We start from the raw sequence: 57,671 nt of genomic DNA on the forward strand, positions 1-57,671 counted from the left end.
TGGTGATGAGCCTAGCGCCCTACGGTGTGTTTGCCTTGATGTTCAAGCTCGGCGCGACCTTAGATGCTGGCGTGTTTATGAGCGTAGTTGAGTACATGGTGCTGATCCTCGCGCTGCTACTACTGTGGATTTTTGTGGTTTACCCTATGGCGGTGGGTATATTTACCCCAATTTCGGCAAAAACCTTCCGCGAGAAGACCCAAGAGCAAGTACTGTTTTCACTGTCGACCGCAAGCTCGAATGCGACGATTCCTGTGACTATGCGTACCTTAACTGAAAAGTTAGGCGTGAATCGCGCGGTAGCAGGCTTTGGTGTGCCGCTCGGCGCTACAATGAACATGGGCGGCGTGGCGATTTACATCACTATCGCGATTTTCTTTGTCGCTAACGCCTTTGGCACGCCTATCACCTCTGATCAATTGCCTTCGCTGCTATTTAGTATATTCCTGCTCTCTGTCGGTGCCGGCGGTGTGCCTGGCGGCGGCATGGTGATGATAGGCGTGTTAATCCATCAAATGGGTTTACCGATAGAAGCCTTCGCCATAGTCGCGGCGTTAGACCGCATTATCGATATGGTGCTGACTTCTTGTAACGTGGTAGGTGATGCTGCGGTATTGACCATAGTGGACCAAACCGAGAAAGTGCATCAGGTTGAACTAGCGAAGAGCTAATCTGGACGTTAAGTCATATGCTATAAATGCAAAAGCCACTGTCATCAGTGGCTTTTTTGTTCATATTGTTCTATTAAATGCTGGCTGAGGAGCCTACTGGACACAATCTTGTTTGAGCTTAGCCACAGCATCGGCAAAGCCTACGGCGACTAAGTCTGAACTAGTGTATTTACTAGAGCGAAAAGATACCGCTTCAAGGTGTAATTTTTGAGATTGGAGCTCACCTAAACTTCCCCATAGATCTGGGTTGGCTGCGCTCCCGCTGCTGAAATTCATCAGTGAGCCAGTACCATGTAATTTCAGCTTGATTTGTTCGCCACTGGTAATGATGAGTACGCTAGGATCACCATAAAATGCAAAGGATTCCGACATAGTGACATTGATACTAGGTTGCAGATCGCCAACGGAACAGGCCAAGGTTAATTTGAGATTTTTATCGATAAAATCGATGCTATGACTCTTCAGTGGTATTCCTTCTGCGTTTAGAGTTGAGGCCAAATCTTCCTTGGCATGGGCGTAGCCAATATGGCTGACGAGCATGAGAGCCAGTAACTGTGTTTTCACTTTACTACCTTGCGATTACAGGGATGGTTATTTACGGATAGATGCATTAGTGACAAGTTTGTCAAAAAGGTGGCGATTATAGATTTTTTGACGCCTTTGGGTAAGTATTTTTAATGGATTTAAACCGTATGACTGATATCTAAACATTTAATGCAACAAGTTGAAAAATAGATATTACAAATCGCTGCATTAAGATTTAAATGAGTGCAGATTAATGAGTCAACAAGGTGAAATTAAGTTGATGTTTGTGGAATAACTAGTGTTAGTGGATTGCTTTAATTTTTTGGGTTTTGTCATTAAAAATGCCACTCAAAAGAGTGGCATTGTAATTTAGTAGAAGCGAATAAACTTTATATTTGCCTAGGTTTTACTTTTAAACCTTCCACAGCGTTAACACCGTGATCGCTCCACTTACTAAGGCTCGAACTTGCTACTTACCAGCGCGGGTCATTTTGTCTAAATACCCCATGGCAAAGGCTGACAACACAAAGGTGATGTGGATTAATAGGTACCACATGATTTTATCGTTATCGATATTCTTCACATCCATAAAGATTTTCAGCAGGTGTATAGATGAAATCGCCACAATAGAAGCGGCGACTTTGTTTTTTAATGAGCCTGAATCTAACTTACCGAGCCAACTGAGCTTCTCACTGTCTTCGCCCACATCTAATTGTGAAACGAAGTTTTCATAGCCAGAAAACATCACCATCACGATTAGGCCACCCACTAGGGTGATATCAATCAGCGATAGGGTGACCAGCACCAGATCCACTTCGGTTATCTCAAAAATAATCGGTAGAATATGGAAGATCTCTTGGAAGAATTTAATGCCTAAACCGATTAGGACTAGGCTTAATCCCAAGTAAATCGGCGCCATAATCCAGCGAGATGCATACATTAATCTTTCAAATATTTGTTCCATATTCCATTTAACCCTTAATCTAAAAATGCGGTAAAAAATCGAGTTGCCAATGACTAAAACAGTAACATAGCGCATTTTAGGCGCGCGATAGCCCTAGGGTAAAGCGTGAGTTATATGCTGTTATTGTGTTTTCGTCACCATTGTAGTCATCTAAACCCGATTTTGGGTATTAGTTGCGCCACAGGGTTTAACTTACTTTTGCCTTTGATATGTTTGATTGTCGCTTTTTTCAAGCTGATACCAAAGTAAATTCAGTAACAGAGGATCACGTTTTTACACTTTCTAGGACTTTGCTTACAGAGGTGACTTTTGTCATCCCTGATTGCTGACAACTCACACTGCCGTGTTGGATATTTAGCGTAGATACTTGAGCCATCTAAACAAGGAGGCTTAATCATGCAACACGCATCATTGGATCAACAGTTAATCGAATACCGTCAACAACGTGCTTTGGCTATGCCCCTATCCGGCATGATAGTGTGGATCTTGCTGTTTGCATTAAGTTTTATGTTACCTCCTTCACAGTTGGTGATGGCTGTATTTATCGGAACGGGCTCAATCGTTTATTTGGCTATGGGGATTTCCCGGCTAACCGGTGAGAACATGTCGTTCAAGAAACAGCATGAGCGTAATTGGTTTGATAACGTGTTTTTAGCCGCCGTAGGCATGAGTTTCCTGACCTTTGCTATCAGCATTCCATTCTTTATGGAAAATTATCTGGCATTGCCTTTCGCCCTTGCGGTGCAGACAGGTTTAATGTGGTTGGTTTTCGGCGTGTTAGCAGCGCAAAAGGTGGCCATAGTGCATGCCATAGTACGCACTTTGGCCTGTGTTACCGCCTTCATGCTCTGGCCTGAATTGAGCTTTCAAATCCAGCCTTTGATTGTGGTGGTATGCTATGGGTTCTCTATCCCAGTGATGCAGCGCCGTTGGAAGATTCAGCAAAATCTTTGTGTTGCAAGTTAGTTTTGCGGCCTTACGGCCGAGATGAATCAAAGTCGTGGGTTTCATCCCATACCTGATTATGTAGATGATTAGTTATAACGGCCTTACGACCGAGGTGAATTAAAGTCGTGGGGCTTCACCCCACACCCGACCAAGGAGGACTGCTCGTCCTATCCTCCTTCCTATTTATAAACAATCAGCCATGATGCCCCCAACGGAGTTGAAAGCTCCTTGGGCATTTAGGCGTCCTTATGCTATCGCGTCAGACGCTCGTCCCTGATTCGACTGACGCTATCTCGGCATCTGATAGGTAGGATGCCTGAATGTCGTGAAGTGCATGGATGCACGAGAACGACCATGCCTCGCTCACGCAATTTATTCCAACGCCCCGCGGCAACTTCGCAGGGAAGGGTGAACTTCTGTAGCCAGTGTGTGGGTTGTAAACCTGGAAAGAGTTGTGCCTGCCACATTTTTCCATCTTTTTGATTAGATCACGCTTACTTTACAATTAACTTTTCACCTTTCTTTGCATCTCTAACATGTTCAACCAAACCTTGGTAGAAAAAAGGAATGTTATCAGCTTTATCTCCGTTCATTCTGCCTTCCACTTTATCGTGAGCAAGAATAGCAATTGAATACTCAGGCTCTCCAACAATCAATACTGGAACAGATTCATCATTTAATTTTAAAATAGTAAAACGACCACCATATTCTTTATAAGCAACATTTAAAATATACGAAGCATATATATCAACAAGATTAACTTTTTGCTCTTCACTTAAGTCCTCAACAAAGAATGAAGCATCATCAAGAACAAACTCTATATCCTTCAAACTCTCCCGAGATAGGTCTAACTTACCTTTAACAAAATTTAGATTTTGCTCAATAGCCACTTTTGTATTCTCTTCTACAATTTTCACAATACCTAAATGGAATTCATCACTATTTGCATTAGCTGTTAAATTAAAACTTAACAACAGAACTAAAGAAAAAACTACTTTAATATAAATCATAAACTTAACTCTTCTAAAATACATAACTTTGCTATAAACGGCAGCCACACAGTAGCTGTCCGACGGAGGCACAAAGCGCCGCACTGAATTTAATTGCCTCATTATGCATTTTAACGCATAAAAATAAATCAAAAACTTATTTCTTACAGCTTAAGATAATAGGCTTGGAAAACGCGCATGCGTGTTTTTCTTGATGGTGCATTTAAAAAATAGTAAATCACTTATATTATAGTTAGTTATGTGCATTTTTCCGATCTAATGAAGCATGCGCTATACAAAAAAGATCGGACACATATGGTCACCACGGGTTAAGCAAGGCCAATGTCCTATTTTGTTCAAACTACATTTACGTTAATCGATAATTCACCTTTTACAACGGGGTATTAGTCGTTAATGGTTCGCGGTCTTGCGACCTGATGTTAAAAAGCAAAGGGCTGGCGTCAGTTGCGTCCTAATGAGATCCAAATTGATGTCTTACCCTCCTCGGCAGCCACATGACCTCAAAGGCCACTGTCCTGATCAGGTTTTGATTAAGACAAACCGTTTAACTCATTAATACCATTACCACTGTTGTGTTTTGATGGACGTTTATCTAGTTTTATTCATGTTCTAAACTTATGGCGTTACGCTGTCATTTTACACGCCTTCCCCATATCAAACTCTTGCCCACGACTCATCACCACGAACACCATCCGAGCCATCTTATTGGCCAAGGCGCCCGTCACTTTGCAGACGTGTTGACGTTGTTTAAGTCGTTGCAACCATAGACTAAGTGAGTCGTCTTTCTTATCGCACCAGTTAACGACAGTTCTTGCTCCATGGATAAGTAACCGCCTGAGCGTTTGATTTCCTCGCTTGGTTATCTTGCCAAGCCGATTGGTAGTGCCATTGCTGTATTGCGAAGGGGTTAGCCCTAGCCATGCTGCCAATTGTCGTCCATTTTTAAAATCATTCACTTCATTAATACTGGCTTAAGGGTTGTGACGTTCAAGTGCTCACTGAAACTAAGAACAATGTGATTTGCCAGCGTTTTGAGACTATCCCAGGCATTGGTCCAGTAACCGCTACTGCCTTTTATGCGGCCGCCGGAGATGGTAAAGACTTCACTAATAGCAGACACTTTTCTGCTTGGTGTGGCTTGGTTCCCAAGCAACAAAGCAGTGGAGGTAAAGATAACCTCCTTGGAATAAGCAAGCGGGGAAATGCGTATTTACGCACCCTGTTCATCCACGGCGCCAGAGCCGTGTTGCAACACAGCCAGAATAAGCAAGATAAGTTTAGTTGCTGGGCAATACAGTTAGCAGAGCGCCGAGGTTTTAACCGAGCCTGTGTGGCCGTCGCCAATAAACTCGCGAGAATGGCATGGGTTATCGCAGCGCATGACGAAGAATATCGACTTCCAGTATAGTACTGAATATATTCAATAAATTTTAATAATTAACCAACCAGCAAGTTGCTAAGACACTTGATTTGATGATGAGACAGTCAGACTGATCTACTGAAAACCTTACGGAGGCATAGGCTCATTACGAAGCCGCAAGGATGATAAGGACAGTAGAAGCAGATATCCATCAGGGCCAGAGGCATACCTCAATAACAGGCCGAGTATATGGGTGCAATGAACTCTTCTCAAAATCGCTATCGAATGTCTTGCAAACCGGATGGGTCCATATATGGCAAGCTAGCTTTCGCAGTTACAGGGACGTTGCCTTCGGAAGCGATAGCTATTTATCCATAAGGCCAAGGCTAGTATTTAATGCATGTAACTTCGCTAGGGTGAGTGCTGCATAGCAGCGTTACGAACGAGAGCCACGGATGGCGAACTGGCAGTTAGACATGGACGTTGTTCGCCAAGGGAGATCCAAGAGGGAACTGCTGTTGATCCCCTCTTGGTCGGGTGTGGGTTGAAGACCCACGACTTTGATTCACCTCGGCCGTTAGGCCGCATAAACTCCAAATGTGAAACCAATCGCTAAAACTTTACAGATCCCTGATTTCGCAATCACAACTCAAAATGTCGCATTCAGCGACAACAAAAAAGCCACTATAATCAGTGGCTTTTATATTATAAATCAGCAGCTAAGCGATTCGGCTTACTCTATATTTGGCTCTTCACTGTAATCAATACCGTGATAGCTCAGGCAAGCGTCGACTTCATTGCTGCTGCCTAGGATGACGGCAACACGCTGGTGAATATGCGTTGGGGTAATGTCTAAAATAGTTTCATAACCCGTTGAGGCTTTACCGCCGGCTTGTTCGACTAAGAAAGCCATTGGATTAGCTTCGTACATCAAGCGCAGTTTGTACGGTTTTTTAGGATCTTTATTGTCGGTTGGGTAGGTAAAAATACCGCCACGTGATAGCACGCGGTGTACGTCGCCGACCATGGCCGCAATCCAGCGCATGTTGAATGATTTTTCGCGTGGGCCAATTTTACCGAGCAGTAAATCGGCAATATAGGTCTGCATTGGCGCTTCCCAAAAACGTTGGTTCGACATGTTAATGGCAAACTCTTGGGTATCTGGGCTAATGCTCATGGCGGCGTTAGTCAGTAAAAATTCATTGGTTTCTGGGTGCAAAGTAAAGAGTTGCACGCCTTGACCTGTGGTTAATGCCAGCATGGTCGATGGACCATAAAGTACATAACCTGCGGCTAATTGCGCACGGCCAGATTGTAAAAAGCTGGTTTCAGTCAACTCGCCAGCAGGGGCGGGCAGGATAGAGAAAATCGTGCCGACTAACGAGTTGATATCAATATTAGATGAGCCATCTAGTGGATCGAAACACACCAGATATTGGCCATTTTGGCTGACTTCAACTACATGATCTTCTTCTTCCGACGTCAAACCGCGCACTGTACCGTCAGCTTTTAATGCATCTTTGAGCATGTCGTTGGTGATGATATCCAGTTTTTTCTGGGTTTCACCTTGGACGTTTTCTTGCTCAGTCGCGCCTAACACGCCTGCTAGCGCACCGTGGCGAACGGCATGGCTAATGGCTTTTGAGGTGTCTGCTAAGGTTAAAATCAGGTGGGAGAGGGAGTCGTTCACTGCCTGTGAGGTCAGGTGCTGGGTCAGAGTCTGCATGTTATGTCCTTTAGAGGTTCAACAATGAGGTCAATTTCGTTATTTGCCGCGAATGATAACTCAGTTAGTCGACAATTTCAGCGATGTTGCTGATGCTTTTAGCGAATATTAGGGCTTTTAGGGATTATTTGGACTGAGCCTACGAGATGATCCTAATTTGTATCGGCATATTGCATGCGCTTTCTATTTGTAGCGCGCCTCTGGCACAATGGCTGCAGTTTTTTAATCGCCAGCCTAAGGCGAGTACACTTCCAAGGAATAATAATGATTAAAAATAGGTTAACTTGGTTCCCTGCGCGCTCGCTTAAGGTGCGCGCCGTTCCCTTACTGATAGCGAGCCAAATGGCCATGATTTCGACAGCTATGATTTCAGCAATGACCCCTGCTTTGGCAATGGAAGGTGGCAAACAGCCACTGACGATTGAGCGAATGAATGCCTCGCCTGCCTTAGCGGGTACCAGTCCCCGTGGCTTAAAATTGTCACCCGATGGGCAGCGCGTCACCTATCTTGCTGGCCGTAAGGACAATCAAAGTTTTTATGATCTCTGGCAGATGGATGTCAAAAGCGGTGAGTCGAGCCTGCTATTAAACGCCGACAAACTCGCGACCAATGAATTATCCGATGAAGAAAAAGCCCGCCGCGAGCGCCAACGTATTTATGGCGAAGGGATTATGGAGTACTTCTGGGCCGATGATAGCCAAGCGCTATTAATTCCGGCTTCTGGCAATCTGTATTACTTTTCTCTTACCGATAGTAGAGTGACTCAATTGCCGATTGGTGAAGGGTTCGCCACAGATGCACGCCTATCGCCTAAGGGCAATTTTGTGTCTTTCGTGCGGGATCAAAATTTGTATGTGTTAGATCTGGCGACGAAAAAACTCCAAGCTATGACGACCGATGGCGGCGGGGTGATTAAAAATGCCATGGCCGAGTTTGTCGCTCAAGAAGAAATGGATCGCATGACTGGCTATTGGTGGGCGCCCGATGAGTCGGCTATCGCCTTCACTCGTATCGACGAGTCCGCGGTCGAGCAAGTGACGCGCAATGAGATCTATGCCGATGGCATTAAACTCATCGAGCAGCGTTACCCAGCAGCAGGTAAAAACAACGTCGACATCGCATTAGGTGTGGTCACGCTAAAAGATAAGGCCATCAATTGGGTGAGCCTGCGCGAAGAGAATAGCAAAGACAAGAGCAAAGACATTTACCTGCCGCGTGTCGATTGGTTGCCCGATAGCAAACACTTGTCGTTCCAGTGGCAGAGCCGCGATCAACATCAGCTCGATTTGCAGTTAGTGGCGTTAGATGCACTGACTAAGCCAAAAACCTTAGTGAAAGAACGCAGTGATGCTTGGGTAAACCTCAATAACGATCTGCATTTCTTAAAACAGCAGTCTGCCTTTATTTGGTCGTCTGAGCGTGACGGCTTTAATCATCTGTATCTTTTTGACTTAAAAGGCAAACTCAAAACGCAATTGACTAAGGGCGAGTGGGCTGTCGATGAGTTGGAATACATAGATGAAACCGCAGGCTGGGTGTATTTCACCGGCCGTAAAGACACGTCAATTGAAAAACAGCTTTATCGCGTGCCTTTAGCGGGCGGCAAGGTTGAGCGCGTGAGCAAGCAAGCGGGGATGCACAATCCTGTTTTCGCCGATAATCAGAGCGTATATCTGGATTATTTCAACAGCTTATCTCAGCCACCGCAAATCAGTTTACACGGTGACGAGGGCCAGCAACTGGCTTGGGTCGAGCAAAATGCGGTTAAGCAAGGTCATCCTTTATATGATTATGCAGGGCTGTGGCAAATCCCTGAATTTGGTGAACTGAAAGCCGAAGATGGCCAAGTGTTACAAACCCGTTTATTCAAACCTGTTCCCTTCGATGCGAGCAAGAAATACCCTGTCGTAGTGCGGGTTTACGGTGGGCCGCACGCACAGTTAGTGACCAACAGTTGGAGCGAGCAGGACTACTTTACCCAGTATCTGGTGCAACAAGGCTATGTGGTGTTCCAGTTGGATAACCGCGGCAGCGCCCACAGGGGCACAAAGTTTGAGCAAGTGATTTACCGTCACTTGGGTGAAGCTGAAGTCAAGGATCAAAAAGTGGGAGTGGACTATTTACGGAGTCTGCCATTTGTCGATGCCGATAATGTGGCGATTTACGGTCACAGCTACGGCGGTTACATGGCCTTGATGAGTCTATTTAAGGCGCCGGATTACTTTAAAGCCGCGATTTCGGGTGCACCTGTAACCGACTGGCGCTTATATGACACCCATTATACTGAGCGTTACTTAGCCCATCCTGAGGGGAATGAAAAAGGTTATGAAGCCAGCAGTGTGTTCCCTTATGTGAAAAACTATCAATCGGGTCTGTTGATGTATCACGGTATGGCCGATGATAACGTCTTGTTTGAAAACAGCACTCGGGTTTATAAGGCGCTGCAGGATGAGGGCAAACTGTTCCAGATGATCGATTATCCTGGATCTAAACATTCGATGCGTGGCGAGAAAGTGCGTAATCACTTATATCGCTCACTAGCCGATTTCCTCGATAGGCAGTTGAAAAACGCCAAATAGCAGGCATAAAAAAACCAGATCCTAGGATCTGGTTTTTTTGAATCGATTCTTATCAAACCAATTAATGCGGATGTTGCTTAGCGGGCGATTAGCCTTCTAAGTTACCGCAAAAACGATAGCCTTCACCGTGAATAGTCGCGATGATTTCTGGCGTATCTGGCAAGCTTTCGAAATGCTTACGGATACGACGGATAGTCACGTCTACAGTACGATCGTGTGGCTTAAGTTCGCGGCCAGTCATTTTCATCAGTAGATCGGCACGAGTCAAAATTTTGCCTGGGTTTTCAACAAAGTGCAGCATAGCGCGGAATTCGCTACGTGGCAGTTTGTAAGATTCACCCTGTGGGCTCACTAATGAACGGCTGTTGATCTCTAAGCTCCAATCGTTGAAGCGATAGTATTCTACTGAGCTCTTTTCTTCGACTTCGGCACCAGCGCTGTTGACGCGAGTCAGAAGGTTACGAGCACGAATCGTCAATTCACGTGGGTTGAACGGCTTGGTAATATAATCGTCCGCGCCAATTTCAAGTCCAAGGATTTTGTCGACTTCGTTGTCACGACCTGTCAGGAAGATCAGACCTATGTTGTTGATTTCACGTAGTTCACGTGCCAACAACAGGCCATTCTTGCCTGGCAAGTTAATGTCCATAACGACCAAGTTAATTTTGTTTTCCTGCATAGCCTTATGCATTTCTGCGCCATCATTGGCCTCAGTTACCACATACCCTTCTGCCTCGAAAATACTTCTCAGCGTGTTACGGGTAACGGCTTCATCTTCAACGATCAGAATGTGCGGATTTTGCATATTATTTACCTAAATTTTAATCAGTTTATACTAACCAATAAGAGCAACTTACTTCGGGCTCTTATATTCATAAAAGCGTTGATACTTCCTTGAACTGCTTTGTGCTCAAAAGGAAAATCTTTAAGGTGACATCTATATCTGGATGTAGATTAAGTGCACGTTTAAGTGTAATACGAGAAAACGTAATCAGTACCAACTTCGATAAGCAATAGTTAGAATAAGTTCCTTAACTATTGTTTTTTTTAAATGTTTAAAAGACAAATCAAATGTAGAACACATTTTAAACAGATGCCCGGTCAGTTCACGTTACTTAAAGCGATATATGTAACAAACTGTATTGAACGATAAGCATCTTGCTCAATCTGTTTCAACTCACCAGTACGTACATTGTACTCGTTTTAGTCATTTGTTAACAAATGAAATGTTAACAAATTTTAGGCGAGTTGGGCTTTTTACCATGATATTTACTTTAGCTATTGATTAGTATAACTAATGTATTTCTTATTCCTGTGAGCCAGTTCACGCCTCTTTGGATTTTACAATCACTCTGCTACACTAGCTTGGGTTCATTTTTCGACTAGACTACCAATGGACAATACGACTCAAAATTTGTGGCAATGTTACCAAGCGCCGTTGTTTTTGCTGACTCAAGCATTATCCTGTGATTTTTCCTTTGCTGTTATTACCGCTCATAATCCCGCTTCAAAGCTTCTCTCTCCTAGCCAAAACCGTTTACTCGATCGCCAACTTCTTCGTGAAATTGAATTACTCGGTAGCCCTTATCGTGCTTTAGTGGGCGCTGCACCGGATTTATCCCACATGGAAAAAAGCTGGGCCGTGTTTATCGATAGAACGATGGCATTGCAATTGGGTAAGAAATTTAATCAATACGCGATTTATGTTGTCGAACAAGGGGATGTGAGCTTAGTGCCTTGCACCTTGGATGGACATGATGAAGTGTGTTTAGGCAAATTTAGAGATTATGTGCAGCTGGTATACGAGCTACCCGATTTGAACATTTAGTTGTTTTCAAAAGATTTTATTTAAATTGTTCATTTGTTATGAAATTAGCATTGACTTCATTAGGGGTTTATTGCTACTTTTTTCGTCCCTTTCCTAGGAAAGGAACAGAAGAGGAGCGTTAACTAGGTAGTCGGTCAGAGGAGCACAAACTCCAGCGATGACTGATGAGGGAGATTAACGCCGAGGCATAGATATGGTTGCTGCATGTTTATGTCGGTCGCTCAGGCTGAATCCTGACGATTGTCACCTGTAATTGGTGGAGAGCTTCTGGTGACGATTGCTGTTTCCCTTCTTTTGGGGTGCGTTATCATTGAGCACCAGGCTCTTCGAACGAAGTCAGTTCGGAGTGTGATCATGTTAGTTAATCAATATCTTATTCAATCTGCATTTATTTGTTGCCCTACGTGTTTCACGGAGGTGCGCTAATGTCCCTCGTTGTCGCAAAATTTGGTGGCACCTCAGTTGCCGACTATAACGCTATGAATCGCTGTGCAGACATAGTGTTAGCTAATCCTCATTGTCGTTTAGTCGTGGTCAGCGCTTCGAGCGGCGTGACTAATCTGTTAGTGGAATTGACCCAAGAATCGATCAACGACGATGGCCGATTACAGCGATTAAAACAAATTGCCCAAATTCAATATGCGATTTTAGATAAGCTCGGTCGTCCTAACGATGTGGCCGCCGCATTAGATAAATTATTGAGTCGCATGTCGGTATTGAGTGAAGCGCTCGCATCACAACGCAGCAAAGCGACTATGGATGAGTTGTTGTCCCTCGGTGAGCAATGTTCTTCGGCGTTGTTTTCGGCGGTGATCCGCGAGAAAGGTGTCAACTCCAGTGCCTTCGATGTGCGCCGAGTGTTACGTACTGACAGCCATTTTGGCCGCGCCGAACCTCAGGTCGAGCAGATTGCGACTCTAGCGCGTGATTATCTACAGCCACTGCTAGCGGAACAAGTGATTGTGACACAAGGCTTTATCGGTGCCGATGACGCCGGTCAAACGACAACGTTAGGTCGCGGCGGTAGTGATTATTCTGCTGCGTTGTTAGCCGAAGCGTTACGCGCCTCAGCGGTAGAGATTTGGACCGATGTCGCTGGGATTTATACAACGGATCCTCGTTTGGCGCCCAATGCCTTTCCGATTGCCGAGATCAGTTTCAATGAGGCTGCCGAGATGGCGACCTTTGGTGCCAAGGTATTGCATCCAGCGACTATTCTTCCTGCCGTTCGTCAGCAAATTCAAGTGTTTGTGGGTTCAAGTAAAGAGCCTGAAAAAGGCGGGACTTGGATCCGTCATCAAGTGGAAGATGCGCCCGTATTCCGCGCCGTGGCTTTGCGCCGCGATCAAACCCTGTTAAATCTTCACAGCTTGCAAATGTTGCATGCGCAGGGCTTTTTAGCGGAAACCTTTGCGACATTAGCACGACATAAGATCAGTGTGGATTTAATTACCACCTCAGAAGTAAACGTGTCGCTAACCCTAGATAAAACCGGTTCAGACTCTAGCGGCCAAGGTCTGTTGAGTGAGGCATTGTTGCAAGAATTATCACAGCATTGTCGGGTGCGTGTCGAAGATGGCTTGGCCTTAGTGGCGATTATCGGTAACCGCATTGCGACCACGCCGGGTATTTGTCGCCGTGTGTTTGAAGTGCTTGAGCCACACAATGTGCGGATGATTTGCCAAGGCGCCAGCCCACATAATCTGTGTGTGTTAGTAGCAGAATCGGAAGCGGCGCAAGTAGTTAAATCGCTGCATCAAAATCTGTTCGAAGGCGCTTAATATGTTGCCGACTACATCGTCTCTGCAAATCGGGGAGCTTGCCGCAGGGCAAGCACTCACCTTGCCTATCTACCATTTTAAGCCGAGCGACGAGAAGGCGACTGGCCCCAAAGTGTATATTCAGGCCAATGTCCACGGTGCTGAAGTGCAAGGTAATGCGGTGATTTATCAGTTGATGAAGCAGCTTGAACTCTGTGACGTCCGCGGTGAAATCACCTTAGTGCCATTGGCGAATCCCCTTGGGATCAACCAAAAAAGTGGTGAGTTTACCCTCGGCCGATTTGACCCTATTACGGGGGCGAACTGGAATCGTGAGTATTTGAATCATGCTATCGATTTGCCAACTTGGTATAGCGAACATGCCAAGCTCAGTGATAGCGAGCTGATCCAAGCTTATCGCAGTACTTTGGTTGAAGCCTGTCAGCAAAAGTTGCGTCACGAATGGGGCATTACTACTGGCCATAGGCTTGCGGTTAATCTGCAGATTATGGCCCATGGCGCGGATATTGTGCTCGATCTACATACGGGTCCTAAATCCTGTAAGCATTTGTATTGTCCTGAATATGACTTAGCTGCCGCGCAGTTTTTGTCGATCCCTTATACGCTCGTTATCCCCAACACCTTTGGTGGTGCCATGGATGAGGCGGCGTTTTGTCCTTGGTGGCAATTAAGTAATTTTGCAAAAGCGCAGGGGCGTGATTTAGCCGTTGCTGTGTCAGCGTTAACCTTGGAGTTGGCGAGCCAAGAGCGCGTCTGTCTTGAGGATGCGTTGGTTGATGCCCAAGGGATTTTGGCGTATTTAAGTCACCGAGGCGTGATCGCTGAAACTGTTGCGCCCGCTAAAATGCAGCGCTTTGGTTGTTACCTTAAAGACTATAAAAAGTATCACGCGCCAAGTTCAGGGTTAGTGGAATACCTTGCGCCTGTGGGGGAACCATTGGCTGCGGGACAGCCCTTAGTGAATCTACTTCGAATGGATTTATACGGTACGGCGGATGAGCTAAAGACGGTCAGTTTGCCCCAGGACTGCGTGCCGATTTTGCACTTTGCTTCGGCATCTGTGCACCAAGGGACAGAGCTTTATAAAGTCATGACTCATGTGTTTGAGTTGCCGACGACATAATCGCCCGCTTAGAGCATAAGCATTAGCTCATAACATTCAGCTTATAAGAATGAACGAAAACAACGCCAATCCTAATCGATTGGCGTTGTTGTTTTTAAGGTGGCTATAACCACTTAAATCGATAAAACAGTGCCATTTGTAGGGCGACGAGTGAGATTAATATGCCGCAGAAGGTGGCGAAGGCCCAAGTGTTGTCGGCGCCTGGTATGCCGCCAATATTGACTCCGAGTAAGCCCGTTAAAAAACCCAATGGTAAGAAGATGGCTGACACTAAAGATAAGAAATATAAGCGCTTATTGAGCTGCTCCGATTGTTGGCTGAGTAATTCTTCCTGAGTCACATTCGCCCTATCGCGCAGGGCATCGAGATCTTCAATGGTGCGGATAAGCTTATCGTTTGTTTCCCTGAGTTTAAGTCGCTCCGAATCGTTAAACAGACTAACTTGCTCGGAAATCATTTTTGAAAAGGCTTCACGCTGGGGCGCTAAATAGCGGCGAATGGCGACAGTTTGGCGGCGCAGTTCGGCGATATCGGTGCGTAAATCTTTAACATTGCCTGAGACAACGAGCTCTTCTAAATCAGAGAGTTGTTCTTCTAACTTATCGATGAACTCGACTTTACGGTTAGTGAGTCGCTCGCAGACAGCGACGATAAAGTCGCCCGTAGTTGCAGGCCCATTTCCCTCAAGGATCAACTCGGCGACATCTTTGACCGACTGTAACTCGCGATCGCAGGTGGATATGATCCGCTGTTGATCGGCATAAATACGCACGGCCACCATGTCTTCTGGTGCCGAGTTGGGGTTGAGGTTGACGCCGCGTAACGCGAGTAATATGCCTTCGCCGGCGATAACGGCGCGGGGGCGAGTATCTTGGGCGAGTAGGGCATCACTCTCGACCTTCGGCAGGCCGCTATTGAGTATCCAGTGGCGCGCCTTTTTATTGCGATAGCGAAGGTGCAACCAGAGTAGACCATCCTGCGGATCCCATTTTTCGATCTGTTCTAAGCTTAAGGTGGAACCCGCTTGGGCGCCGCTTAGCACTAAACTGTAGATAAATCCTTCGTGCATATCGCATTCCATATAACTTTCAAAATCATACAAACAAGCTAACTGATTTTGCCATGAAAATGAAGTCAGTACTCGTGCTTAACGGATAAGAGGCCAACGCCAATAGAGTTAAATCGGCTGTGCTGCGTGGGGCGAGCAACTTCGCCAAGGATAGGTTAAAATTAGCATTAGTAGGCTTAGAGCAAAGAGACAATAAAATGGAATACGAATTTCGGCGTAACAGTTTAACCAGCACCTTTCTGGCCAGCTTTAGCATGGATCATGAAGTGCTGGGGCAATGGTTTACAGAAGAATTAGGGCCAGACTTAGCCAAAATTCAGCAAGTGTTAGACATGATTAAAGAAATTCAAACCGATAAACGCGGTGCATGGCGTCTCGTTGGTAATGATTTCACCTTAGAGTTAGAGCGTGAGCAGGCGCGGGTGTTTGCGAATACGTTAGGTTTCGAGCAAGAGTATGAATTAGAAGAGGCGATGTCACTCTATGATGCTGAGTCTGAGGCCTATTGTGGCTTAGAGGACTTTGAGCAGGCGCTACTGAGTTGGCAGCAGTTTGTCGAGAAAGGTCTGTAATCATCCATTTAAGTCCAGTTCGATTAAAAACATAAAGGCAATCATAGGATTGCCTTTATTGTTTGCGCGATACCTCGCTAAACTCAGGGATTACTGATTAAGGTAGCGTACCGCCATTTCGGTTCTCGACTTGGCATTAGCTTTACGCAGTAGGTTTTTCACATGCACTTTGACTGTGCCTTCACTAATGTGTAAATGCTCTGAAATCATCCGATTACTTAAGCCTTCCGCCAGTTGCTCTAGAATTTGCAGCTCCCTTGGCGTCAAGCTCGAAATCCATTCTTGCTCATCGGTCGCATCTTTTAGCTCGTAGAGGTATTCCTCCACTTCATCACTGATAACTCTGTGGCCAAGCATGGCATTTTTGAGCTTTTCGAGCAGTAAATCGGGCTCAGTATCTTTGAGCAAATAGCCGTCGGCTCCTGCGCGTAATAAGCGGATCACATCCTGTTTGGCATCGGAAACTGTGAGTATCACTATGCGCGAGGTGACGCCCTCTTGGCGCATGGCATTGAGGGTATCTAGGCCCGTCATACCTTTCATATTCAGATCGAGCAAAATGATGTCGGGTTCATCGGTGGCGACGGCGGTTAATGCGTCTAAACCGCCACCAGCTTCACCAAAAAGGCTGAAATCAGGATCTGAGGCAATGAGCTGGCAGATGCCTTTGCGTAACAGGGGATGGTCATCGACCACCAGTACGGAATAAGGTTTACCCATTTGAAGGCTCCTGTTGAGAGGGGAAAATAAGTGTTACTCGAGTGCCACTTGAACCTTTGCTTTGCTGCGCAAGGTCGAATGAATGGTTAGGCTTGAGTGCATCGTCTTGTTTATTGCTTCCTTGCTCAATCGTGGTGGTCGCTGCGTTAAATCGGCTTATTTCATTGTTGCTAAATACGACTTTACCTGAAAGTTTGCTGGCTCGCTCATGCATAATCCCTATGCCAAAGTGTTGATCTCGTTCTTTTAAGTGTCCAATACCTATGCCGTTATCACAAACATCGATATTGACCATGCCTTTATCATCTTTATAGCAATGGATATTGATGAGGCTGGCCTCGGCGTGTTTGATGGCGTTTAGAGTCGCTTCTCGCGTGATCTGCAGTATGTGAATATGCTGCTTTGCCTCTAACCATTGTGGTGCAAGTTTATAGTCTAAGGTGATCTTGATACTCGTCTTGGCTCTGAGCTGCTCGAGCATAGCCTCTAGGGCACTTTTTAGATCAGGTTCTTTAATTGTGAGTCTAAAGGTAGACAGCAATTCTCTGAGTTGCACGTAGGCTGTGCTCACGCCTTCGTTGATTTCGGTTAATTGAGCCTCAACGGTAGGGCTGCGGCAACTGCAATCTAAGTTTTTGCGTAATAAGCTAATTTGGATTTTGAGGAAGGACAGCACTTGCCCTAAAGAGTCGTGTAGCTCCCGCGCGATCACGCCGCGTTCCTCCATTAGCGCCAGTTGTTGTCTTTGCTCCGTGGCATTATGGATCACGATTGAGCGGGTCAACATAATCGCGAAATTATTAAATAGCGCGATATTCGGTGTTTGGTCGGCAATTAACTCTAAATAGCCTAAATTAGCCTGCTCAAATTGCAGTGGGAAACGAGTACTCTCTTGAGTCATATCTGGCCAGCCGCCATCGGCCTCAATCACTTCAAGCTCTTGCTCTGGATACTGGATAATGAGCCTAAGGTAGTCGAGTGACTCATAGCCTTTTAACTGATTTAGTGCCGCTTTGAGCGCTTTGTAATCGAGCTTATTTGCGTTTAATGTCAGTAGGTTATCGTATAAAAATGCCAGCTCATTGTTGGCCCGAGTGAGTGCTAAGGTTTTCTCTGCCACCTGCGACTCTAAATCGCCATAAAGCATGGCGAGTTCCTTGGCGGTTTTTTGCAGGGCATGGGTGAGCGCTGTAAGTTCGATATATTCGGTTTCGGGCATTTCGATTTCAAAATTGCCTTTAGAAATAGTATTCGCCGATTCCATAAGCTTTTGCAGTGGGATTACCACTTTCTTCTTAGTAAAACGCACCGCCACAAAGGCGATAATGAGCATGACGCTTAAGCCTAATATTTGGCTGGCGGCGAGGAGCCTGAGTTTAAAGGCGGCGTGGTGCTCCATCTCCAATACCAGTAAATCTATGGTGTCGACAAAGTCCTTAAGTGACGCCACATAGTCGCGGGAGTTTTCTTGCTCTATGTAGTATTTCATCACCAGCCATTTATCGATCACGAGCTGATATTGATCGGCAATCTTACGTGGACTAAACCAACTATCTGAAGGCTTTAAGGTATCGGAATAGAGGGTGTTTTCGAATTCGATTATTTGATCGAGCGCAGCATCACTGCCAGAGTTGGCGTAAAACATCAATCGATAGCTTTGCATCCGCAAAGAACCCGAGGCGTTAATCGCCTTAGCGTCGCCCAAGCTGTAAGACAAATTGATGATAGCAAAGGTTGATAAACTGCTAGAAAGCAGAATGAGTACTAACATTAATCCTAAGATTTTTGAGGTTAGACTGCCTCGTTTCATTAATCCGCTATTCATTTTAATGGCCGCTGTTATGGCACTTTGCAGTGGTTTTTACATTAGAAAATAATGTAATACATTAACAAAAGTATAGAAGTGTGAACAACAACACCTTTACATTTTGATCTAGCGCAAACTTCGACCTAGATACCCCCTAAGAGGTATATGTTTAGCGGGATTAACTCACTAAGTTTGACCATGGAGATGTCGTGATTTACAACAATAATGCAACACGGAGATGAGATGATGAAGAAGATGACAGGTAAGTCCTTTGCACTAAGTGCACTGGTTGCCGCCAGCTTCATGGCGGCGGGCGCAATGGCGAGTGATAAAACTGAGCCTCGCAACGAAGTTTATAAAGACAAATTTGCTAATCAATACGCTAGCTGGCATGACACAGATAAAAGCACTGAGAATACCGATGTGTTAGCCTCGGACCCGAGCTTAGTCGTGCTGTGGGCAGGTTATGGTTTTGCGAAAGATTACAACGCACCACGTGGCCACATGTATGCCATTACGGATGTGCGTAACACTCTGCGTACTGGCGCACCTACCAACGCGGAAGATGGCCCAATGCCTATGGCTTGTTGGAGTTGTAAGAGCCCAGATGTGCCGCGTTTGATTGAAGAACAAGGCGAAGATGGTTACTTCAAAGGCAAATGGGCAAAAGGCGGCCCAGAAGTGGTGAACACCATAGGCTGCGGTGACTGCCATGAAAAAGGCACGCCAAAACTGCGTATCTCTCGCCCCTTTGCTGAACGTGGTATGGAAGCATTAGGCACACCTTTTGCCAAAGCGTCTAAAAAAGACAAGCAATCAATGGTCTGTGGTCAGTGTCACGTTGAATACTATTTCGAGAAAAAAGAAGGCAGAAAAGGTTTCGTTAAATTCCCTTGGGATATGGGCACAACCGTTGAGCAAATGGAAACCTATTACGACGGTATTGAGTTCTCCGACTGGACGCATGCGCTGTCTAAAACCCCTATGTTAAAAGCGCAGCACCCTGGTTATGAAACTTGGAAACTCGGTGTTCATGGTAAGAACGATGTGAGCTGTGTTGATTGTCACATGCCAAAAGTGACTAACGACAAAGGCCGTAAGTACACAGATCATAAAGTGGGTAACCCATTTGATCGTTTTGAAGAAACCTGCGCGACGTGCCACAGCCAAAGTAAAGAGTTTTTAGTCGGCTTGACCAACGAACGTAAAGCGAAAGTAAAAGAGCTTAAAGGCCGCGCCGAAGCACAACTGGTGAAAGCGCACTTTGAAGCCGCAGCCGCTTGGAAAGCGGGTGCAACTGAAGCGGAAATGAAGCCTATTCTAACCGATATCCGTCATTCACAATGGCGTTGGGACTATGCGATTGCTTCACACGGCGCTGCTGCTCACGCTCCTGAAGAAGTTTTACGTATTTTAGGTACAGCGGTAGATAAAGCGGCTGATGCGCGGGTTAAATTAGCGCAACTGTTGGCGAAAAAAGGCATCACAGATCCTGTCGCTATCCCTGATATTTCGACTAAAGCTAAGGCACAAGCCGCTTTAGGTATGGACATGGAAAAAATGAATGCTGAGAAAGAAGCATTTAAGAAAGACATGTTACCTAAGTGGGATGAAGAAGCGAAAAAGCGCGAAGCCACTTATAAATAATACTTAAGTAGACTTCAAAGTAATAAAAAGCTCCTATATAAGGAGCTTTTTTATATCCTTTAATACAGGATAAATATTAAATTTTTATTTCAATTATATATTTTTTACATTAAGGTGTGCGCCGCTAGGAGAGCAGGTTCGTTTAAATAAAAAATTTAAATGGATATTAATGATAATGGAATAAGCAATGCTGAGATTGTTTCTTCGTTATCTTCATCTTTTACTCCTAGCTTATAATCATATAAGGGAATACTTTGATGAAAAAAATTACCGCGCTAGCAATATTATTAGGTTTCGTAAGTGTTAATGCCGCTGCTGCACAAGATAACTCATTTCAGCATGAAGCAGGCCTAAAATATAGCGCAAATTCTGAAGAGTTCAGCGATGGTCTGTGGAACGCGAATTATCGTTACTACATTAGCCCAGTTGACCAAACTAAAGGTCCTTATGCGCTTAATGGATTTTTAGCTCAAACGTCTAATGTTGGTGTTAATTACAGCAATTATGATGAATCAGATTTAGATACCATTGGTGTTGATGGCACTTATGTATTTGCTTCTAAATGGTTTATTGCTGCTAACTATCAACGTTCTGAAATCGGCAGTTTTGACTGGAACACTTACGGTGCAGAAGTCGGTTATTACTTCAACGATAGCTCTGCAGTATCTGCTTTCTATAACGATGGCAGCGATAGCATCGAAGAATCATACGGTTTAAAAGTGCGTAGCTTTATTGCACTGCAATCAACCACTGGTGTTGATTTGAGCGCAAACTGGACACATCAAGATTCTGACGACACATTCAATTTAGGTGCTGATTGGTATGTGACTAAATCATGGTCTGTTGGTCTAGGTTATACTGATGATGGTCATGATGATACTTTCGTATTAAAAACCGCTTATTGGTTACGTCTATCTGATAGCTTCTCTGCAAACTTTGAGTTAGCTAGAGAATTAGATTCCGATGCTGATGGTGTATTTATTGGTTTAGGTCTGACTGGTCGTTTCTAATTTAATAATTGTAACGATGTTTTAATATAAAGGTCACAAGTTAATGTGACCTTTATTATTTTACCCTGAATAAATTTAAGACTATTTTATCAGTTTTAATAACGCCCTAAACCGCTCGCCTTGGGCTTGATGTTGTAATTCAAATAATAGCGATTCCACGTTAGTTAATAGGGCGCCTCTGGCCGTCATCATTTGGATCCCAAGTTGTTTATTCTCAGCACTGCGTGACGATACGCCATCTGCGACTAAATGCACCGAATATTGTTGTTCGATAAGGTCACAACAGGTTTGGTAAACACACACATGGGTTTCAATGCCCGCCAGTATGACGTGTTTACGATTTGTCTTAGTGAGTGCCTGCGCAAACTCTTCACAGTGCCAACCGCTAAAATGTTGCTTGGCAATGGGGGAGCCGGTTTTCTCTAGCAAGGTTTGAAGCTCAGGACTGGTTGCTCCGAGCTTATCGGGTAGCTGTTCTAACCATAGTATGGGTATTTCAAATAATTGTGCACCTTGGATTAAGGTCTGTAGTTGTTGGTGCAGCTTGTCACTGTTATCCATGATTTGTGCAAGTTTTCCCTGCACATCGACGATAACGAGAACACATTCTTCGGGTTTTAACATCGGGCCTTCCTTCTGCGCTTGATGATTGTCTTAGTGATGATCTTCGCTTTTGTCTAAGAGCTTGTGCTGTGATGCTCAGATTTCATCTCGATTTACGCTTCCCCAGTAGACCCCAATTTAACCTTGTTACCAATAGGCCTAAGGTCGAATAGCTGTTGCACTTAAACTGCTCACTAAAAGAGTGCGTTGCACTTGTTTGTGCTCGATCATGGTGCATTTTTAACCTTTAAAAATAACCTTGTTTAGTTAAAGTTTAAAATAATCAGTAATTTAAATTGTTGGCCTAATGATTGAATTACCTTTGATACAAATTAATAACAATCGCGTTTTTTTGGAGGTCAGGATGAAACTAGTCAGCGCTATCATCAAGCCATTTAAGTTGGATGATGTCCGTGAAGCTATCGCCGGAATAGGTATTGAAGGCATGACGGTGACCGAAGTTAAAGGTTTTGGCCGTCAAAAAGGGCACACAGAGCTGTATCGTGGCGCCGAGTATCAGGTGGATTTTTTGCCAAAAGTAAAACTAGAAATTGCCACTAAGGCTGAAAATCTCGACATGTTGATTGAGGCCATCACCACGGCGGCTCATACGGGGAAAATTGGCGACGGTAAGATCTTCGTCGTCGACTTAGAACATGCTATCCGTATCCGTACGGGTGAACTCGATACAGAAGCGCTATAAGGGGCTGATAATGGAAGAATTAACAAAACTAGGTGGCACAGTCACTGAACTACGCTTTGCACTCGATACCTTTTACTTTTTGATCTCAGGTGCTTTGGTAATGTGGATGGCAGCGGGATTTGCCATGTTAGAAGCGGGCTTAGTTCGCTCTAAAAACACCACTGAAATTTTAACTAAGAACGTGGTTTTGTACGCGATTGCCTGTGTGATGTACCTATTGGTTGGCTACAACATTATGTATGTCGATAACACTGAAGGAGGCTGGCTACCATCGATTGGTACCTTAATCGGTTCTCAATCATCGGATGCGAGCCATGCATTAGAATCTGACTTTTTCTTCCAAGTGGTGTTTGTGGCAACGGCGATGTCAATTGTCTCTGGCGCCGTGGCGGAACGGATGAAGTTATGGGCTTTCCTATTCTTCTCTGTGGTAATGACTGCAGTTATCTATCCAGTAGAAGGGTATTGGACTTGGGGCCAAGGTTTTATCGCAAAACTGGGCTTTGTGGACTTTGCCGGTAGCGGTATTGTGCACATGACTGGTGCGACTGCAGCGATTGCGGGGGTATTATTGCTTGGTGCACGTAAGGGTAAATATGGCCCTAACGGTCAAGTGAATCCTATCCCAGGCTCTAATTTGCCGATGGCAACCTTAGGTATGTTTATTCTGTGGATGGGCTGGTTTGGCTTCAACGGTGGCTCGCAATTAATGGTGTCGGATGCGGCGAATGCGAGCTCAGTGGCAAAAGTGTTCGTAAATACTAATACTGCGGCTGCATTTGGTGCTATCTCTGCGCTTATCGTGTGTAAGATGATTTGGGGTAAAGCGGATTTAACTATGATCCTCAACGGGATCCTAGCGGGCTTAGTGGCGATTACGGCAGATCCGCTATCACCTTCACTGTTAATGGCGGGCGTGATTGGTGTGGTTGCTGGTGGTTTAGTGGTGTTCTCTATTGTAGGCTTAGATCGCATTAAGATCGACGATCCAGTGGGCGCGATTTCAGTACACGGCGTGGCGGGTTTTCTTGGGTTAATGTGTGTGCCATTATCCAACGCTGATGCGACTATTACTGGGCAGTTGACCGGTGCAGCCTTCATCTTTACTTGGGTATTCTGTTCATCCTTTGTGGTTTGGTATGCGATTAAGAAAACCATGGGGATCCGTGTGACTGAGGAAGAAGAATACAATGGTATGGATGCGTCTGATTGTGGTATCGATGCTTACCCAGAGTTTGTTACGGTTAAAAATGCTGGTTAAGTAAACTGGCGAATGAATGGTGATTCAACTTGATGCCTAGCGTGGATCGAGGGATAGTAAAGCAGAGCTTAGGCTCTGCTTTTTTATGGGGCTTGGTCATGGGTTAAGCTCAAGGCGGTTTAGAGTGGGGCTTAAGCAGGCTGCCGTGCATTACCTTACAGCATGATTTACCTACACTATTTACCTGCACCATTTACTGCACGAATAAAGGAGTGAACTATGAGCTTAAATGCCACAGCTGTCGGTCAATTTACGCGACTCAGCCTTATCGTTATTGCTGGCTTGATATCAGTATCTGCCTTTGCAGGGGAAATCATAGTTAACCGCTCGAGTGAGCCTGTCGATGCCTTTGCTGTGCGTGATCAAGTGCTCAAGGATTTTGAGTGGCAGGAGTCGCTTCGTCGTCAACAGCAGATCCAAATTCTGCAGGCTTTACCCTTAGGTTGTATTACTGTGATGAAGCCCTATCGCTATTTTACCTGTGGGGAGCATAACTATCGGCCATACCATTACCAGCAGCGTGAGCTATACATAGAGGTTGATCAACCTTCGCAGTAACTAACGTGTTAAATCACTTATAGTTATTTTTTAACGATAGCGATTGTCATTTTTTGTAACCATTTTATGTCGTCTTTTTCGCCATTTGTAATAAGCTCAAATAGGAGCTAATGGTGTGGGAGGACATATGTCAAAACTATTCCGAGCCGTATACCTGAGTGCCATAATGGGCACTGTACTCAGTCAGTTGGTTGCCTGTAGCTCGACGACCATCGCGCCTGAACCGTCGGATCTTAAGTCGCTACTTGCCGATTCATTGTTTACCCCTGTCGCCGATATTCCTTCCGTTGCGGATATTTTTTATCTGCCGCCTGAGGTGGTAACAGATGTAAAGCGTAGCTATGACAAATATACTTTTTCCCATAATAACGCCATGTTAGCCAACGAATGGTTAGCCAGTTATATCAATGCCAGCCAAACCAATAGTGCTAAAATTGATTTTCGCTACCAAGATAACCTGACCCAAATTGCCCGTGAAACCTACGCCCAAAGGGCAGGGAATTGCATGTCCTTAGTGGTAATGACTTCTGCGCTGGCGGACATATTGAATGTGGGCGCTGAGTATCAAGATATCGCCATTGAACCCGTATGGGACAAGCAAGGTGATTTCTATTTAATCAATGGTCATGTGAACTTACGCTTACTTCCGCCCGAGAATTTACATTCAGTCTATGTGTCATCTTCGGCAATCTTAGTGGACTTTATGCCTGAGCGCGCCCTACGAGGGTATGGTAAGACCCGAGTGAATAAGCAAACCTTGATCAGCATGTTTTACAATAACATGGCGGCAGAATCTTTAGTGAATGGCGATTTAGATAGGGCCTATGCCCTCATCAAAGCGGGTTTAAATGTCGGTCAGTTTGTCCCCTCACTCAATACGCTCGCCATTATTTATCGGCATAAAGGGGATGAGAAACGGGCCGAACAGGTGTATCGCTATGCCCTTAAGTTTGAAGCGAAAAATTTAACCACGCTTTATAACTTAGCTTTGATTTTAGGGGATCAGGGCCGGCTTGATGAATGGGCTGAAATCAATAAAGTGCTTGAATTAGCAAGGATACGTAATCCTTATTATTACTATGATATGGCGCAGCAAGCCTTCGATGAACATCAATACGACGAGGCTTTAGCATGGTATCAAAGGGCGTTGGCCAAAGCTGATTATCGGCATGAATTCTTCTTCGGTTTATCAAAAACCTATTGGGCGCTGGGGGATGAAAAGCGTGCCAAACTGAATATGGAAAAAGCGCTGGCTTTGAGCCGTGATGATTCAGAGCGTCATCGCTATCAAAACAAGTTACAAGTCATGCTGCACCATTAGTATTGGCCTGCTCTAGCATCCAGTTCTCTTGCGTAGAGAGCTGGATCAATTGCACTCATTCAAGCGTTTAGTCGTTAATACCTTAGCTGACAGGCATGGATAGCTCACTCGCACTTGCCGCAAGCATTCCCCGCTTGCTTTTTATCCGCCATATTCGATTTTGTTCATTAAGGCTGTGAGTTAGTCAGCATATTTGAATTTTGATTTTTTTAAAATATATTAAAACAATAAGTTATATTTGATTTTTTGAAATGGAGACAACTTGGTTGCATTGGCGCTTGAGACTCGATAAATTGAACTCAGTATTGCAGTTGAGATCCCTTATCGCAGCGATAGAAATAGCCTAAAACACCAGAGTTGGAGCAGTAAAATTATGTATTACCAAAATGATGACGTTCGCATTAAAGAAGTAAAAGAGTTACTTCCTCCTATCGCGATTCTAGAACGATTTCCTGCTTCCGAAAAAGCCTCTGCGACTGTGTTTAATGCGCGAAATAGTATCCACAATATTCTGGCTAAGTCTGATGATCGCCTGTTAGTGGTAATTGGACCTTGTTCTATCCACGATCCCAAAGCGGCGTTGGAATATGGTCAGCGTCTGGTTACGCTGCGTGAGCAGTATAAAGATCAACTCGAAATCGTGATGCGAGTGTATTTTGAAAAGCCAAGAACCACAGTAGGTTGGAAGGGGCTGATTAACGATCCTTACATGGATAACAGCTTTAAACTCAATGATGGTTTACGTACTGCGCGTAAGTTGTTAGTGGACTTGAACGACAGCGGTATGCCAACCGCGGGTGAGTTTCTTGACATGATCACCCCGCAATATATGGCAGATTTAATGTGCTGGGGAGCCATTGGCGCCCGAACAACTGAGTCACAAGTGCACAGAGAGCTAGCCTCTGGTCTTTCTTGTCCGGTCGGTTTTAAAAATGGGACCGATGGCACCATTAAAGTCGCTATCGATGCGATAGGTGCTGCCAATGCACCGCACCATTTTTTGTCTGTGACTAAGTTAGGCCATTCGGCGATCGTTTCGACCAAAGGGAATCCTGATTGCCACATTATTTTACGTGGCGGCCGTGAGCCTAATTACAGTGCGCCGCATGTCGCTGAAATTAGCCAGCAGTTATTAAAAGCTCAGCTTGCTGACAACATTATGATCGACTTTAGCCATGCCAATAGTAGTAAAGAGTACCAACGTCAATTAGTGGTGGCTGAGGATGTGGCAGGTCAAGTGGCGACGGGGAATACTGCTATTTTTGGCGTTATGGTCGAAAGCCATTTAGTGGAAGGTCGTCAGGATTTAATTGAAGGCCAAGAGCTGTGTTATGGTCAGAGTATTACCGATGCATGTATCGGTTGGGATGATACCGAGCGCCTGTTGGCCATTTTGAATCAGAGTATTATCGAACGCCGTCAGGTTTAATTATCTGTACGTGCGAACATAAACCGCAACTATATCTGAATTAGTCGTTAACGATTGCGGGTAAAGTAAAAACAAAGGCGCTATCCCGGCGCCTTTGTTTTATCTATTTATTGCTTATTTCAACAATGTATTCATTTGCTTTGGCTAAGCTACCAAAGGCGGCAATAAGGTTGTTTCTACCTTTATCTTGTATCTCTGGATTGCCTGATTCGATCATCATCCACACCCAAGTTTGGATCAGTGGTAATGGCGGGTATTGAACTTTAGCGGAATCCAACATAAAGCTTCCTTTGATCTTATTTAATTTGTTTGTCTTAATGTTCTCGCTAGAGATTGGACGTATGAATCGCCAAATCTAGCGCGTAGAGGTTAACAAATTCTATCGATTTGTATAACCGCCTCCATGGCATTTTGGGCAAAACTGCAAAAATAATCAACAGCAGTAAGGTTGAGCTAAGCCTTTCCCCATAGCAAACTTGTCTTCTGTCATACGGCGCAGAGGTCAAGTCAAACGCAAGCTATCGGTATTTATACCAGCACAGAAATCAGTATAAATTCATTTATTATGAATATGCCAGTGTAATACGTAAGTATGACAGCTTGGCTTTTCATCGGATCAGAATAGCTGTGCATTGTGTCGTGAATAAGTCTATTTGTCTGTCAGAAAAATCTGATTGATTTTATTCAAGCTTTGCTCGTTTCGTTTAGCTTAAGTCTGGTTTGTACTGTTACAATTGACATAACTCATTCAAGGTTATGTCCTATGCGCCCAACGTTATATTTTGAAGGTCCAGTCGATAAATTAAACTGGCACGTCATGAAGCTGCTTTGGCCTTACTTATTGGAATACAAAGGCCGTATTGCGCTGGCGATGTCATGCCTCATCATCGCTAAGCTGACCAGCGTGGCTTTGCCTTTTATTTTGAAGCATTTGGTCGACACCTTAGATGCCGATAAAACCGCGCAAGCCCTCAGTGTGCCCGTGGGATTGGTGTTGGCCTATGGTGCGATTCGTTTACTGACGGCGATTACGGGGGAGATCCGCGATACCTTGTTTGGTCGGGTGACTGAGCGGGCGATCCGCCGTTTAGGCTTAGCGGTATTCGAGCATTTACACCGACTTGATCTCGATTTTCATCTAGAGCGCAAAACCGGCGGTTTATCCCGTGATATTGAGCGCGGCACCAGTGGCGTGAGTTTCCTCATGCGGTTTATGGTGTTCAACATAGTGCCGACCTTGCTCGAAATTGTCATGGTGATTGGCATTTTCTTCTATAACTACGGGATTGCGTTTGCGGCAATCACCTTTATTGCTGTGTTGGCCTACATCATATTCTCTGTGGTCGCGACCGAATGGCGCACTGAGTATGTACGTGATGCCGCCAAGGCTGACTCTTTATCAAATACGCGGGCGATTGATAGTTTGCTGAACTACGAAACCGTTAAGTATTTCAATAATGAGAAGTATGAGTCGCAGCGCTACGATCAAGCGCTAGAACAGTGGGAAGTCGCTAAACGTAAAAACCGCTTATCTTTGTTTGCGCTTAATGGCGGACAAGCTGTGATTATCGCTCTGGCGATGACAGCAATGATGGCGCTGGCGGCATACAGAGTTACCTATGGCGATATGACCTTAGGTGATTTTGTGTTGATTAATGCGTTTATGATGCAGCTCTTTTTACCCCTTAACTTTTTAGGTTTCGTGTATCGCGAAATTCGCGGCGCCTTAGCCAATATTGAACGTATGTTTAGCCTGCTCGATAAACATCCCATGATAGTCGATTCACCCCAAGCACTCGATTTTCAGCCCACCAAGGGCGAGCTGGTATTTGAAAATGTGAATTTCAGCTACGACGAGCGGCAAATTCTGCGGGACGTGAGTTTTAAGGTTGCTGCGGGGAAAAAGGTGGCCGTAGTTGGTGATAGTGGTGCTGGTAAGTCGACGCTGATTAAACTGCTATTTCGATTTTACGATGTGGACCAAGGCGCGATTAAAATCGATGGACAAGATATCCGTCATTTGACGCAAGATGCGCTGCGACGGGCCATCGCTATCGTGCCGCAGGATACTGTGCTGTTTAACGATTCATTAGTTGAGAACATACGCTATGGCCGCTCAAGCGCGACGGATGAAGAGGTGCGCAACGCAATTAAATTAGCGCACTTAGAGCAATTTATTACATCACTTGCCCTTGGGTGGGATACAAAGGTGGGTGAACGCGGCTTAAAGCTCTCTGGCGGAGAAAAACAGCGGGTTGCGATAGCCAGAGCCATTTTAAAGGGCTCGCCCGTGCTAGTGTTTGATGAGGCAACATCCTCACTCGATAGCCGCTCCGAGCAAGCGATTTTGTCGGCACTGCGGGAAGTCGCTAAAGGGCATACCAGCCTTGTGGTGGCACATCGATTATCTACGATTGTCGATGCTGACCAAATCGTTGTATTGAGCCAAGGTGAAATTGTTGAGCAGGGTAATCACCAGACTTTGTTAGTGGCAAATGGTCTATATGCCAAATTATGGCGGATACAAAATGAGCAGCAACATACTCATCTGAGCAGTGAATAGCGCAATACAGTTCAGTCTTTATTCAGCTTCGGCTCTCTATACTCAAATGCCAACACATCAATCGGAAGAGATCTGGCATGGAAAATATTGCACTGAGAGTGAACATTGAAGGCAAAGAAGAAAAAGTCGCCACTGATTGGTTTGCCATCATGGCGACATTGAAAAAACGTGGTGTTGATTATGATTCGCTGCAACGTATTCATGCTGAATTGAATGCGGGTCTACTGGTGACGACTCGGTGTCTTACTTTGGCTAAGGTCAATCCAGAGATGGTACTTGCGGGCGTGATCCGCGATATGCATGTGCCGACAAGTGACTATATGATGAGCATGCGCTAAACATCATAGAAAATGCGTTAGAAAGTCAGCGTTTGATGAGAATGTGGGAGGGTAGTGGTGAGCAACTATTCTCGATGCTCAAGGAAGAGTCATTTTGCTTTAACGCTTTATATCTTGTTTAAGACCAATAGTGCCGAATTAAGCTACGCCATTCAGCTTGCCAGCTTTCCAACCTTCGCATAAAAGATTCAATTTAGGCGCTGACTCATCGATCAAGGTGAGTCGAATGATCTGTCCTTCACGAAAACACACAAGCTCGCCTTCGATCTCAGTCAGGCGATTACAGCTCTTACAGCTCGTGCTTACAGTTTTACTGGCGGGCAGTTGGCTTACGAAGCTAGATTTCAAAGTGTTTCCTTAAGTTCAATTGTGGGTAAGGTATTTGAATAACGCCTCACCTCACGGATCTTACCTCTTTTGTGATACGCATTCAAATATACCTTATGTAAAACTCATATAGACAAAAGTTGTACTGGCTAATCACCGCAAGGGTTTGCGGCTATTTATCCATGTGCGAATAGAATTTGTCGAGTGAGATAGATAAACCGCTATCGAGCACAATTCGTACATGTGAAGGCTTAAGTTGTCTTGGCTCTGTCACACCGCAAGAGTGCGCGATTAGCCCTAAGTCATGGTGTAAATTATGATTATAGTTAGCGACCCGCGTCGATTTATCCCTAGGATTTAGCCCTTGTTGAAGTTTTGGATTGTGCGTAGTGATACCCGTTGGGCAGGTATCTTTATTACACTGCAAGGCTTGAATACAACCGAGGGCGAACATGTTGCCACGGGCCGATGCGATAAAGTCGGCGCCTAATGCCAAAGCCCAAGCGACTCTGGATGGGACGATAAGTTTGCCCGAGGCGATGACTTTAATGCGTTTACGCAAGCCGCGTTGGATCAAGATATTGACTAGGATAGGTAAGCTTTCTTTCAGTGGTAATCCGACATAATCCATTAATGGTTGCGGTGCTGCGCCTGTGCCACCATCGGCGCTGTCTAAGGTGAAAAAGTCGGGGGCTGAGTCTTCGCCGCGGCGTTCAATTTCATCACATAAATCTTCCAGCCACTGCACATCGCCGAGTACGGCTTTAATGCCGGTAGGTTTACCTGTGACTTCACGAACTCGCTCAACCATATCTAAAATATCGTTTACTGACTTAAATTCGATGTGGCCATTGGGGCTGATTGAGTCGTGTCCCTCTGGAATACCGCGAATATGGGCAATCTCAGCGGTCACTTTAATACCGGGTAAAATGCCACCTTTGCCTGGTTTTGCGCCTTGGCTCATTTTGATTTCGAACATTTTGACTTCGGGATGAATCGCTATCGCCTTCAGTTTTTCATCATCTAAATGCCCTTGTTCATTGCGAACGCCGTATTTGGCCGTTCCAATTTGAAAAACGAGATCGCAGCCGCCTTTGAGATGATAAGGACTCAAGCCACCTTCACCCGTATTAAGCCAGCAACCCGCCTGCGCTGCGCCATGGGAAAGGGCGGTGATAGCTGGGCGTGATAGGGCGCCAAAACTCATGGCTGAAATATGGCAAATGGCTTGAGTGGTATAAAGTTGACGACAGTGAGTGCCAATCGTCAGCGGATGAATAGGAGTAATATCTTCATCTTGGGTCGGGAAGGCGGTATTCATAAACATGATAGTACCGGCAGTATCCAAGGGACGAGTCGAACCAAAGGCTATGGTTCTATCGACATTTTTAGCGGCGCGGTAAACCCAGCTGCGTTCAGCACGGTTGAAGGGCAATTCTTCCCTGTCTTGGGCGAAAAAGTATTGCCTGAAAAACTCACCTTGTTTTTCGAACAGATATCGAAAACGACCAATCACGGGATAGTTATGTCTTACCGCTTGTTTGGTCTGCATTTTATCTGCGATATACATGTAAATAACGGCAAGTACTGCGAAGCCTATAACGATCAAAAATAGTCCTGAAAACAGATCGAGTCCCCACATAAACCAATTGAGTTCACTCATGTTATTTATCCTTATTCTTGTCCGTAACGGGTGGCGATCAAGCTCGCGGGTTGGCCATCATTGAGAGAGAGCAAAAACAGCTGGCTGTAGTCCTCTTCGCCGATTGCTTGGACCTCTGGTCCACCCAGGGCTTTTATGATTAATGGCACTGTGTTTGAATGACCAGCGATGAGCGTATTGCCTCGTACCGCATGCACTTGTTCGACAATCAGCTGAATATGTTCTTCGATAGGTTTGGCTGCCTCGACTATCGTCACGGGCAAATGGCGAGCCTCGGCGATAGGCGCGAGTGTTTGCTGGGTTCGCAGGTATTGAGTCGCGATGAGTTGCGACAATGGCGTGCGGTTCAAGGCGGTGATCAGTGACGTTGCGCGCATTTCCCCCTTGGGCGATAACTGTGGGTCATTGGCTGGCGTGTCGGCTTTTTCGGCATGTCTGACTAAAATAATCAGCCTGTTTTCAGCATGGGCTTGGCTAATCGGGGCGAGGCTGAGGCAAGTTAAGATAATAAGACCGGTGAGCAAACTAAGGCGTTTGATATTGATGCTCGTATAGTGCTCAATAGTGCACTTAAGCATTTGTGTAAACACGTGAAAGCGGAAATGACTCAAATTGCGGCCTGCTGCCATGGTGTAACATCCTTTTCTATTGGCTTATCTCTAAGCTCGACGATAGTAATGATCTGCATGCGGGTGGATGGCGCTTTATGCACTTTATACAGAATAAACCCACTCAATTTATGCGGGCCTTATCATGACCTTGTGGTCACGATGGTACTTCAATTCTAAAAATTACTAAAGCTGGTCAAATTTTGGTCGATAATAAAGTCGACCCGAATTGAATGGATAGTCATCATGGAAATCAATAAACCCTCTCAAGTGCAAAGTACCCCTTTGCCGCAGAAAAAATATGCTGAAAATACGGCGCCTAAGGGTACCGAAGTGAGTGATTCGAAGGACGCGAAAACCACCGAAGTGACCTCGAAACAAACCGCGCAGCAAACGAGTAAGCAGCTGATGAATCAAGCGATTTTATCGGCACAGCAAGATGTGAATATCAAGTCAGGCGATCAGTCTATGATCTTGCTTTATCGCGCTGCGATAGAGTCGATTAATAAAGAGTTAGCGCCTACTATGGGCGAGAACGCGATTCAAACTGCTTACGATAATGGCGTAGATACATCGCCAGAAGCGACTGCAGATCGTATCGTGAGTTTTGCGACGCAGTTTTTTAGCATTCACCAGCAACAAAATTCGGGTATGAGCTTAGATGAGCAACTCGATAGCTTTATGGGAATTATTGGTGGTGCAATTGATAACGGCTTTAAAGAAGCGAAAGACATTCTGTCTGGCCTTAGAGTCTTGCAGGGGGATATTGCCGATGGTGTCGATAAAACCTATGGTTTAGTGCAAGAGGGACTACAGGCCTTTAGAGATAGTTTTAATAAGAAGACAGATGAGACACAATCGAGTGCCAGTTAACGCTCTGTTGTTTTCGGTTCTATCGCCATAAGCCCCTTATCATAAGGGGTTTTTGTTATGCGGAAAAAAGTCTATGCTGGAAGCCTATTTAACGTTTCGCTTGAGGGTACGCTATGTGGACTAGGGGACAAGTTATAGAACGTATTGATTGGAGCGATAAGTTATTTTCATTGCGCATCGCCGCCGAGTTAGCCCCATTTATTCCTGGCCAGTTTATCAAGTTAAGTCAAATGCAAGATGATAAGCGTGTTGCCAGAGCATACTCCTTAGTCAATTCTCCCGATAAACCCTATGCCGAAGTGCTCGCAGTCGCGGTAGAGGACGGCCTGTTATCGCCGCAATTGCAAAACCTTGGCATAGGCGATGAAATTGAAATTACCTCAACCGCGACTGGTTTTATGACCTTAGTGGAAATTCCTAAGGGTGGACTTCAAGGCAAGCACTTATGGTTTTTGGCTACAGGTACAGCGGTAGGGCCATTTTTGTCTATGCTCGACACCCATGAACCTTGGGAGCGTTTCGAAAAAGTCGTACTTGTGTATGGCGTGCGCGAGGCGCAGGATTTGGCGTATCTTGATAAGCTGCGTGAGTTAGAACGCACATACCCAGCACAGTTTACATTAGTCTTGAGTGTGACCCGTGAACCCTTTGCCGATGCGTTGCAGTGTCGTATACCCGAGGGCCTGGTCTCGGGTGAGATTGAAAAAAAGGCAGGAGTAACCTTAAGTGCTGCTGATTCCCAAGTTATGATTTGTGGCAATCCCGGAATGATCAATGGCGCGCAAAGCGCCTTACTCGATAAGGGATTAGTGAAGAATTTACGTCGTGCTCCCGGACAAATTACCGTAGAGAAATATTGGTGATCCCATTTTATATGGGTGGGAGCAAGCCGTTTTCGCTCCTAAATAGCCATAGCGTTTAATGCAAATATAAGGAAATTTTTGATGAAGTTGTTAAGTTCTCAAGCTTCACCCTACGCCCGTTGTGTTAGAGCCTTAATCCAGTATTTAGGAATTAACAATATTGAAGAGCAGCTAGTCAATCCCTTTGAAAACAGTGCCGAATTACTCGATGCTAACCCGCTAGGACAGATCCCGTGTCTCATCACTAACGATGGCGTGGCGTTATTCGATAGCGAAGTGATTATGCGCTACCTAGATGCTGAGCTTGGCGATCGTAAGATGTTTGGCATCTCAAGTCATAACTGGGTGTTGGAGTGTCAATATTCTTTGATAAAAGGCTTAATCGATAGCGCGGTGAAATTACGCCAAGAGCAGATGCGTGAAGATGAAGGCGTGAGATCGGCTTTTTGGACGGCTCGCTTTGAACAAGCATTGCTGCGTGGTCTTATGCAGGTTGAGCTGCAAACCGTCATCACCCAAACCACGATTCAGGCACCGCAATTAGCCTTGATTTGCTTGCTTGATTATGTGGACTTTAGACATCCAGAGTTAGATTGGCGCAAGGTTGCCCCTGCGACGGCACTTTGGTTTAGTGATATGCGTAATCTCCCCGCGTTTATCCAAACCCGTCCCCAATAACTGGATGGAGATGCTCAGCCATCGGTTGCGCGTCTTCCCTTTGGTCTATCACGGCGGTTTTGTTCTCCAAAAGCGCCGAATAATTCCCGTGTAACCCCATATTCGACTCTACGGTCATTCCCTATTTGACGCCTATCTTCATGGTGTTGATAGCGACATTGGCACTGGGTCATAGTGCATTCTTCCATCGGGATTTCCGGTGCATCCTTCGATAAAAAACGTTTTCCAGAGAATGTTTCAACCTGGTTACAGCAACTGCCGTCATTCACTATGCTTACACTGTGAAAATGATGGGCTTGTGATGCATGCGGCTTAGTCCCGTCGGCGTGTTGATTTACCGCTTTAGCATAGTGTCTATGCCGCTTGTGACCAGTATTGAGTTTAAATAGGCCAAATAGCGCTACTGCGACTATACCTAGTAGCAAAACAGTTAACATAACGCCTCCTGAAAGCATTTTAAGCAAATTAAGGTTCAGTTTAGTTTGATTTGAGATAATAACCAGTTTTGAATTTAAATTCATTAAAAACAAAAAGTTAAATGGACTATTGCTCTCTGTATATCCATCTATTACTCTTGCGCTACTGATAAGCATTATCATTAATGCGGCCATGTTCACACTCGCTGAACATATCATCACTTTGGGGAGAAATGGGTAATGAAATGGGTAACTTGCGCAGCAGTAGTTGGGTTAATGTCGGTTGGGCATTCGGCGAATGCTGATGATAAATTAACAGTTTATTCTTATCGCCAAGCCTTCTTGGTGGAGCCTATCCTGACGCGTTTCACCGAAGAAACCGGCATAGGTGTGAATTTGGTCTTTGCAAAAGATGGTATTGCCGAGCGTCTCGCCCGTGAAGGTCGTTTATCCCCAGCAGATTTGGTGCTGACCTCTGATTTCTCGCGTCTAGTTGAATTAGTCGATAAAGATCTGACTTCACCAGTTAAAAATACCCAACTCGAAAGCAACATTCCTGCTCAGTATCGTGACCCCGATGGCCAGTGGTATGCCCTGACCATGCGAGTACGAAATCTCTATACGGCGAAAGACCGTTTAGGGCCGCAGCAAATCACCTATGAAGAACTCGCCGATCCTAAATACAAAGGCAAAATCTGTACCCGCAGCGGTAAGCATCCATACAACATAGCATTAGTGGCATCTATGATTGCTCACCATGGTGAAGCTGAGGCTAAAACGTGGCTGACCGGTGTGAAGAGTAACTTGGCGCGCAAGCCACAGGGTAACGACAGAGCCCAAGTGAAAGCGGTAAAAGAAGGCTTATGTGATATCGCTATCGGTAACAGCTATTACTACGGCAACATGATGCAAGACCCTGAGCAAAAAAGCTGGGCCGAGGCCGTCACGATTAACTTCCCAAACCAAGCCGATCGCGGTGCTCATGTGAACGTTTCTGGCATGGTGCTAACTCGTCATGCGCCTAATAAAGCCAATGCGATAAAATTGATGGAATTTCTATCCGCCGATGTGGCTCAAAAGGCCTATGCTGAAGTGAATATGGAATACCCAGTAAAAGCCGATGTGGCACCTTCAACCTTAGTGGCTTCATGGGGGGAGTTTAAGTCGGATCAATTGCCGATTTTTAAATTGGCTGAATATCACCAAGCGGCAGTTAAGTTATTAGATGAAGTGCAGTTTGATCTCTAGCATTTGACGTTAAGTACGAGTGACAAATTGCAGAATTAGGTTATCAGCGCCATTGATTGGCGCTGTAACTTTTTAAGGATTGACATGATTTTAGGATTAGCCAGAAGCTGGTCGCTTGCTGGTTATGCGGTGGCCACCCTGCTGGTGCTGCCACTGGTTGCGCTGATATTGCAGGCTTTGCAGCCTGACGAAGCCGTGTTTGGCCACTTGATGGCAACTGTCCTGCCAATTTATGTTATCAACAGCTTATTGCTGATCTTTTGGGTGAGTTTAGGCGCGTTATTACTCGCGTTACCCTGCGCTTGGTTGATGGCTCGCTGTGAATTTGTCGGCAGGCGCTACTTGCAATGGGCGCTATTACTGCCCCTCGCTATGCCGGGGTACATTGTTGCCTACGTGTATACCGATTTGCTCGATTATGCGGGGCCAGTACAGCGTAGCTTGAGATCGATTTTTGGTTGGAACTCACCGCAGGATTATTTCTTCCCCGATATTCGCACCTTAGGCGGCGCGGCGTGCATGTTGTCGCTAGTGTTATTCCCCTACATTTATCTATTGGCGCGTACCGCCTTTATGGAACAATCCTTAAGCTTGGCCCATGCATCAAGGAGCATGGGATGCTCGCCGTGGCAGAGTTTTTGGCGTTTATCTTTGCCCATGGCAAGGCCAGCGCTCGCGGTTGGGGTGGCTTTGGTGGCGATGGAAACGGCCGCCGATTTTGCGACGGTTAACTATTTTGCCGTGCCAACCTTAACCACTGCCGTGTACGACACTTGGTTGGGCTATGGCAATCTGACTGCCGCCGCTAAGTTGTCGGCGATTATTTTGCTGGTGGTGTTTTGCTTGATTGGACTTGAGCGTTTTGCCCGTCGTAAACAGCAGTTATTCCAAAAACAATCGCGCATCCAAGCCAGTGACTTGTATCGACTCTCGACAGCGCAAACCACAGTTGCACTGAGCTTTTGCGTCGCCCTGCTGTTATTAGCTTTTTTATTGCCCTTTGGCATTTTAATTTCTTATGCTATTGGTTACTTTGAACAAAGCTGGGATGGGCGCTTTTGGCAATTAAGCCTTAATAGTCTAAGCCTTGCGCTGATCACTAGCTTAATCTGTTGCTTAATCGCTTTGCTGCTCATGTTTGTGCGTCGCATAAGCCCAAGGCCCAGTGATGTCTTGCCCTCACGTTTAGCCTCGACGGGTTATGCCTTGCCCGGCACTGTGCTCGCTATCGGCGTATTAGTGCCGCTCACTATGCTCGATTTTGCGATTAATGATCTGGCGGATTTACTTGGTTTAAATGGCCCTGGGCTTATTTTAACGGGCAGCGTAGTGGCGTTGATTTTTGCCTTTTGCGTGCGTTTTGTGGCAATTGCTATCGGCAGCGTTGAAAGCAGCTATAAACGCATTTCGCCATCGCTAGACATGGTGAGTCTGACTATGGGCCAAAGCCCAAGGCAGTTACTGCAAAGAGTGCATTTACCTCTACTTGGTAAGGGATTGTTTGCGGGCGCGTTATTGGTGTTTATCGAAAGCATGAAGGAATTGCCCGCGGCATTATTACTGCGACCTATCGGTTTTGAAAACCTTGCAACCTATGTTTTCCAGTTTGTGTCCGATGAAAAACTCGAGCACGGCGCCTTAGCCGCGATTGTCATTGTACTGGTGGGCTTAGTGCCGCTGATTTATTTAAACCGTTCATTGGAGCTACACAGCTGATGACAAACACGCTCAAACTTATGCAAGTTCATAGCGATTATCAGGGCCAGCAAGTACTCAAAGGTTTGAGTATGACCCTCGACCAAGGGGAAATCCTTGCGCTGTTAGGTCCCAGCGGTTGCGGTAAGACCACACTGTTGCGGGCGGTTGCGGGATTGCAGGCGATTAGCCAAGGTGAAATCCAGATCAATGGCCGCGTTGTGAGTGGCGACAGCCAGTTTGTGCCTAGCGAACAGCGCGGTATCGGCATGATTTTCCAAGACTATGCGCTTTTCCCCCATTTAACTGTGGCGGAGAATATTCTTTTTGGCGTGGATAAATTGTTGGCCGGCGAGCGTCAGGCACGGTTGGATGAGATGCTAACCTTAGTCAAACTCGAAGGCTTAGCTCAGCGTTATCCCCATGAGTTATCTGGCGGTCAGCAGCAGCGCGTCTCGATTGCGCGGGCACTTGCCTATGAGCCGCAGTTATTACTGCTCGATGAGCCTTTTTCTAATATCGATGCCCAAGTGCGCTACGAAATGATGGCGGAAATTCGCAGCATTTTAAAACAGCGTAATGTTAGCGCGGTGTTTGTCACCCACAGTAAGGATGAAGCCTTTGTATTTGCTGATACTTTGGCGATTTTTAAGCAAGGCATTATAGTGCAGCATGGTAGCGCCGAAGCCTTGTATGCCGCCCCAAACAGTCGTTATGTGGCGGACTTTTTAGGTAGCGGTAATTACTTACCCGCCGCAGTGCTCGATGGACACAGAGTTGCCACTCCTATCGGCCATTTAACCAGCCTCACGCCATTAGGGTTGCCGAGCGAGTTCAGCGGTACGGTATTTTTGCGCCCGCAGCAATTGACGCTCAGTGCCGATGAGCAAGGTGTGGGCACGATCACAGAGCGGCGTTTTTTAGGCGCTTTTTGTCATTACTGGGTCAAAATTGAAGCCGCTTCCCACGCTTATTATGTCGAAGTGCGAAGCCAAATGATGCAGCTCACTATCGGCCAAAAAGTCGGGGTCACGACAGAGCCGCACTCGCTGGTACTATTTGAATCTTAGGCATATTGATATTGTGTTGAGCCAATCTAAGCCGTCAGGTATTAATGCCATGGCGATAAGCTATCACCAACGAAAGTATGACATTTTTGCTTACGTTTAACTTGCGTCTATGCGGTATTGGTTGGTGATATTTTCGACCATCCTTGTTACCTTAATTTCTCCAGAGTGGGAGGAATTATGATAAAAACAATAAAATCAATTTGTACCTTAGTGACAGTGGCGACGGCAATATCGTCTTCAGGAGTGATGGCCATGGATAGGATCACGGGTAAAGCCTTTGCGACGCGCTCAGAAGTGTATGCCACCCATGGAATGGCGGCGACCAGCCAACCCCTCGCCACGCAAGTCGCTATCGACATACTCAAGCAGGGCGGTAGTGCCGTCGATGCGGCCATTGCCGCTAATGCCATGTTAGGGCTAGTTGAACCCACTGGCTCGGGTGTTGGTGGCGATTTATTCGCCATCGTCTGGAGCGCGAAAGATAAACGTCTCTATGGCCTTAACGCTTCGGGTCGCAGTCCAAAATCCTTAAGTTTAGAAAAGCTCAAATCCCTCGGCTTAGACTATTTGCCGCCGCTTGGGCCTTTGCCTGTTTCTGTTCCCGGCGCAGTGGATGGTTGGTATGAACTGCATAATAAGTTCGGCAAATTAGCTATGGCCGATAATCTCGCGCCCGCAATCCACTATGCCCGTGATGGTTTTCCTGTCTCCGAATTGATTGCTTATTATCTTGAGGGTAGCGGTAAAAAACTCGCAAAATTCCCCGGTTTTAAAGAAACTTATATGCCTAATGGCAAGATGCCAGCGGTGGGCGAAATCTTTAAAAACCCAGCGCTTGCTAATACCTATGAGAAAATTGCCAAAGGTGGCCGCGATGCTTTCTATAAAGGCGATATCGCCAAAAGTATCGATAAGTACATGAAATCTCAAGGTGGTTATTTAAGTTATGATGACTTAGCGAGCCATACTAGCGACTGGATAGATCCGGTTTCGGTGAACTACCGTGGTTACGATGTATGGGAGTTGCCGCCCAATGGTCAAGGGATTGCGGCGCTACAAATCTTAAAAACCATGGAACCCTTTAATGTGGCTGCGATGGGCTTTAATAGCCCCGAATATGTGCATTTATTTGTCGAAGCCAAAAAACTCGCCTTTGCCGACAGAGCTAAGTTTTATGCCGACATGGCCTTTAATAAAGTGCCAGTTAACGAGTTGATTTCGCAGCAATACAATTATGATCGCGCTAAGTTAATCGATCCCAATAAAGCGGCCAAGAGTGTTGATGCGGGTAATCCTGCGTTGCAACATGGCGATACTGTGTACCTGACCACAGCCGATAAAGACGGCAACATGGTGTCACTCATTCAAAGTAACTACCGTGGTATGGGGTCGGGCATGACACCGCCAGATCTCGGTTTCGTGCTGCAAGACCGTGGGCAAATGTTTGATTTAACTGAGGGGCGTTTTAATACCTACGCACCAGGTAAGCGTCCATTCCATACTATTATTCCCGCCTTTGTGACCAAAGACGGTAAGCCTTGGTTGAGTTTTGGGGTGATGGGCGGCGCGACTCAGCCACAAATGCACGCACAAATTGTAATGAATCTGATTGATTTTAAAATGAACTTGCAAGAAGCGGGCGATGCCCCGAGAATTTTGCATATGGGCTCAACCGAGCCCACCGGCGAAGTGATGAATGATGGCGGCTACGTCAGTCTGGAATCGGGCTTCCCTGTGGAAACACGCCGTGAGCTTATCAAGAAAGGTCATGTGCTGCGTGATGGACTTGGGGATTTTGGCGGCTATCAAGCTATTGGATTTAATGCTGAAACGGGCGTGTATCGTGGCGCTTCTGAGAGCCGTAAAGATGGTCATGCTGCCGGTTATTAACTTCAGCGTCACGCTAAGGTAAGCTCGAGGTAGAGTAAGCTTTGCTGCTCTAATTCGATTAAACTGAATGACGAGACTTTCCAGTCTCGTCATTTTTACATTAGGGATCTTGGGCGTGATATTGCTACCTAATGAGCATTATCATGATAAACCAGAACAAACTGTGCGTTAGTTAATGTCATTTTCAGGTAAAGTTGCGGATAATATTGCCGAAAATGAATTTAGAAAAAGGGTGATAACCAAATGGATATTCAAAATATGCCGCGTGAACAGTTGGGTGTGTGTGCCGAGGGGAACTTACACAGTGTCTATTTGATGTTTAATGCCAATGACAATGTCGAGTCGCAATTACGTCCCTGTCTTGCCAACGTTGCGCAGTATATTTATGAGCTGACAGATCAATACTCTGACAGTGCATTCAATGGTTTTGTGGGGATTGGCGCTAATTATTGGGATAGCCTCTACCCCAATGCTCGCCCTGAAATGCTCAAGCCTTTTCCTGCTATGCAAGTCGGCAGCCGCGAAGCGCCGGCAATTGAATATGATTTGTTCGTGCATATCCGCTGCGACCGTTACGATATTCTGCATTTAGTCGCTAATGAAATCAGCCAAATGTTTGAAGACTTAGTGGAATTAGTCGATGAAGAACGTGGCTTTCGATTTATGGATAGCCGCGATTTAACCGGCTTTGTCGATGGCACCGAAAACCCTAAGGGGCGTCACCGTCAGGAAGTCGCTCTGGTTGGCGATGAAGATCCTGAGTTTAAGGGCGGCAGTTATATTCACGTGCAAAAGTATGCCCATAACTTGAGTAAATGGCATCGATTACCGGTTAAAAAACAAGAAGATATTATCGGTCGCACTAAGCAAGATAATATCGAGTATGAATCAGAAGACAAGCCACTGACCAGCCATATCAAGCGGGTGAATCTTAAAGATGCGAATGGTCAGTCGATGGAAATCCTGCGCCAGAGCATGCCCTATGGTTCACTAAAAGAGCAGGGATTGATGTTTATTTCTAACTGCCGCACTCCTGAGCATTTTGAAAAGATGCTGCATAGCATGATGTTTGGTGATGGCGAAGGTAACCATGATCACTTGATGCATTTTACCAAGGCGATGACAGGCTCATCCTTCTTTGCCCCCGCATTGGATTTTATGCTGCAATTCGACGAATAAGCTTTCAATATTTGAGCAGATTCAGCATCAATGAAACGCACTTACGCTAACGCCTAAGTGCGTTTTTTATGCTAATGCGCGGGAACCCATTTTTTGATATCGAGCTGCCATTGCTGGGCGGTGTAATCGATAAAGGCGCGCACCAGATTTTGCTGATAACTGCGGGACAAGTACACCGCCCACAGGGTTTGGCCTGGTGTCGTAAATTCGGGTAGGACTTCTTTGAGCTGACCACTGGCAAGGTATTGGTTAGCTAAGTCACAGGGTAAACGCACTATGCCATGTCCACGTAGCGCCGCACTGACCAACACTCCCATATCGTTAGCCCTAAGATTCCCTGTAACTTTTACGTGCTCGGCTTGCAGCTCTTTCAGGAAAGGCCAATTTTGTTGCGCCGAGTGTATCAGGCAGTTGTGGGCCAGCAGATCTATCGGCTCGACAAGTGGTGTGTTGCTATCAAGGTAGCTTGGCGCAGCGCAGATCACGGCATCTATAGTCATTAAACGCCGCGCAATCAAATTATCATCCGGCTGCTCGGTATAGCGCAATGCCACATCGACTCGCTCATCCACCAATTGGGCAAAACTGTCCGACATCACCAGCTGAATACTGACCTTAGGGTGAATTTTAATAAAGCGATCGACAACATCAAACAGGCTGTGCTGTCCAAGGCCAATAGGTGTAGCGATACGAATACTGCCCACCAGTTCACTGTTATGGCTGTGGGCACGGCTCTCCATGGCGGCGACTTCACTTAAAATCCGCTGGCAAAATTGCAGCGCTTCTTCGCCTTGTAAGGTCAGGCTGACGCTGCGGGTGGTACGGTGTAGTAAGCGCAAACTCAACCACTGCTCCACTTCTTGAATATGGCGGGACACCTGCAGGCGGCTGAGGTCTAAATGCTCGGCAGCTTTGGTAAAGCTGCCACAGTTTGCCACTTCGACGAAACTACGTATTGCGGCAATTTTATCCATATTAGTACCTTAAATTGAAACAATCATGCTCATTTATTGATGTTTATCACGTGAACCACTGCAAGTAAACTGGCTTCAATGTAAATCATCAGAGAGAGTTAACGAAATGAAAATCGCAATTTTAGGTGCAACAGGTTGGATTGGTGGTGCAATTTTAAAAGAAGCATTGAGCCGTGGGCACCAAGTAACAGCGCTAGTGCGTGATCCGAGCAAGTTATCCGCTACTGATGTGGCTGTGCATGCTGTGGATTTAGAGCAGCCATTAGTTGCGCAAACCTTTGCTGGCGTAGATGTTGTCATTGCCGCTGTTGGTGGCCGCGCACAACAAAATCATGACCTAGTGGCGAGTACGGTTCAGCATTTACTGGATGTGCTGCCTAACGCTAAGGTGCCACGTTTATTGTGGGTTGGTGGTGCAGGGAGTTTAGAAGTGGCACCGGGTGTGACTCTGGTTTCTAGCCCAGATTTTCCCGCAGCATATAAAGATGAAGCGTTAGCTCAGGGTGAAGCTTTGCAGGTATTCCGTGCGGCGCAAACTGCAATTAATTGGACCTTTGTGAGCCCAGCCGCTGAGATTTATCCTGGTGAGAGTGAAGGCCCATATCGCCTTGGTGGCGACAGCTTCTTTACCGATGCCAATGGTCGCAGCCGCATTTCTGTTACAGATTACGCTAAAGCCATGTTAGATGAAGCCGAACAGGGCACTCATGTAAATCAGCGCATCAGTGTGGCTTACTGACCTTAGCGTATAAACATCGGTGAGCGAGAGATTGGCTTAAATGTGTAACGTAATCGGGACAATGGCCAAATAATCAGCGCAAGATTGGACAGAAATGCGTACAGATGAAATAGAACAGGTCAGCAAGCTGACCTGTTTTTTTATTCTGCGTAATTGAATAAAGATTTGATGGTTTCTAAGGTATCGGCGATATCTTGGATGCTCGATGGACAAATAAAGATAGTGTCATCACCAGCAATTGTGCCCAAAATGCCTTCTGGTTTACCGATAGAATCCAATAAACGGGCAATCAGCTGCGCGGCACCAGGACTAGTTCGCACGACGATCATCGCTTGGTTATGATCGACATCGAGTACCAAATTCTTCAGCGGGCTACCCGCGGTTGGTACGCCTAATTCGGCCGGCAAGCAATACACCATCTCTTGCTTAGCGTTGCGAGTCCGCACTGCGCCGAACTTGCTGAGCATGCGTGATACTTTTGATTGGTTAATATTACCAAAGCCTTCAGCTTGCAAGGCGGTGACGATTTCACTTTGAGAGCCAAAGCGCTCTTCTTTTAAAATCGACTTAAAAATTCTAACAAGGTCATCCTGATTCTTGGTCGTTTGCATAATATTATTATTCGTTATTCAAAAAAACAGGCCCATTTTGAATATTTTTAGAAAAATTGTCAACAAATAACCAGATTGGTTGAATAAAAATTCACTAACTCCCTGTGGTTAAGCGTTTGCTGGGGGCTTAAAAATACCAATTTGAGTAATTGTTCTACATTGCTTCTAAGTTATTCCGGAATTCTTTTGTCCCACGACTAAGGGATAATTGAAATTGTTGTGACATTCCAGTAATGTGACGCCAACGTAAATTAGATCCATGTCACACATATCCGAGAAATAACGGAGATAACTATGAAAGTTGCTGTACTTGGTGCTGCTGGTGGTATCGGCCAGGCTCTTGCCCTACTGTTAAAAACTCAACTGCCTGCGGGTTCACATTTGTCTCTATATGATATCGCACCGGTTACTCCGGGTGTTGCGGTTGACTTGAGCCACATCCCTACTGCTGTTGAAATCAAAGGTTTTGCTGGTGAAGATCCAACGCCTGCCCTAGTGGGTGCTGACGTTGTTCTAATTTCTGCTGGTGTTGCGCGTAAGCCTGGTATGGATCGTTCAGATCTGTTCAATATCAATGCCGGTATCGTTCGCAACCTGATCGAAAAAGTAGCGGCAACTTGCCCTACGGCTTTGGTTGGCATTATCACTAACCCAGTCAACACGACTGTCGCTATCGCTGCAGAAGTGATGAAAAAAGCGGGTGTTTACGATAAGAACCGTCTGTTCGGTATCACGACATTAGACGTGATCCGTTCTGAAACCTTCATCGCCGAATTAAAAGGCCTGAACGTTGCTGACGTTAAAGTGAATGTGATCGGCGGCCACAGCGGCGTGACCATTCTGCCATTATTGTCTCAAGTTGAAGGCGCGACTTTCACTGATGAAGAAGTGGCAAGTCTGACTACTCGCATCCAAAACGCGGGTACAGAAGTGGTTGAAGCTAAAGCCGGTGGCGGTAGCGCGACTCTGTCTATGGGTCAAGCGGCTTGCCGTTTCGGTCTGTCTTTGGTTCGTGGTCTGCAAGGCGAAGCTAACATCGTTGAATGCGCCTATGTTGACGGCGGCAGCGAGCACGCAGAGTTCTTCGCACAACCTGTGCTGTTAGGCAAAAACGGTATTGAAAAAGTACTGCCTTACGGTGAAGTGAGTGCATTCGAAGCTAACGCTCGTGATTCTATGTTAGATACGCTGAAAGGCGATATCAAACTAGGCGTTGATTTCGTTAAATAATCTTTCGGATAATCTTTTTAGATTATGACGAATTAAAAAACGGAGCCATTGAGCTCCGTTTTTTTATGCCTGGGTTTTATACTTTCTAAAGCTCATTCAGCGGCGCTTGGTGGGAATTTGGCAGTTATCGTCGCAGCGGGCTTTACCCGTCAGTAAATAGGAGATGCGGTATCTGTGTTTTGCAAAGCGCAGGTAAGTCCAATCGGCGACAGTTTTAATCACGGGCAGGCGTAACAGTTGGATCCAAGCACGTGTTCCTGTCAGTGCCCACGCTTTACAGGTGACATCTAACCCGAGTAACACTTCGCCCTTTGCGGTTTCGCCGTGAAGAATAGTATTGGCGTAGTCTCTATCGATATGGCTGAAACGTTCACTGAAGTCGGATGCATTTAAATCCTCAAGCGCAATCAAGTTGTTGGGATCGCGCGCTTTCAGTTGACGCATTTCGGCGCTACATAATGGACAGTTACCATCATAAAAAAATCCGCAGTTCCATCGGTACCACCTCTGATGACTTGATCACAATACTTGCTCTAAGCTCTTGGCTTGCGCACTTAAGCTTGGTTTTCTTCTAGCCTATACGCAGAATAAAGGGTTTTAGATCGCAGCTGATTTTAAATCGAATCCGCGCCTCATTTGGCTTTTTGTTAGGTTAAATTCAAATGAGTGCAGTAACATCTTGGTTATTCATCAGCTTACCTTTAAGTGAACAAGGTAAAGCCTGACAAATAACGACTCAAAAGGATAGGTATGACATCTCCCATCATAATCACAGGCGTGGGTAAACGCATAGGTTACGCCTTAGCCAAACATTTTCTCGCCCAAGGTCAGCAGGTGATTGGTACTTATCGCAGCCATTACGATAGCATTGATGAGCTGAACGCTTTAGGTGCGACTCTGTATCCCTGCGATTTTTATGACGATGCCCAAGTGCAATCCTTAATTGATGAGTTAACTCAACTGCCTCAAATTCGCGCCATTATTCACAATGCTTCGGACTGGCTGCCGGATCCTGTTCTTACAAAGAATGAGCCTTTAAAGAGTACCACTTTTACGCCGAGCCAAGTGCTGCAGCGGATGATGCAAGTGCATGTGAGCGTGCCCTATCAGTTGAACTTGGCCTTAGAGGCGCAGCTACGTGCCGCTGCTGGCGATGAAATCGGCGGCAGTGATGTGATTCATATTACCGATTACGTGGCAGAGAAGGGCAGTCAGAAGCACATAGCCTATGCAGCCAGTAAAGCCGCGCTGCACAATATGACGCTATCCTTTGCCGCCAAATTGGCGCCCGAGGTGAAAGTGAATTCGATTGCGCCGGCGATGATCCTATTTAATACGGGTGATGACGCCGCCTATCAGCAAAAAACCTTAGCCAAAGCGCTGTTGCCGAAAGAGGCGGGGAATGAGGAGATTATCGAACTCGTGAAATATCTGCTTAATAGCCGCTACGTCACAGGTCGTTGCCATAATGTCGACGGCGGTCGCCAGTTAAAATAGTCATTTGATTTTTCGAGCAACAGCTAATGACTTAGAACGTCAGTACGCGACTTGGGGTGATGATGAATGGCAAAGGCACATCCCAATGTTCGCAGGGTAAACTCGTCACTTGCTGACAGTCGTGGGCATAACCCATAGGCAAAGGTTTACCTTTGAGCTGCCAGTTCGCCAGTGTCCTATCGTAATAACCGCCGCCCATGCCCATGCGATTCCCCATTAAATCAAACGCCACTAAGGGCGTGATAACCACATCTAGCTCTGTCACTGGGATAATGGCGCGCACATCTAACTTAGGTTCTAAGATACCGAATTGATTGGGCTGCATGGGCGTGTCAGCGCTGTAATGCAGAAATAACAATTGCCCAGCATTGAAGGGATGCAACCTTGGCAGATAGGTGTGAATGCCCAATTGCCACAGCGCAGCGATCAGCGGCGGCGTGGCGAGTTCGCCATCGTGGGTGAGATACAGCGCCACATGTTGCGTATTGTTGCCTTGTAGTTCATGGAGCATACGTTGGCTGGCGCTTAAGCTTGCTTGGGTTTGCTCGGTTTCTGAAAGGGATTTGCGGGCAGTGCGAATATTCTTGCGTAACTGATTGCGGTTTTCTTGCGTATGAATGGCGATATCTGCCGCATGGCTGGCGACATCTACGGCAATATATGCCGTTTCACTTTGTATAGTGGAATGAGAAATTTTGGAAAATGTAGACATAGAATTAAGATGCTCCCCAGAATGCCGCTACCGGTGTAGCCCTTGAACCGTAGGTTCAAGGCGGGAAAATGATTACCTCCTAAGGCTTCTCGGTACAAGCCGAGCATGCGCAATGTCAGTAAAGCATTCACCCTAATTTCAAAATTATCGGCACAGGGACATTACCAGTTGGCATGCATCCCAGGGAGCAAAACGGTATTGAATCGCTAAAACATTGGTTTATGTTGATAAGCCAGTTTAGCCATTCACTGTGCGTCAGTCGGTTTAACTCAAATGGTGTTAAATCACCAAGGCGCACAGTTTAAATCTATTTAGTTGAACGCTCAACTAAGGCATTTTCGAGGGTCGACTGCAGCAAGCTGATCCTGTCGTCCATCTGTTGCATGTAATGCTTATTTTTTTGCTTTTCTTGGAACAACTCGTGTCCAATATTCAGCGCCGCCATAATGGCAATTTCTTCGCGGCTTAGGCTATTGGTTCGGGTTTTTAACGCTGTGAGTTGTTGTTCAACTCCCAATGCTACCGTACGTAAGGCATCCTCTTGACCTTTCGGGCAAGCGATAGAGTAGGTGCGCCCAAGTAGGGTAATTTCAACAGCACTGTTACTCATGTCGCGGGTGATCCTTTCGTTAGCCTCTTAGGGCGGACTATATAGGGCTGATATTAAAAGTGCAAGGTAAGCCGCAATTGGATTGGTCTTTGACGGCTTTGTTTGCTGTTTGTGTGAGCAGTTGGATAATTTTTTATCAGGGTGTGGCCGATTTCGCCATTATTGGGATTCAGTATTGGTTCAAGTCTTTATCTCTGCTAGCATTGCTGCTGGAAAAATCTTATTGGGATCTGACATGGCAACCCCTCCTTCGTTACGTATCGACAGCTTAAAACTCGCCTTAGATGCGGCTGAAATCGGCCAACATCCGGTAGAAGTTCACGGTGCTTTAGTCGGTTTAATTTGCGGTGGTGTAGCGCAAACTGGCGACACTTGGATCAAGCCTTTATTTGACTTGATGAACGATGGTCAACCTTTGCCAGCGCAGTTGCACCAATTAGTGTGTGATTTGTTTAATGATTCTGTCGCGCGTTTAGTGGATTTTGAATTTGGTTTCATGCCGCTGTTGCCCGAAGAAGAAGAGCCGCTCAGCCAACGTGTTGAAGCCTTGTCCCTTTGGACCCAAAGCTTTTTGACTGGCATGGCAATTATTCAGCCGAAATTGAATCAAGCCTCGGCAGAAGTGCGTGAAGTGATCAAAGATTTGGCAGAAATTGCCCAAGTGGAATTTGATGTTGCCGACGATGAAGAATCTGAAGCTGCTTACACTGAACTACTCGAGTTTGTGCGCATTGCCGCCATTATGTGTTACTCGGAGTTTGGTCCTGAGATCCCGCTGGGCGAGACCGACGATACAGCGGTGGTGCATTAATTTACCGCGATTGTTTAGTGCTTAAGTTTAGCGCTTAGGTTTAGTGCTTAGGTTTAATGCTTAATAAATTAACGCAGTAGTGGCTTCATTTGATATCAAAGGCGGGCAAACCTGCCTTTGAATCCATAGCACTGGTGTTTTTGAGTGCATAGCACTGATGTTTACATCTTTTATGTTTACATGCCTCAGTGCCATGCCAAAGCTTGAATGAGATCCCCATGACGGCCACAAATCACATGGATACTTCAGTTCAACACGTCGACATCGCGATTGTAGGCGGTGCGATGGCGGGGGCGACGCTCGCATTGGCTCTCGCGCGTCTTTCTTTATCCGCAGCTAGGCCGCTTTCTATCGCCTTAATCGAGGCGCACCTTCCCGATAAACAACACCCCGGATTCGATGCCCGTTCTATTGCCATCGCCCACGGCTCTATTTTCGAATTATCCCGTTTAGGCCTCTGGCCAAAGCTTGCCCATTTGGGCACGGCGATTGAAAATATCCATGTATCGGATCGCGGCCACTTTGGCATGACAGAGCTCAATGCCGCGCAGTTTCATTTAGACGCCTTAGGCCAAGTGGTCGAGCTTGAGCGTGTCGGCCAAGTGTTGTTTAACGAGTTGAATAAGAGCGAGGTAAAACTCTATTGCCCCGCCAAGCTTGCCCAAGTGGAACCCGCCGTCGAAGGCCACACCTTAGTGCTCGATACGGGCGAGCGCCTTCAAGCAAAACTCGTGGTCGCCGCCGATGGACTGCAATCCAAAGTGCGCAGCAGTTTTGCTTTGCCCGTGACCCAAGTGGCCTTCGAGCAAACCGCGATTATTGCCAATATTCAAACTGCCGATTTGCCAACCAATAGGCCTCACAAACATTGGGCCTATGAGCGCTTTACCCAAACAGGTCCCTTAGCGTTGTTGCCTATGGCCGATAGCCAAGGTCAACCTCGATTATCTCTCGTTTGGGCGCTCGATGATGCGCGGGCTAAACAGATGCAAGACGCACCTAAGGCCGAGTTTTTAGCGGCGCTGCAACAGGCCTTTGGTTATCGTGCTGGCACGTTTATCGATGTCAGCGCGCGCCATGCGTATCCGCTTAATTTGTCGTATATGCCAAGGCCAATCCATCACAGATGTGTGTTTATCGGTAATGCCGCGCAGACACTGCATCCTATTGCGGGGCAAGGCTTTAATTTAGGGCTGCGGGATGTAGTAAGCTTGCTTGAGGTGCTCAAAACGGCGCTAGCGCAGGGGGATGATATCGGCTCCGCCGCCGTGACCCATGCGTACCTTAATGCCCGCGAGCACGACAGAAACAGCACTATCCGCAATATCGAATTTTTAGTCCGTGGCTTTTCAAACCAATACTGGCCGATGGCGCTGGGTCGTAACTTAGGCTTGCGCTTATTATCTTGGTTTCCGCCACTTAAAACCCCCGTTGCTCAAAAGGCGATGGGCTGGAAATAACCCGCTTTTCATTACTGGTATCGCAACGCGAAAAGGATGTACCCATGTTAAGTTCACAAGCCTATGACATCGCCATTGTGGGTGGCGGCATGGTGGGACTCGCCACCGCGATTGGATTGGCGCAGGCCGATCTGAATGTCGTCGTTATCGATGCGGGCCACACGGATGCCGTTGTCGGCGAGCCGCGCCTGCGGGTGAGCGCCATCAATAAGGCGAGCCAGCGCTTGTTAGAAAACTTAGGGGCATGGGCTTATTTAGATACTTCCCGCGCTACGCCTTATCAAAAAATGGCAGTGTGGGATAAAGACGGTTTCGGCAAAATTGCCTTTGATGCCAACAGCATCAGCGAAACCAGTCTCGGCGCGATTATCGAAAACGATGCCATTAGCTTTGCGCTGGCCAAACGCGTCGCTGAGTTTGACAATATCACCCATATTCAAAACCAACGCTTAGAGCGCATTGCTTTTGGTGAGCGCGAAGCTTGGTTGACCCTTGCCAATGGCGTCGATTCTGAAATAGAAAGTGTCAGTGCCGCACTTGTGATAGCCGCTGATGGCGCCAACTCTTGGGTGCGCGAGCAATGCAAGATCCCGCTGACCTTTTGGGATTACGGCCACCACGCAATCGTCGCAACGATCCGCACCGAAATGCCACACCTTGCCACCGCCCGCCAAGTGTTTTTGCAGGACGGCCCGCTAGCATTTTTACCTCTGTATGAAGACAATCTCTGCTCCATCGTCTGGTCGGTGCCGCCCGAGCGCGCTACTGAATTATTGGCGATGGACAAAGTGCAATTTGAGCGCAACTTAACCGCGGCTTTTGACGGTCGTTTGGGGATTTGCAAGCTGGAAAGCGAGCGCCAAGCCTTTCCATTACGGATGCGCTACGCCCGCCATTTTGCCCGCCACCGTTTAGTGTTAGCAGGTGATGCAGCCCATACTATTCATCCGCTGGCTGGCCAAGGGGTGAACCTCGGCTTTTTAGATGCGGCCAGCATTATCGAAGTGATCAGCGAATTACAGCAAGCGGGTAAAGATATCGGCGATTATGCGCAGCTGCGTGCACTGGAACGTTGGCGCAAAGCCGATGCAATGGAGATGATCGCGGCGATGGAGGGCTTTAAACGCCTATTCGAAGGTTCAAACCCAGTCAAAAAGGTGATTCGCGATCTGGGATTAAATCTCGTTGATAATGTCGCTGGGCTGAAAACAGTGTTCATACAACAGGCCATGGGCAATAAGTCAGCACTGCCTAAGTTATGTCGTTAGCCTAGGTTGCGCTAATGTGATCAGAATTGCCGAAAATATCAGCATATTGACTGCAAGCTGCGCAAATCTGGCCTTCGCATGTAAAAAAATTACATGTTGAAGATGAGAAAATCTAATGACAATGGCTTCGGATTAGAAAAATCTCCTGTATACAAATTTGTGACGCAAGGTATAATTTCGCCGCATTTTAGACCCTAGTATCTACACCCTACACTAGGCAGAGACCTGAAAAAGGCCGCAAAAAAGGGATAACAATGGCTAACAAAACTATTCTGTTTAACAAGCACTTAGAATCAAACGCTAAGATGGTCGACTTCCACGGTTGGGACATGCCTCTCAACTATGGCTCACAAATCGAAGAACACAATGCCGTGCGTCAAGACGCGGGTATGTTCGACGTTTCCCACATGACTGTGGTTGATGTGATTGGTAACGACGCTTGTGCATTTCTGCGTAAGTTGCTGGCAAACGATGTGGCTAAGCTTAAAGTTCCAGGTAAAGCCTTATACGGCGGCATGTTAGACGAAAATGCTGGCGTCATCGACGACCTCATCACTTACTACCTCACTGACACTAACTACCGCGTAGTAGTGAACTCAGCGACCCGCGAAAAAGATCTCGCTTGGATCGCCAAGCAATCCCAAGGTTTTGACGTCACTGTGACTGAGCGTCCAGAACTGGCGATGATCGCCGTTCAAGGTCCTAACGCTAAAGCGAAAGCCGCTGCCGTGCTCAGTAGCGATCAAAACACCGCCATCGAAGGCATGAAACCTTTCTTCGGTAAGCAAGCCGGTTCTCTGTTTATTGCGACTACGGGTTACACAGGCGAAGCAGGCTACGAAATTATCGTCCCAGAAGACGAAGCCCAAGCTATGTGGCAAGCATTGTTAGATCAAGGTGTTAAACCTTGTGGTCTCGGTGCCCGTGACACACTGCGTCTTGAAGCCGGTATGAATCTCTACGGCTTAGATATGGACGAAACCATCAACCCATTGGCCGCCAACATGGGCTGGACCATCGCATGGGAACCAAGCGACCGTGACTTCATCGGCCGTAAAGCCCTCGAAACACTTCGCGATGCCGGAACCGACAAACTTGTTGGTCTAGTGATGGAAGAAAAGGGCGTGTTACGCCATGATATGCCAGTATTTTTCACCGACTCAGCCGGTGTTGAGCACCAAGGCGTGATTACCAGCGGTACTTTCTCGCCAACATTGGGCTATTCTATTGCGATGGCGCGTGTGCCTAACTCGATTGGGGATACGGCGGAAGTCGAAATGCGTAAAAAACGTGTGGCTGTTAGAGTAGTAGCGCCAAACTTTGTGCGCAACGGTAAACAAGCATTTTAAAAAAACGGAACAAGGAACAAGAACAATGAGCAATATTCCGACAGAACTGAAATACGCCTCTTCACACGAATGGATCCGCAAGGAAGAAGACGGCAGCTACACAGTAGGTATCACTGAGCACGCCCAAGAGCTGTTGGGTGACATGGTTTTCGTTGAACTCCCAGAAGTTGGCGACACTGTAACTGCGGGTGAAGACTGTGCTGTAGCTGAATCAGTAAAAGCGGCGTCTGATATTTATGCCCCAATTTCTGGCGAAGTGATTGCCGTGAACGAAGCGCTGGAAGATTCTCCAGAACTCGTTAACAGCAGCGCTTACGGCGAAGGCTGGTTCTTCCGCGTGATGCCTTCTGACGAATCAGAAGTCGACGCCCTGCTGGATGCCGAAGGCTACCAAGCTGTAATCGACGAAGATTAATCGTCGACGCTAACGAAGCCCTGAGGGGCTTCGTTTGTTTTAGCGCAAGATTGACATAACAACAGCCCGTTAATCAGTACCCTACAGTTCTGAATTTCGGCAAATCTGGAACAAGGTTTATCATGACCAAGCAAACCCTTACTCAGTTAGAACAGCACGATTTATTCTTACGTCGTCATATCGGCCCAGATAGTAACCAACAGCAAGCCATGCTGAATTTTGTTGGTGCTGAGTCACTGGAAGATCTGACCGCGCAAATCGTGCCTGAGTCGATCCGTTTAAGCCAAGACCTGAGCATTGGTGATTCCTGCGGCGAAGCCGAAGGCATTGCCTACATTCGTGGTTTAGCGGACCAAAACCAAGTATTTAAGAGCTACATAGGTATGGGTTACTACGGCACTCAAGTGCCAAACGTGATCCTGCGTAACGTATTTGAAAACCCAGGTTGGTACACGGCTTACACGCCATATCAGCCAGAAATCGCCCAAGGCCGTTTAGAAGCCATTCTAAACTTCCAACAAGTGTCGATGGACTTAACGGGTTTAGATTTGGCTTCTGCTTCTTTGTTAGATGAAGCAACCGCTGCTGCCGAAGCGATGGCGCTGGCAAAGCGTGTTTCTAAAGCGAAAAAAGCCAATATCTTCTTCGTTGCCGATGATGTGTTCCCGCAAACCTTAGACGTAGTGAAAACCCGCGCTGAGTGTTTTGGTTTTGAAGTGGTAGTTGGCCCTGCAAGCGAAGCCGTTAACTACGAGCTGTTTGGTGCTTTGTTCCAATATACCAACCGTTTCGGTCAAATCACTGACTTCACTGAATTATTCGCAACTCTGCGTGCGAAGAATGTGATTGTGACTGTGGCCGCCGACATTATGTCTTTGGTATTACTGAAATCACCGGGCTCTATGGGCGCCGATGTGGTATTTGGTAGTGCGCAGCGTTTCGGCGTACCAATGGGCTTTGGTGGTCCACACGCGGCCTTCTTCGTTGCCCGTGACGAACACAAACGTTCTATGCCTGGCCGTATCATTGGTGTGTCAAAAGACGCCCGTGGTAACCGCGCACTGCGTATGGCGATGCAAACTCGCGAGCAACATATCCGCCGCGAAAAAGCCAACTCAAACATTTGTACTGCACAAATTTTGTTAGCGAACATGGCATCTTTCTACGCCGTATTCCACGGCCCAGATGGCCTGAAAACTATCGCATCACGCATTAACCGTTTCGCCGATATTTTAGCGGCTGGTTTACAAGCGAAGGGCGTGAGCTTAGTCAACAGCACTTGGTTTGATACTATCAGCATCAAAGGCTTAGATGTTGCTGCTGTTAATGCACGCGCACTGGCTGCTGAAATGAACCTACGTTTCGATGCCGACGGCATTGTGGGCGTAAGCTTAGATGAAACCACATTGCGCACAGATATCGAAGCCCTGTTTGATGTGATTTTAGGTGCTGGACATGGTTTAGATGTTGCCGCATTAGATGCGCAAATCGTGAGCCAAGGTAGCCAATCGATTCCTGCTGCACTCCTGCGCCAAGATGCGATTTTAAGCCACCCAACGTTCAATCGCTATCAAAGCGAAACCGAGATGATGCGTTATATCAAACGTCTCGAAAGCAAAGACTTAGCACTTAACTACTCGATGATTTCACTGGGCTCATGCACCATGAAGTTAAACGCAGCGGTTGAAATGCTCCCTGTGAGCTGGCCAGAATTTGCCAACATGCACCCATTCAGCCCACTGGATCAAGCCAAAGGTTACACCCAGTTGATTGAAGAGCTGTCGACTTGGTTAGTGAACATCACAGGCTACGACGCTGTGTGTATCCAGCCAAACTCAGGCGCTCAAGGTGAATACGCTGGCTTGTTAGCCATCAAGAAATACCATGAGTCACGTGGCGATGCGCACAGAAACATCTGTTTGATCCCGCAATCTGCCCACGGTACTAACCCAGCATCGGCGCAATTAGCCGGTATGCAAGTGATAGTTACTGCCTGTGACAAGCAAGGTAACGTCGATTTAGAAGATCTGAAGACCAAAGCCGCCGAAGTGGCTGGAAACCTGTCTTGCATCATGATCACTTACCCATCGACCCACGGTGTGTATGAAGAATCTATCCGCGAAATCTGCGACATAGTGCATCAGCACGGCGGTCAAGTGTACTTAGACGGCGCCAATATGAACGCGCAGGTTGGCTTAACGTCTCCTGGCTTTATCGGTGCCGACGTATCACACCTTAACCTACACAAAACCTTCGCTATTCCACACGGCGGCGGTGGCCCAGGTATGGGCCCAATCGGCGTGAAATCGCACTTAGCCCCATTCGTTGCGGGCCACGTTGTGGTTAAACCGGGCCGTGAAAGTGATCACAACGGCGCTGTATCAGCCGCACCTTATGGTAGCGCGGGCATTCTGCCTATCAGTTGGATGTACATTAAGCTGTTAGGCTCTCAAGGCCTGAAAAAGTCGACCCAAACTGCGCTGTTAAACGCCAACTACGTGATGAAGAAGCTGTCTGAACACTACCCAGTATTGTTCCGTGGCCGTAACGATCGCGTGGCGCACGAATGTATTATCGACCTGCGTCCACTGAAAGAAGCCTCAGGCGTGACCGAAATGGATATCGCTAAGCGTTTGAATGACTACGGTTTCCACGCACCAACCATGAGCTTCCCTGTTGCGGGAACCCTGATGATTGAGCCGACGGAATCTGAATCTAAGGTGGAACTCGATCGTTTCATCGACGCTATGGTGTCAATCCGCGCCGAAATCGCCAAAGTGGAATCAGGTGAATGGCCAGTGGACAACAACCCGCTGCACAACGCCCCGCACACTATGGCCGATATCATGGACCCAGAGTTTGATACGCGTCCATACAGCCGCGAAGTGGCCGTGTTCCCAAGTGCAGCAGTACGCACTAACAAGTTCTGGCCAACCGTGAATCGTATCGATGATGTGTACGGCGACCGTAACCTAATGTGTAGTTGTGCGCCATTATCAGACTACGAGTAATTGCTGGTTTGGGCTTGCGACTGCAAGCCCTTGCTAAGAGTTAGCTTCGGCAGCAACGCAATTATGAACGTTAAAAAGCGACCTTGGGGTCGCTTTTTGTTTTATGCGTATTCTCTCTGGCGAGCTTAGTGCTGCGAATGGGCTATTTTGTGGCTTCTGGCAACTGTACTTCCTAATTGCCTGCCGCAGGCTCTCGCACTGTTACACCAGTGACTCGCTGTAAATACATCCCTGTAAGCTCTACTAAAACATCCATGTTTTAGAAGGTCACTGGTGCAACAATGCCTGATCTGGTTTAGCTGGTGAGGTTAGTGTTATGCCTACCCTATTTTTGCAAGTAGGCTCACCGTCAAATTT

The 57,671-nt window shown here is 46.4% G+C and carries 51 protein-coding genes, 1 other RNA gene, 3 pseudogenes and 1 riboswitch (1 of these 56 running past the window's edge); of the genes and pseudogenes, 34 read left to right on the plus strand and 21 right to left on the minus strand.

The genetic code is table 11. The features are described 5' to 3' along the window. A protein-coding gene (locus Q4Q52_RS03205; protein WP_311989822.1) for a dicarboxylate/amino acid:cation symporter crosses the window boundary here: on the plus strand, window positions 1–671 show its 3' portion. 574 nt of this gene lie to the left of the window's left edge; 671 of the gene's 1,245 nt are visible here — the last part of the coding sequence; the start codon falls outside the window, past its left edge; its stop codon occupies window positions 669–671. Window positions 672–764: 93 nt separating this feature from the next. On the opposite strand, the gene Q4Q52_RS03210 is transcribed toward Q4Q52_RS03205, so the two are convergent. Beyond that, the gene (locus tag Q4Q52_RS03210; protein ID WP_126492775.1) at window positions 765–1,235 is read right to left on the minus strand and encodes a hypothetical protein; all 471 of its coding nucleotides are present in this window, start codon (window positions 1,233–1,235) and stop codon (window positions 765–767) included. 430 nt (window positions 1,236–1,665) lie between these two features. Beyond that, a complete protein-coding gene (locus Q4Q52_RS03215) occupies window positions 1,666–2,160 on the minus strand; it encodes a TIGR00645 family protein (RefSeq protein WP_259214816.1) in 495 nt (164 codons plus the stop codon). Window positions 2,161–2,556: 396 nt separating this feature from the next. Here Q4Q52_RS03215 and Q4Q52_RS03220 point away from each other — a divergent pair, with 396 nt between their 5' ends. After that, a complete protein-coding gene (locus tag Q4Q52_RS03220; protein WP_311989823.1) occupies window positions 2,557–3,126 on the plus strand; it encodes a DUF7010 family protein in 570 nt (189 codons plus the stop codon). 476 nt (window positions 3,127–3,602) lie between these two features. On the opposite strand, the gene Q4Q52_RS03225 is transcribed toward Q4Q52_RS03220, so the two are convergent. Further along, the gene (locus Q4Q52_RS03225) at window positions 3,603–4,166 is read right to left on the minus strand and encodes a hypothetical protein (RefSeq protein ID WP_259214817.1); all 564 of its coding nucleotides are present in this window, start codon (window positions 4,164–4,166) and stop codon (window positions 3,603–3,605) included. Between the two features lie 575 nt (window positions 4,167–4,741). Beyond that, window positions 4,742–5,089 (minus strand): annotated as a pseudogene (locus tag Q4Q52_RS03230) (transposase); the annotation flags it as partial. On the opposite strand from Q4Q52_RS03230, the pseudogene Q4Q52_RS03235 reads away from it, so the two are divergent. Beyond that, window positions 5,089–5,526: pseudogene (locus tag Q4Q52_RS03235) on the plus strand (IS110 family transposase); the annotation flags it as partial. The pseudogenes Q4Q52_RS03230 and Q4Q52_RS03235 overlap by 1 nt on opposite strands. 685 nt (window positions 5,527–6,211) lie before the next feature. Here Q4Q52_RS03235 and Q4Q52_RS03240 read toward each other — a convergent pair. Then, entirely contained in the window at window positions 6,212–7,204 is a 993-nt protein-coding gene (locus Q4Q52_RS03240) for a class 1 fructose-bisphosphatase (protein WP_311989824.1), read from the minus strand. A gap of 264 nt (window positions 7,205–7,468) precedes the next feature. Here Q4Q52_RS03240 and Q4Q52_RS03245 point away from each other — a divergent pair, with 264 nt between their 5' ends. Beyond that, entirely contained in the window at window positions 7,469–9,784 is a 2,316-nt protein-coding gene (locus tag Q4Q52_RS03245) for a S9 family peptidase (protein WP_311989825.1), read from the plus strand. 88 nt (window positions 9,785–9,872) lie between these two features. Here Q4Q52_RS03245 and arcA read toward each other — a convergent pair whose 3' ends face one another. After that, window positions 9,873–10,589 carry a two-component system response regulator ArcA gene (gene arcA / locus Q4Q52_RS03250; protein WP_006080127.1) on the minus strand — a complete coding sequence of 239 codons (717 nt, stop codon included), beginning with the start codon at window positions 10,587–10,589 and terminating at the stop codon, window positions 9,873–9,875. Window positions 10,590–11,177: 588 nt separating this feature from the next. On the opposite strand from arcA, the gene Q4Q52_RS03255 reads away from it, so the two are divergent. From Q4Q52_RS03255 to Q4Q52_RS03265, 3 genes are all read left to right on the plus strand, one after another. Beyond that, window positions 11,178–11,612 carry a DUF3293 domain-containing protein gene (locus Q4Q52_RS03255; protein WP_173247481.1) on the plus strand — a complete coding sequence of 145 codons (435 nt, stop codon included), beginning with the start codon at window positions 11,178–11,180 and terminating at the stop codon, window positions 11,610–11,612. Window positions 11,613–11,712: 100 nt separating this feature from the next. Then, a riboswitch (Lysine riboswitch) is annotated at window positions 11,713–11,887 on the plus strand. A gap of 150 nt (window positions 11,888–12,037) precedes the next feature. Continuing rightward, complete coding sequence (gene lysC / locus Q4Q52_RS03260) at window positions 12,038–13,393, plus strand: lysine-sensitive aspartokinase 3 (protein ID WP_311989826.1); 1,356 nt, start codon at window positions 12,038–12,040, stop codon at window positions 13,391–13,393. 1 nt (window position 13,394) lies between these two features. Then, window positions 13,395–14,516: a M14 family metallopeptidase gene (locus Q4Q52_RS03265; RefSeq protein WP_311989827.1), complete on the plus strand. Its 1,122-nt coding sequence runs from the start codon at window positions 13,395–13,397 to the stop codon at window positions 14,514–14,516. Between the two features lie 103 nt (window positions 14,517–14,619). On the opposite strand, the gene Q4Q52_RS03270 is transcribed toward Q4Q52_RS03265, so the two are convergent. Continuing rightward, window positions 14,620–15,585 (minus strand): zinc transporter ZntB, encoded by a 966-nt coding sequence (locus Q4Q52_RS03270; RefSeq protein WP_311989828.1) that lies wholly within the window; start codon window positions 15,583–15,585, stop codon window positions 14,620–14,622. A gap of 197 nt (window positions 15,586–15,782) precedes the next feature. Between Q4Q52_RS03270 and Q4Q52_RS03275 the strand changes: the two genes are divergently transcribed. Beyond that, on the plus strand, window positions 15,783–16,157 hold the full coding sequence (locus Q4Q52_RS03275; RefSeq protein WP_311989829.1) for a YacL family protein: 375 nt from the start codon (window positions 15,783–15,785) through the stop codon (window positions 16,155–16,157). Window positions 16,158–16,247: 90 nt separating this feature from the next. Here the strand turns inward: Q4Q52_RS03275 and Q4Q52_RS03280 are convergent, their stop codons facing one another. Beyond that, window positions 16,248–16,877 (minus strand): response regulator, encoded by a 630-nt coding sequence (locus Q4Q52_RS03280; RefSeq protein WP_006084162.1) that lies wholly within the window; start codon window positions 16,875–16,877, stop codon window positions 16,248–16,250. Beyond that, a complete protein-coding gene (gene narQ, locus Q4Q52_RS03285) occupies window positions 16,870–18,702 on the minus strand; it encodes a nitrate/nitrite two-component system sensor histidine kinase NarQ (RefSeq protein WP_311989830.1) in 1,833 nt (610 codons plus the stop codon). Before narQ ends, Q4Q52_RS03280 begins: the two co-directional genes overlap by 8 nt. A 225-nt stretch (window positions 18,703–18,927) precedes the next feature. On the opposite strand from narQ, the gene nrfA reads away from it, so the two are divergent. Beyond that, window positions 18,928–20,331 (plus strand): ammonia-forming nitrite reductase cytochrome c552 subunit, encoded by a 1,404-nt coding sequence (gene nrfA, locus Q4Q52_RS03290; protein WP_259528987.1) that lies wholly within the window; start codon window positions 18,928–18,930, stop codon window positions 20,329–20,331. 257 nt (window positions 20,332–20,588) lie between these two features. After that, window positions 20,589–21,341, plus strand: coding sequence for a putative porin (locus Q4Q52_RS03295; protein WP_063881746.1), 753 nt, complete (start codon window positions 20,589–20,591; stop codon window positions 21,339–21,341). Window positions 21,342–21,422: 81 nt separating this feature from the next. Here Q4Q52_RS03295 and Q4Q52_RS03300 read toward each other — a convergent pair whose 3' ends face one another. Further along, window positions 21,423–21,965, minus strand: coding sequence for a hydrolase (locus tag Q4Q52_RS03300; protein ID WP_220591146.1), 543 nt, complete (start codon window positions 21,963–21,965; stop codon window positions 21,423–21,425). A 343-nt stretch (window positions 21,966–22,308) separates the two neighbouring features. Here Q4Q52_RS03300 and Q4Q52_RS03305 point away from each other — a divergent pair, with 343 nt between their 5' ends. The 5 genes from Q4Q52_RS03305 to aroG all read left to right on the plus strand — a co-directional run bounded on the left by Q4Q52_RS03305 (window position 22,309) and on the right by aroG (window position 27,216). Continuing rightward, window positions 22,309–22,647: a P-II family nitrogen regulator gene (locus Q4Q52_RS03305; RefSeq protein WP_028761800.1), complete on the plus strand. Its 339-nt coding sequence runs from the start codon at window positions 22,309–22,311 to the stop codon at window positions 22,645–22,647. 10 nt (window positions 22,648–22,657) lie between these two features. Then, on the plus strand, window positions 22,658–23,908 hold the full coding sequence (locus Q4Q52_RS03310) for an ammonium transporter (protein WP_012197658.1): 1,251 nt from the start codon (window positions 22,658–22,660) through the stop codon (window positions 23,906–23,908). 219 nt (window positions 23,909–24,127) lie between these two features. Continuing rightward, window positions 24,128–24,466: a hypothetical protein gene (locus tag Q4Q52_RS03315; protein WP_300478212.1), complete on the plus strand. Its 339-nt coding sequence runs from the start codon at window positions 24,128–24,130 to the stop codon at window positions 24,464–24,466. A gap of 127 nt (window positions 24,467–24,593) precedes the next feature. Continuing rightward, complete coding sequence (locus Q4Q52_RS03320) at window positions 24,594–25,787, plus strand: hypothetical protein (protein ID WP_311989831.1); 1,194 nt, start codon at window positions 24,594–24,596, stop codon at window positions 25,785–25,787. Between the two features lie 373 nt (window positions 25,788–26,160). Continuing rightward, the gene (gene aroG / locus Q4Q52_RS03325) at window positions 26,161–27,216 is read left to right on the plus strand and encodes a 3-deoxy-7-phosphoheptulonate synthase AroG (RefSeq protein WP_220591144.1); all 1,056 of its coding nucleotides are present in this window, start codon (window positions 26,161–26,163) and stop codon (window positions 27,214–27,216) included. 103 nt (window positions 27,217–27,319) lie between these two features. Here aroG and Q4Q52_RS03330 read toward each other — a convergent pair whose 3' ends face one another. Further along, a complete protein-coding gene (locus Q4Q52_RS03330) occupies window positions 27,320–27,496 on the minus strand; it encodes a hypothetical protein (protein WP_105250227.1) in 177 nt (58 codons plus the stop codon). Between the two features lie 483 nt (window positions 27,497–27,979). Here Q4Q52_RS03330 and Q4Q52_RS03335 point away from each other — a divergent pair, with 483 nt between their 5' ends. Then, window positions 27,980–29,779 (plus strand): ABC transporter ATP-binding protein/permease, encoded by a 1,800-nt coding sequence (locus tag Q4Q52_RS03335; RefSeq protein WP_311989832.1) that lies wholly within the window; start codon window positions 27,980–27,982, stop codon window positions 29,777–29,779. Between the two features lie 77 nt (window positions 29,780–29,856). Further along, window positions 29,857–30,117: a hypothetical protein gene (locus Q4Q52_RS03340; protein ID WP_106651643.1), complete on the plus strand. Its 261-nt coding sequence runs from the start codon at window positions 29,857–29,859 to the stop codon at window positions 30,115–30,117. A 138-nt stretch (window positions 30,118–30,255) separates the two neighbouring features. Here the strand turns inward: Q4Q52_RS03340 and Q4Q52_RS03345 are convergent, their stop codons facing one another. The 3 genes from Q4Q52_RS03345 to Q4Q52_RS03355 all read right to left on the minus strand — a co-directional run bounded on the left by Q4Q52_RS03345 (window position 30,256) and on the right by Q4Q52_RS03355 (window position 32,736). Next, window positions 30,256–30,465 carry a hypothetical protein gene (locus Q4Q52_RS03345; protein WP_006084154.1) on the minus strand — a complete coding sequence of 70 codons (210 nt, stop codon included), beginning with the start codon at window positions 30,463–30,465 and terminating at the stop codon, window positions 30,256–30,258. A gap of 151 nt (window positions 30,466–30,616) precedes the next feature. Beyond that, window positions 30,617–32,107 (minus strand): FMN-binding glutamate synthase family protein, encoded by a 1,491-nt coding sequence (locus tag Q4Q52_RS03350; protein ID WP_311989833.1) that lies wholly within the window; start codon window positions 32,105–32,107, stop codon window positions 30,617–30,619. 11 nt (window positions 32,108–32,118) lie between these two features. Continuing rightward, the gene (locus Q4Q52_RS03355) at window positions 32,119–32,736 is read right to left on the minus strand and encodes a histidine phosphatase family protein (RefSeq protein ID WP_311989834.1); all 618 of its coding nucleotides are present in this window, start codon (window positions 32,734–32,736) and stop codon (window positions 32,119–32,121) included. Window positions 32,737–32,961: 225 nt separating this feature from the next. Between Q4Q52_RS03355 and Q4Q52_RS03360 the strand changes: the two genes are divergently transcribed. The 3 genes from Q4Q52_RS03360 to Q4Q52_RS03370 all read left to right on the plus strand — a co-directional run bounded on the left by Q4Q52_RS03360 (window position 32,962) and on the right by Q4Q52_RS03370 (window position 35,129). After that, window positions 32,962–33,588, plus strand: coding sequence for a DUF5610 domain-containing protein (locus Q4Q52_RS03360; protein WP_311898637.1), 627 nt, complete (start codon window positions 32,962–32,964; stop codon window positions 33,586–33,588). 113 nt (window positions 33,589–33,701) lie between these two features. Continuing rightward, entirely contained in the window at window positions 33,702–34,451 is a 750-nt protein-coding gene (locus Q4Q52_RS03365; RefSeq protein WP_311898639.1) for a ferredoxin--NADP reductase, read from the plus strand. A gap of 81 nt (window positions 34,452–34,532) precedes the next feature. Next, complete coding sequence (locus Q4Q52_RS03370) at window positions 34,533–35,129, plus strand: glutathione S-transferase N-terminal domain-containing protein (protein WP_107949212.1); 597 nt, start codon at window positions 34,533–34,535, stop codon at window positions 35,127–35,129. 14 nt (window positions 35,130–35,143) lie between these two features. On the opposite strand, the gene Q4Q52_RS03375 is transcribed toward Q4Q52_RS03370, so the two are convergent. After that, window positions 35,144–35,566 carry a hypothetical protein gene (locus Q4Q52_RS03375; RefSeq protein WP_311989835.1) on the minus strand — a complete coding sequence of 141 codons (423 nt, stop codon included), beginning with the start codon at window positions 35,564–35,566 and terminating at the stop codon, window positions 35,144–35,146. A gap of 219 nt (window positions 35,567–35,785) precedes the next feature. Between Q4Q52_RS03375 and Q4Q52_RS03380 the strand changes: the two genes are divergently transcribed. The 5 genes from Q4Q52_RS03380 to Q4Q52_RS03400 all read left to right on the plus strand — a co-directional run bounded on the left by Q4Q52_RS03380 (window position 35,786) and on the right by Q4Q52_RS03400 (window position 42,627). Next, the gene (locus tag Q4Q52_RS03380; RefSeq protein WP_311989836.1) at window positions 35,786–36,793 is read left to right on the plus strand and encodes a Fe(3+) ABC transporter substrate-binding protein; all 1,008 of its coding nucleotides are present in this window, start codon (window positions 35,786–35,788) and stop codon (window positions 36,791–36,793) included. 84 nt (window positions 36,794–36,877) lie between these two features. After that, entirely contained in the window at window positions 36,878–38,509 is a 1,632-nt protein-coding gene (locus tag Q4Q52_RS03385; protein ID WP_311989837.1) for an iron ABC transporter permease, read from the plus strand. Beyond that, complete coding sequence (locus tag Q4Q52_RS03390) at window positions 38,509–39,558, plus strand: ABC transporter ATP-binding protein (RefSeq protein WP_311989838.1); 1,050 nt, start codon at window positions 38,509–38,511, stop codon at window positions 39,556–39,558. The genes Q4Q52_RS03385 and Q4Q52_RS03390 overlap by 1 nt, the downstream gene beginning before the upstream one ends. A gap of 177 nt (window positions 39,559–39,735) precedes the next feature. Beyond that, window positions 39,736–41,448, plus strand: coding sequence for a gamma-glutamyltransferase (gene ggt / locus Q4Q52_RS03395; protein WP_311989839.1), 1,713 nt, complete (start codon window positions 39,736–39,738; stop codon window positions 41,446–41,448). 243 nt (window positions 41,449–41,691) lie between these two features. Continuing rightward, entirely contained in the window at window positions 41,692–42,627 is a 936-nt protein-coding gene (locus tag Q4Q52_RS03400; protein WP_106651633.1) for a Dyp-type peroxidase, read from the plus strand. Between the two features lie 71 nt (window positions 42,628–42,698). Here the strand turns inward: Q4Q52_RS03400 and Q4Q52_RS03405 are convergent, their stop codons facing one another. After that, complete coding sequence (locus tag Q4Q52_RS03405; protein ID WP_311989840.1) at window positions 42,699–43,601, minus strand: LysR family transcriptional regulator; 903 nt, start codon at window positions 43,599–43,601, stop codon at window positions 42,699–42,701. A gap of 106 nt (window positions 43,602–43,707) precedes the next feature. On the opposite strand from Q4Q52_RS03405, the gene Q4Q52_RS03410 reads away from it, so the two are divergent. Further along, window positions 43,708–44,340: an NAD(P)-dependent oxidoreductase gene (locus Q4Q52_RS03410; RefSeq protein WP_311989841.1), complete on the plus strand. Its 633-nt coding sequence runs from the start codon at window positions 43,708–43,710 to the stop codon at window positions 44,338–44,340. A 140-nt stretch (window positions 44,341–44,480) separates the two neighbouring features. Here the strand turns inward: Q4Q52_RS03410 and argR are convergent, their stop codons facing one another. After that, entirely contained in the window at window positions 44,481–44,951 is a 471-nt protein-coding gene (argR, locus tag Q4Q52_RS03415) for a transcriptional regulator ArgR (RefSeq protein WP_006080175.1), read from the minus strand. Window positions 44,952–45,245: 294 nt separating this feature from the next. Here argR and mdh point away from each other — a divergent pair, with 294 nt between their 5' ends. Next, window positions 45,246–46,181 (plus strand): malate dehydrogenase, encoded by a 936-nt coding sequence (mdh, locus tag Q4Q52_RS03420; RefSeq protein ID WP_006080176.1) that lies wholly within the window; start codon window positions 45,246–45,248, stop codon window positions 46,179–46,181. Window positions 46,182–46,277: 96 nt separating this feature from the next. On the opposite strand, the pseudogene Q4Q52_RS03425 reads toward mdh, so the two are convergent. After that, window positions 46,278–46,677 (minus strand): annotated as a pseudogene (locus Q4Q52_RS03425) (thiol-disulfide oxidoreductase DCC family protein). 254 nt (window positions 46,678–46,931) lie between these two features. On the opposite strand from Q4Q52_RS03425, the gene folM reads away from it, so the two are divergent. Beyond that, window positions 46,932–47,678 carry a dihydromonapterin reductase gene (gene folM, locus Q4Q52_RS03430; protein WP_311989842.1) on the plus strand — a complete coding sequence of 249 codons (747 nt, stop codon included), beginning with the start codon at window positions 46,932–46,934 and terminating at the stop codon, window positions 47,676–47,678. Between the two features lie 31 nt (window positions 47,679–47,709). Here folM and Q4Q52_RS03435 read toward each other — a convergent pair whose 3' ends face one another. The 3 genes from Q4Q52_RS03435 to Q4Q52_RS03445 form a co-directional block, all read right to left on the minus strand. Further along, window positions 47,710–48,390 (minus strand): 5-formyltetrahydrofolate cyclo-ligase, encoded by a 681-nt coding sequence (locus Q4Q52_RS03435; protein ID WP_311989843.1) that lies wholly within the window; start codon window positions 48,388–48,390, stop codon window positions 47,710–47,712. A gap of 9 nt (window positions 48,391–48,399) precedes the next feature. Further along, a non-coding RNA gene (ssrS, locus tag Q4Q52_RS03440) (6S RNA) lies at window positions 48,400–48,580 on the minus strand. A 117-nt stretch (window positions 48,581–48,697) separates the two neighbouring features. Beyond that, on the minus strand, window positions 48,698–49,000 hold the full coding sequence (locus Q4Q52_RS03445; RefSeq protein WP_006080182.1) for a cell division protein ZapA: 303 nt from the start codon (window positions 48,998–49,000) through the stop codon (window positions 48,698–48,700). 235 nt (window positions 49,001–49,235) lie between these two features. Between Q4Q52_RS03445 and Q4Q52_RS03450 the strand changes: the two genes are divergently transcribed. The 6 genes from Q4Q52_RS03450 (at window position 49,236) to gcvP (ending at window position 57,314) form a co-directional block, all read left to right on the plus strand. Further along, on the plus strand, window positions 49,236–49,811 hold the full coding sequence (locus Q4Q52_RS03450; RefSeq protein WP_006080183.1) for a UPF0149 family protein: 576 nt from the start codon (window positions 49,236–49,238) through the stop codon (window positions 49,809–49,811). Window positions 49,812–50,029: 218 nt separating this feature from the next. Continuing rightward, entirely contained in the window at window positions 50,030–51,271 is a 1,242-nt protein-coding gene (ubiH, locus tag Q4Q52_RS03455) for a 2-octaprenyl-6-methoxyphenyl hydroxylase (protein WP_311989844.1), read from the plus strand. Between the two features lie 44 nt (window positions 51,272–51,315). Then, window positions 51,316–52,539: an FAD-dependent monooxygenase gene (locus Q4Q52_RS03460; protein ID WP_311989845.1), complete on the plus strand. Its 1,224-nt coding sequence runs from the start codon at window positions 51,316–51,318 to the stop codon at window positions 52,537–52,539. A 254-nt stretch (window positions 52,540–52,793) separates the two neighbouring features. Next, a complete protein-coding gene (gene gcvT / locus Q4Q52_RS03465; protein WP_311989846.1) occupies window positions 52,794–53,888 on the plus strand; it encodes a glycine cleavage system aminomethyltransferase GcvT in 1,095 nt (364 codons plus the stop codon). Between the two features lie 25 nt (window positions 53,889–53,913). Continuing rightward, entirely contained in the window at window positions 53,914–54,303 is a 390-nt protein-coding gene (gene gcvH, locus Q4Q52_RS03470; RefSeq protein ID WP_006080188.1) for a glycine cleavage system protein GcvH, read from the plus strand. Window positions 54,304–54,425: 122 nt separating this feature from the next. Then, a complete protein-coding gene (gene gcvP / locus Q4Q52_RS03475; protein ID WP_311989847.1) occupies window positions 54,426–57,314 on the plus strand; it encodes an aminomethyl-transferring glycine dehydrogenase in 2,889 nt (962 codons plus the stop codon). Window positions 57,315–57,671: the final 357 nt, after the last annotated feature.

The sequence above is a fragment of the Shewanella sp. SP1S2-4 genome (assembly GCF_031932075.1).
Classification (GTDB): domain Bacteria; phylum Pseudomonadota; class Gammaproteobacteria; order Enterobacterales; family Shewanellaceae; genus Shewanella; species Shewanella baltica.

Excerpts from the sequence above, each read along its gene's own strand:
- Q4Q52_RS03385 (WP_311989837.1), top strand. The coding sequence starts at position 36,878 with ATGATTTTAGGATTAGCCAGAAGCTGGTCGCTTGCTGGTTATGCGGTG.
- Q4Q52_RS03240 (WP_311989824.1), bottom strand. The coding sequence starts at position 7,204 with ATGCAGACTCTGACCCAGCACCTGACCTCACAGGCAGTGAACGACTCC.
- Q4Q52_RS03275 (WP_311989829.1), top strand. The coding sequence starts at position 15,783 with ATGGAATACGAATTTCGGCGTAACAGTTTAACCAGCACCTTTCTGGCC.
- mdh (WP_006080176.1), top strand. The coding sequence starts at position 45,246 with ATGAAAGTTGCTGTACTTGGTGCTGCTGGTGGTATCGGCCAGGCTCTT.
- Q4Q52_RS03315 (WP_300478212.1), top strand. The coding sequence starts at position 24,128 with ATGAGCTTAAATGCCACAGCTGTCGGTCAATTTACGCGACTCAGCCTT.
- Q4Q52_RS03400 (WP_106651633.1), top strand. The coding sequence starts at position 41,692 with ATGGATATTCAAAATATGCCGCGTGAACAGTTGGGTGTGTGTGCCGAG.
- Q4Q52_RS03305 (WP_028761800.1), top strand. The coding sequence starts at position 22,309 with ATGAAACTAGTCAGCGCTATCATCAAGCCATTTAAGTTGGATGATGTC.
- Q4Q52_RS03215 (WP_259214816.1), bottom strand. The coding sequence starts at position 2,160 with ATGGAACAAATATTTGAAAGATTAATGTATGCATCTCGCTGGATTATG.
- folM (WP_311989842.1), top strand. The coding sequence starts at position 46,932 with ATGACATCTCCCATCATAATCACAGGCGTGGGTAAACGCATAGGTTAC.
- Q4Q52_RS03255 (WP_173247481.1), top strand. The coding sequence starts at position 11,178 with ATGGACAATACGACTCAAAATTTGTGGCAATGTTACCAAGCGCCGTTG.
- argR (WP_006080175.1), bottom strand. The coding sequence starts at position 44,951 with ATGCAAACGACCAAGAATCAGGATGACCTTGTTAGAATTTTTAAGTCG.
- ggt (WP_311989839.1), top strand. The coding sequence starts at position 39,736 with ATGATAAAAACAATAAAATCAATTTGTACCTTAGTGACAGTGGCGACG.
- Q4Q52_RS03270 (WP_311989828.1), bottom strand. The coding sequence starts at position 15,585 with ATGCACGAAGGATTTATCTACAGTTTAGTGCTAAGCGGCGCCCAAGCG.
- ubiH (WP_311989844.1), top strand. The coding sequence starts at position 50,030 with ATGACGGCCACAAATCACATGGATACTTCAGTTCAACACGTCGACATC.
- Q4Q52_RS03390 (WP_311989838.1), top strand. The coding sequence starts at position 38,509 with ATGACAAACACGCTCAAACTTATGCAAGTTCATAGCGATTATCAGGGC.
- Q4Q52_RS03295 (WP_063881746.1), top strand. The coding sequence starts at position 20,589 with ATGAAAAAAATTACCGCGCTAGCAATATTATTAGGTTTCGTAAGTGTT.
- Q4Q52_RS03280 (WP_006084162.1), bottom strand. The coding sequence starts at position 16,877 with ATGGGTAAACCTTATTCCGTACTGGTGGTCGATGACCATCCCCTGTTA.
- aroG (WP_220591144.1), top strand. The coding sequence starts at position 26,161 with ATGTATTACCAAAATGATGACGTTCGCATTAAAGAAGTAAAAGAGTTA.
- Q4Q52_RS03365 (WP_311898639.1), top strand. The coding sequence starts at position 33,702 with ATGTGGACTAGGGGACAAGTTATAGAACGTATTGATTGGAGCGATAAG.
- gcvP (WP_311989847.1), top strand. The coding sequence starts at position 54,426 with ATGACCAAGCAAACCCTTACTCAGTTAGAACAGCACGATTTATTCTTA.
- Q4Q52_RS03370 (WP_107949212.1), top strand. The coding sequence starts at position 34,533 with ATGAAGTTGTTAAGTTCTCAAGCTTCACCCTACGCCCGTTGTGTTAGA.
- gcvH (WP_006080188.1), top strand. The coding sequence starts at position 53,914 with ATGAGCAATATTCCGACAGAACTGAAATACGCCTCTTCACACGAATGG.
- Q4Q52_RS03350 (WP_311989833.1), bottom strand. The coding sequence starts at position 32,107 with ATGAGTGAACTCAATTGGTTTATGTGGGGACTCGATCTGTTTTCAGGA.
- Q4Q52_RS03310 (WP_012197658.1), top strand. The coding sequence starts at position 22,658 with ATGGAAGAATTAACAAAACTAGGTGGCACAGTCACTGAACTACGCTTT.
- arcA (WP_006080127.1), bottom strand. The coding sequence starts at position 10,589 with ATGCAAAATCCGCACATTCTGATCGTTGAAGATGAAGCCGTTACCCGT.
- Q4Q52_RS03355 (WP_311989834.1), bottom strand. The coding sequence starts at position 32,736 with ATGGCAGCAGGCCGCAATTTGAGTCATTTCCGCTTTCACGTGTTTACA.
- Q4Q52_RS03410 (WP_311989841.1), top strand. The coding sequence starts at position 43,708 with ATGAAAATCGCAATTTTAGGTGCAACAGGTTGGATTGGTGGTGCAATT.
- narQ (WP_311989830.1), bottom strand. The coding sequence starts at position 18,702 with ATGAATAGCGGATTAATGAAACGAGGCAGTCTAACCTCAAAAATCTTA.
- Q4Q52_RS03360 (WP_311898637.1), top strand. The coding sequence starts at position 32,962 with ATGGAAATCAATAAACCCTCTCAAGTGCAAAGTACCCCTTTGCCGCAG.
- lysC (WP_311989826.1), top strand. The coding sequence starts at position 12,038 with ATGTCCCTCGTTGTCGCAAAATTTGGTGGCACCTCAGTTGCCGACTAT.
- Q4Q52_RS03300 (WP_220591146.1), bottom strand. The coding sequence starts at position 21,965 with ATGTTAAAACCCGAAGAATGTGTTCTCGTTATCGTCGATGTGCAGGGA.
- Q4Q52_RS03445 (WP_006080182.1), bottom strand. The coding sequence starts at position 49,000 with ATGAGTAACAGTGCTGTTGAAATTACCCTACTTGGGCGCACCTACTCT.
- Q4Q52_RS03265 (WP_311989827.1), top strand. The coding sequence starts at position 13,395 with ATGTTGCCGACTACATCGTCTCTGCAAATCGGGGAGCTTGCCGCAGGG.
- gcvT (WP_311989846.1), top strand. The coding sequence starts at position 52,794 with ATGGCTAACAAAACTATTCTGTTTAACAAGCACTTAGAATCAAACGCT.
- Q4Q52_RS03330 (WP_105250227.1), bottom strand. The coding sequence starts at position 27,496 with ATGTTGGATTCCGCTAAAGTTCAATACCCGCCATTACCACTGATCCAA.
- Q4Q52_RS03435 (WP_311989843.1), bottom strand. The coding sequence starts at position 48,390 with ATGTCTACATTTTCCAAAATTTCTCATTCCACTATACAAAGTGAAACG.
- Q4Q52_RS03220 (WP_311989823.1), top strand. The coding sequence starts at position 2,557 with ATGCAACACGCATCATTGGATCAACAGTTAATCGAATACCGTCAACAA.
- Q4Q52_RS03405 (WP_311989840.1), bottom strand. The coding sequence starts at position 43,601 with ATGGATAAAATTGCCGCAATACGTAGTTTCGTCGAAGTGGCAAACTGT.
- Q4Q52_RS03380 (WP_311989836.1), top strand. The coding sequence starts at position 35,786 with ATGAAATGGGTAACTTGCGCAGCAGTAGTTGGGTTAATGTCGGTTGGG.
- Q4Q52_RS03340 (WP_106651643.1), top strand. The coding sequence starts at position 29,857 with ATGGAAAATATTGCACTGAGAGTGAACATTGAAGGCAAAGAAGAAAAA.
- Q4Q52_RS03320 (WP_311989831.1), top strand. The coding sequence starts at position 24,594 with ATGTCAAAACTATTCCGAGCCGTATACCTGAGTGCCATAATGGGCACT.
- Q4Q52_RS03375 (WP_311989835.1), bottom strand. The coding sequence starts at position 35,566 with ATGTTAACTGTTTTGCTACTAGGTATAGTCGCAGTAGCGCTATTTGGC.
- Q4Q52_RS03460 (WP_311989845.1), top strand. The coding sequence starts at position 51,316 with ATGTTAAGTTCACAAGCCTATGACATCGCCATTGTGGGTGGCGGCATG.
- Q4Q52_RS03335 (WP_311989832.1), top strand. The coding sequence starts at position 27,980 with ATGCGCCCAACGTTATATTTTGAAGGTCCAGTCGATAAATTAAACTGG.
- Q4Q52_RS03245 (WP_311989825.1), top strand. The coding sequence starts at position 7,469 with ATGATTAAAAATAGGTTAACTTGGTTCCCTGCGCGCTCGCTTAAGGTG.
- Q4Q52_RS03450 (WP_006080183.1), top strand. The coding sequence starts at position 49,236 with ATGGCAACCCCTCCTTCGTTACGTATCGACAGCTTAAAACTCGCCTTA.
- nrfA (WP_259528987.1), top strand. The coding sequence starts at position 18,928 with ATGATGAAGAAGATGACAGGTAAGTCCTTTGCACTAAGTGCACTGGTT.